Source organism: Treponema sp. JC4 (assembly GCF_000260795.1).
Taxonomy (GTDB): domain Bacteria; phylum Spirochaetota; class Spirochaetia; order Treponematales; family Treponemataceae; genus Treponema_D.
In genome coordinates this window covers 1-43,617 of sequence record NZ_AJGU01000021.1, presented here as the reverse complement: position 1 = coordinate 43,617, position 43,617 = coordinate 1, and the positions used below count along the sequence as shown (strand labels likewise).

The window sequence follows — 43,617 nt, the reverse complement described above, 5'->3', positions numbered from 1 at the left end:
TAATAAAGAAACAGATTCTACTTATACAGGAAAAATAAACTATAAGTTCTCAATTCCTCTTGGAAACGAGGCAGGTGTAGGAAAGTCTAAAGCAAAATTAAAAGTAACAGAAAACAAAACCTCTGGGGCTATTTCTATCGAACCTGAGTATAATGTTGTTTATGATAATCAGCCTCCTGTATTGACAACTTCTGGAAACGACAGTTTTATAAAGTTAAATACAAAAGTTCAGAATTCAAGTGGTTTCTATACTTTTGGCGCTATTGCATCAGAAGATAAGGTTGGAGAGGTAGCTCAAACTGGAGTTGAACGTATTGCATTCTACTTTACTCGCGATCTTGAATATAGTTTAAGTGAACTTAACTCAGATACTTATGCAAAGCACACAGGTGAAAAAGATTCAAAAACAAACGATTTATTTGATGTAATGATTTATCATTCAAACCTGGAAAATGATTCAACTTATGATGATGTGAATACAGGAAACATGATTGTAAATTATAAGGGAAAATCAGAGGCATCAAATCCAACTCTTGTGTTCGAAGATGGTATTTATTGGCATAAACTTTCTGGAAATATAACATCTAATGCGTTTACTTATACAGGAACAAAGAAACCGAATATTCATCCAAAAGGTCTTGTAAAAATTGATGGCGCAATATATTTGATTAATACAGTATCTTCAAATACGGTTGGTATAAATGGTTCATTTGAGGACAAAACTGACGTAACAGCTTATTTTGCAGTTTGTAATGTAATTGATAATGGAGGAGAAAAGAACGGTTCTTCAACAGATTACAGTGATAGTACAAAGGCTTATGGCTATGGTTATTATCAAACACGTCAAACTGATGATGGAGACTTAATTACAGAAACCTTCAATAATCAGGGAACGCAATGGATTTTTGATGCTGCAATAAACTCAAAGAACCTTCCTGATGGTCCTATTACTTTGCATATGGTTGCCTTTGATAAGGCTGGTAATCATTCTACATGGGAATCAACAGGTTTTGTGGTTTCTAATAATGCACCTCGTATTGCCGGTATGAAGATTGGTACAGATGAAGATGGTAATGGAACTGTCGAAGAGTCAGAATTTATTACAACTTACAGTGGAAGATATGAAAAAGGTTATGAAAATGGTGATACAGAACGACCAGTAAACGAAGCTACTTTCCCTGCAACAAACTCTTCTAATCAGACTACTGTACTTACTGTAAAGGGCTATACTGAAGTAAAGCCTGAATTAGTAGGTGGTAATGGAAAAATATATTATACTTATAGTGCAGCACCTGTAACAGCTGGAACAGTAGGAACTGCTAAAACAATTATTGACAATGATAATAAAATTGAAATAGCAACGGGTACAACAGATACTATTGCAACCCTTATCAGGCCAATTAAATTGCTATTGGAACATTTTATTGGAACAGAAGATGGAAAGGATAATAAGGTTATTCCAGAAGGAATTAATAAGTTCACTTTTAATTTTGGTGATTCAACTCCAGGAGTAACAAAGACAAGTGTACCAAATAATGCAACCTTGAATGTATATCTTAATGTTGCTTTACGAGAAGAAGAAAAAGCTAAAAACTGGATTTTGCCATTCTACTGGACTTCATCTACAGATAACAGCTTGTTCAAGCAGAGTAAGGAGCTTGGACATATTGAAATTGCCAGAGAGTGGGCTCTTTCATCTGGTTATTCTGCTGCTGATGACGAACTTGATAGCGATCCTAAAGTTTCTGGAAAAATTAAAATTGAAGGAATTGCAAAAGATAATTCTCTTCTGAAAGAAATTAAGGTGAAATTCGGAACTGCAATGTCTACAACAGGAGGTATTGGAACTACTGATGAAACAATTGCTACCTATAATGAAGGTTCATGGACTATTGCTGAAGAGCTGACTGATGAAGGCGAGATTGGAACAAAAGGCTGGGCTGCAGAAATTAAGCATGCAACTTATAAGGATTTGATGGATACTGGTATAATTACTGCTTATCCAGAAGAAAATGGTATAACAAAGAAAGCAACAGATGAAGTTCCTTATACAACCCAAACATATGGTCATGTTGTTCATTGGATTTTGTATCTTGATACAGAAAAAATTTCTGGAGTTACTGCAGCAAACGTAACGGTAACTGCCACAGCAACAGACCGCGGAACTCCAAAATGGAAATCAGATGAAAGTAAAGCGGTGTATACTGCAAATGACGCTGAAGTTACAGGAAAAGTTGGAGATAATCTGCCATTCTCAGGTACAGTAAAAGTAACTGTTTCCAATAACTCAAAAACTGCAACTGTAGGAAATCTTACTGGAAGTTACAGAATGGATGTGGTTCCTTATATCATGGGTGTAAGTACCCGCCTGGATCAGGCATATTCAAGTAAGCCTTCTGTATTCAACCGCTCTGCACAGGGATACTATCCTGTACAGCGTAGTAAAACAGGTGATGCACAAGAATGTGAGATTTACGGTTTGAATCTTGCCGGAGACACTGCCGAAATTACTTTCAACGGAACTTCCGTAGGTACTAAGGCAAATGAAAAACTCACACCTGCAACCTTTGAAACAGTTGATAAGTATTCTTACGATTCATTGAAATTTAATGTTCCAACAACCGCAAACTCAGGTGACATTGAAGTTACTGTAGGTAGTTTAAAATCTTTGAACAATAAGAATAGCAATGATGAGGGATATAATAGTGAGGCAAACGATACAAACAACAACAATCTCAATGATGACCGTAGGGTTTGGGTTTGGGGAATGAATGATGTATTGACTGGAGTTTCAACTGTTCGCTATCCATCATTCAGAATTGGTAAAGATGCAAATCAGACAGTAGGATTTGTTTATGATAGAGGTGGTGATTCTGTTTACTATTACAGAAAAAATGGAACAAGTAATTCTACAAATACTCGCCTTGATTATTCATATTCACAATGGTTTGCCACTGCATGTGCAATAGATTCTTCTGGTCACATTTATGCTGGTGCACAAAATGGTGATAGTGCTGCACGTGGAAATATGCCAACTCATAATAGTTATGCAAACTATAAATTCTATGCCTTAGCTGATATGGTTTCGTCTAATATGAATTTTGGTTATTCAAAAGGTTATAATGCAGTAGCTCTAGAAAGTTGTATTGGGCTTGACGAGAGTACGTTCTTTGCAGAAAGAATAAAAAATCCAAAGATAGCAACTTTAGGAAGTAATAAAACAAAGATGTATACTGTCTATTTTGATTCAAGTTCTCCAAGAATTGTATTTAGATATGGCGAAGCATCAAAAGAGAATGATACGGAGATTAAATTTGAATCTTATGGAATCGTAAACCGAGAAAACTCATCGGCTGCGAATGCCCAAATTATTGATAGATCTTCAAATGTTGGTGAATACGCAGCAGTTGGTGTAATTCCAACAGGTGTTACAGGAGCTGGCACTGCTGTAGTTTGCTGGAACTCTGGTAACGCTCTTAAGTATAAATACAATACAGACCCAACAAGTAATACATGGTCAGCTGAAAAAATTATTGACTCCGACTATGCAGGAGAATACTGTGACCTTGCTGTAGATGCTGCCGGCGGTATCCATATTGCTTACTACCGTGCAGGTAATAAGCTTAAGTATGCATATCTTTCATCATACGATGACACTACACCGGATGTTTGTATGGTCGACTCTTATCTGTCTGTCGGTGAGCATATCAGTATAGAAACAAGTACAAAGACTCTTCCTTACAAAGAAGGTAACGAAGATAAAACTCGTTACGTACCGTACATTTCTTACTACTCAAGTGCTATTGGTATGGCAAAAGTTGCATGGCCGGTTACAGTTAGTTCAACAGGTCACTTTACAGACGGTGTTACAAACGACAGATTTACCGGTGACTGGGAAGTTCAGGTACTTCCAACTTCGCTTGCTACAAAACTCCTGACTTACACTATTGGTGTCGGCGAAAAGACAAACGGTCTTAAAGATGGTGAAACAGACATTCAGTCTGTAATGCTTGGCTACGGAACAAAAAACGGTCTCCAGACCGCATTGCTGTACTAAAAAAGCCCCCTTCCCCTGTGCGGGAAGGCCGCAAGGCAAAAAAAATACCTCTTACCAACCCGGTAAGAGGTTCTTATGAGAATGCGTGTAACCAGCCCTTTCATACGGAATGGCTGGTTACTTTTTTTCTGCCTCCAGTTGTGTTTTGAGTTCCTGAACTTTTTCGACTGTAAGCCCCTGAGCCTGCGCGATTTGTTCGTCGGAAAGTATTTTCATTTTAAGAAGGTTAATTGCTGCTTCTTCGGCTTTCTGCTGGGCGCCTTCTTCACGGCCTTCCTTTTTAGCGGCTCTCATTATATCACGGTCATGTAAATTCATAGCGGCGTAATCACTCCTGAATTTTTCGTTATCCTTTGTCTGTTCAACAATTTTGGAAAGACGCTTTGAAAAATCATCTTCGCCTGGTTCATTTGTACTTATAAAGTGCAGAAATGCTCTGAGTTTTTCGTCTTTTTCCTGCTTGTATGCACTTGCATTATAAATCACCTTAAGGCTTTTGTCATTCAAATTAACTTCATTACTTTCCTTGCAGGTATTCTGGAATGTGTAGCATGGAAGACCATACGGGTTCTTATTTTCGGCGTCTTTATAAAACGGTTCGTTTTTGCAGATAAAAAGAACGTAGCTTTCTTTCAACTCCGTATAATCCTGCCCTTTCATAAGGCTGTCCATGTCGATCATGCTCTGGTAATAGCGGGTTCGATTTCCCAGATCATCCTGAGGATAGGACTGCATTTCTACATCAATTATTTTGTCATTATCTTTAAGATATACATCGAGTCTGACACCTTTTGTTGTGTAAAACGGCTTGATTGTTTTTTCAAGTTCAGGGTATTCAACGTGTCCCACCTTGATGTGTAAAAGACGCTCCACAAGTTCAGCGCAAATGTCAGGATTTCGCATGACCGCCTGAAACATTCCGTCGTCTGTAAAAGTAAGCTCGTCAACCGGCTTCTGATGATAAGTTTTTTCTGTCATAAAGGTACCTCTTTTTTTTGTTTTGGAATTTAGATTCCATACCTATAAATTCCCTCAGACAATGCCGTTTTGACAAAAAATTTGGAAAAAAGTTTGGAAATTTTGAAGAAAATTTTAAGAGAAGCTATATATTAGAATAGCAGGTGTTTTTATTGGATGTTTCCCCCGCGCCAAGAATTGAGCAGCGCGAAGCGGTTACCGCACTTTGTGCGGTAACTGACCGTCAGGGAACTGCGAAATGCGCCTGGGAAGGTGAAGCTGCGCCATAAAAATAACCCCGATTTTCCCGTCTAAAAAGACCAGAAAATCGGGGCTTTTTTATTTTCTAAATGCAGGTTTAGATTTTAATTCTTAAAAGTCTTATTTTTGAGCCGTTTCTGCTTCCATCTGCGCCTTAAGTTCAAGAACTTTTTCGACAGTAAGTCCCAGAGTTTGCGCGATTTCATCAACTGAAAGCTTATTTAATTGAAGAAGATTTATTGCAGCTTCGATAGCTTTTTCTTGTTTGCCTTCTTTTTTTGCGGCTCTTTGAATGTCTCTATCGTGTAAATTCATAGCGGCGTAATCAGTCCTGAATTTTTCGTTATCTTTGATTTTCTCAACTAGCCTTGAAAGACGGTTTGTAAAATCATCTTTTCCAGGTTCGTTCGTACTTATAAAGTGCAAAAAGGATTTTATCTTTTCATCCTTTGCTACTTCGTATGCACTAGCATTATAAATCACAGTTAGACTTTTGTCATTCAAATTTACTTCGGCATTTTCTTTGCAGACATTCTGAAAGGTATAACATGGAAGACCATAAGAAATGTTATTTTCTTCATCAATGAAGAAAGGATCCTGTTTACAGATGAAAAGAATGTAGCTTTCCTTCAACTCCGGATAATCCTGGCCTTTCATAAGACTGTCCATATCTATCATCGACTGATAATATCGTGTACGTTTACCTAATGCTTCCTGAGGGTAACACTGTAGTTCTACATCGATAATTTTGTCATCATCTTGCAAGTAAACATCAAGACGAACTCCCTTCGTTGTGTAAAAGGGCTTAATGGTTTTTTCAAGTTCTGGATATTCGACATGTCCAACTTTTATATGCAGAAGCCTTTCCACAAGTTCTGCACTGATTTCAGGGTTGCGCATAACTTCCTGAAACATTCCATCGTCGGTAAAAGTCAGTTTGTCCACCGGCTTTTTTTCATAAGTTGTTATTCTCTCTGTCATAATTTTCTCCAAATTGTAATATTAACTCCTTATAGTTAATATCCCTCTGACTTTGGCGTTTTGACAAAAATTTGAGAAAAAAGTTTGGAAATTTTGAAGAAATTTTGAGAAAAGACTATTAATAGGTAAGGTAGTACTTCTAACTTTTAAGCAGCCCCGGCCCAAGAATTGAGCAGCGCGAAGCGGTACGCGGCTCCACAGCCGCGTACTGACCAATAGGGAACTGCGAAATGCGTCTGGGGGTTTTCTGCTTTGCCCCAAAAAAAAATACCTCTTACCAGCCCGGTAAGAGGTTTTTATGAGAAAGCAGGTAAACAGCCCTTTCACACGGAATGGCTGGTTACTTTTTTTCTGCCTCCAGTTGTGTTTTGAGTTCCTGGACTTTTTCGACCGTAAGCCCCTGAGCCTGTGCGATTTGTTCAACGGTGCCTAACTTCATTTTTAGAAGATTTATGGCAGCTTCGATGGCCTTCTGCTGGGCACCTTCAACAAGGCCTTTCGCTAGTCCTTCAGCTCTGCCTTCTTCGCGGACTGTTTTTTCGTATATTTCCTGGTCAAATTCGGCTAACATCAAACCAATAATCTCCCATTTCTGCTCTTCGAATAAGCCGTCCAGAAGTTTGTTGTTAATTGCATCATCAACAGCGGCTTTTACCGCTTCGTCCCTTTCCTGTCCGTCTGCAATTCTTTTACGGACATTAGCAACGAAGTTACTGTAATCATACAATGCTTTACACTTTTTTTGAAGTGCAGGATTGTGATTGGCATTTACGTTTAAAACTGTAGCTGTCCATTCAAATTCGCCTTCTGTAGTCGGCTTTTCAAATGCATCAGAGAGACGGTATTTTATTATGTCTTCTTGATTTGTTGTGCCGTTATAGAAAACTACAAATTTAGGTGCAGGGATTTTTACCTGACTACTACCGTAAAGCATTTGTTTTCTGCCGGCTAAGTATGACTGATAAAGCCTTGCAAAATACATAAGCCCGCGAAGTGGCATGTTTGGATTTACTGTAGATTGATGTTCAAAAAGATTCATCTCCCCATCGATCAGGAATGACAGGTCATCTTTCATAGTTAAGAATAGTGCGTTCTGGATTGTTGTGATTTTCAGATCATTAATATCTGTGTAATTCGAATCGTTCAGTGCGTTGTAAAGAGATAAAAGCCATCTCTTGCTTCTGTCGTCCTCTCCTTTGAAGATGTAGCGGAAAAGCGTATCTTTGTAGTCGCGTTTCGCTTTCTCCTCGATGTCTGTTGTTTCTAGATTTGGTAATGTTTTTGTCTCTGCCATATTAATAGGCCCCCTTTTTTGATTTAACTCTCTATATATACACTGCCCCTGACTTTGCGATTTTGACAAAAATTTTGGAAAATAGTTTGTAAATTTTGAAAGAATTTTTAAAAAAGACTATAACTTAGGAGAGTTTAATAGATAACTGGAAAAAGAAGCCGGCTCAAGAATTGAGCAGCGCGAAGCGGTACGCGGCTGGAGCCACGTACTGACCGATAGGGAACTGCGAAATGCGTCTGGGAAGTCTCAGCTTTGCCCCAAAAAATATAAGAACCTCTTACCAAAGCGGTAAGAGGTTCTTATGCGAATGTATGTAAACAGTCCTTTCACACGAAATGGCTAGTTACTTATTTTCTGCTTCCAGCTGTGCTTTGAGCTCCTGAACTTTTTCGACAGGTAAATCAACAAACTCGGCAATTTCTTGTGTATCCTTATTCTTTTTTAGCATTTTTATTGCCGTTTCAATGGCTTTCTGTTGAGCGCCTTCCTGACGGCCTTGTTCCTGTCCGATAGCAATACCAGCTTCCTTGCCGCTGTCATATTTAATTGTAAGTTCTCTGATCAAATCCATATATTGCTTTCTCCACAGCGAATTATGCTTTGCATCTTCTGCAAGAGCAGCAATTCTTTCTGTAAACTTATTAGACGGAGCATTTCCAGATACAAGGCTCAGAAAAGCCTGCTGCTTTTCTGTAAGTAATTTCTTTCCGTCACGTGATATTTTAGCACAGTTATTTGCAATGAAAAAGTATTTTACTGCACGGTCTTTTAGCTGAATGGAAGTGTCTTCACGGCAAAGGTTTTCAAAACTGTAAACGGGAAGTCCTTTTTTGAAGATATCTGTGAGACAAATAAAAATAACATATGAATCCTTTAGAGCTTTATATTTCTGACCACTCTGCAGACTGTCTACATCCATAATTCCCTGATAGTAACGTGCTCGTTCAGGAAGATCGCCTGTATTAACGGTCTGCATTTCAATGTTGAAAGCCTGCTTATTGTTTTTGGCATAGACATCCATTCTTATTGATTTGCTTCCAAAATCGACTTCGACTGTTTCTTCTGTTCTGATTTCGATGCTGTCAATTTCCATTTCTAGAAGAATCTCTAAAAGTTCCTTGCAGACATCAGGATTATGCCGCATGACTTGGTAGAAGATAAAGTTGTTAGAGATGTTTGCCTGTTTCCATTCTTGCTCAGGGGTAAGAACTGTTTCTTCTTCTTTTGCTCGGGTTTCTTCTGATTGATTTTTTTTCTCAGTCATTTTTTCTCCTTTTTTTATTTGATTTTACAATCTATATATACACTCCCCCTGACTTTGCGATTTTGACAAAAATTCTGAAAAAAAGATTGGAAATTTTGATGAATTTTTTGGAAAAGACTATACCTTAGGAGAGTTTAATAGATAACTGGAAAAAGAAGCCGGCTCAAGAATTGAGCAGCGCGAAGCGGTACGCGGCTGGAGCCACGTACTGACCGATAGGGAACTGTGAAATGCGTCTGGGTAATTTCTGCTTTGGCCTCAACCCTCTTAGGCTACGGAACCAAAACCGGCCTAGAAACCGCCGCCCTGCAGTAAAAAAAACTGCCTTGCCCGCTCTCCTCGGGCAAGGTTGCAAGGCTGCATCCTATAAGTTGCTTCTTGTGACTTAAAAAAAAGTCCTGTTTCCTCCCGCCAGTCTACCCGCCGGCCAAGGAAACAGGGCTTTTTTTGTAGTTTGTACTAAGTAATTTTTGTTTTCAGGTAGGAATTATTTCTTATCTGCCGCTAGTTGCGCTTTGAGCTCCTGCACTTTTTCGACAGGCAAATCAACAAACTCAGCAATTGTTTGTGGCTCCATATTCTTTTTTAGCATTTTTATTGCCGTTTCGATGGCTTTCTGCTGGGCGCCTTCAACAAGACCTTCAGCTCTGCCTTCCGATTTTGCATCCTGAATTACAATAGATTCAAACAAATAAAGCTCCTTAACGTCCTCATTATGTTTTACTTCTTCAACAATTGAATCAATTCTATTTGTAAATTCATCTGAAGCCGTTCCTGTTTTAATATAATTCAGAAATGCCCTGAGTTCAACATCTTTTACATCGTCTGCTGCTTCTGCATTAAAAAAATATTTATGAGTTCTGTCATTAAGAAGTAAAGATTTATCTTCCTGACAGGTTTCCAGATAGGTATAAATAGGAAAGTTTCTTCCTATTGGATCCTCTTTACAAATAAAAATTATAAAACTTTCATTCAGCTGTTCATATTTCTGTCCTTTTAAGAGTGCATTTACATCTATCATTGACTGATAGTATCTGACTCTGCATGGCAAGTTATCATAATTTTTGGTTTGCATTTCTATATCAAAAACACGGTCTGAGTCCTTTATATAGACATCAAGCCTTATACTTTTTGACTGATAATATGGCTTGATTGGTTTTTCGAGTTCGACACGCTCAATGTGGTCGATTTTAATTTTGAGAAGCCGTTCAAGTACCCCGATGCAGATTTTATCATCCTTCATCACCTGATGAAACATAAAATCGTCACTGTATTCTAGTTCTTCAATTGGTTTAATTTCCGGCATAATGCCCTCCTGTAGTTTGTATTATTTCCTTACATATACACTAGTTGCAGACTATAAAAAATCGGAAATGGATTTGGAAAAAAGTTTGAGAATTTTGAGGAAATTTCAAGGAAAAGACTATTAATAGGTAGGGTGGCACTGTTAACTTTTAAGATTCCCCCGGCTCAAGAATTGAGCAGCACGAAGTGGTTCCCGCCTGAAAGGCGGGAACTGACCGTTAGGGAACTGCGAAATGCGTTTGGGTATTTGAAGTTTTGCCCCAAAAAAAAATACCTCTTACCAGCCCGGTAAGAGGTTCTTATGAGAAAGCAGGTAAGCAGTTGTTTCACACGGAATGGCTGGTTACTTTTTTTTCTGCTTCCAGCTGTGCTTTGAGTTCCTGAACTATTTCGACAGTAAGTCCCTGAGCCTGCGCGATTTGTTCAACGGTGCCTAACTTCATTTTTAGAAGATTTATGGCAGCTTTTTCAGCCCTATCTTCTGCGGCTTCTTCACGCTGAACGGCAATATCGGTTTTATAACTGTATCTTGCACATAGCATATTTATAACCTCCCGGGCCTTTCTGTCCAGATAATCAACAAGAATATTTTCATCTATTGCCGCATAAATTGCTTTTCTGAAAGACTCTCTTGGATTTTTCTTGTCATAGTATTTTTCTACAATCTCTATGAACTCGCAATACTGCTTAAGAATATCACAGTTTTGTTTAAACGGCAAATTTTGAGAATCTGAGCAGTTCTTAACTGTTACCGTAAGGTCGAGTTTTGAACTGTCTTTTGTGTAGAATGAATCAGAAAGTTTAAGCACTTTTTCCTGAGGATAATTGTCTTTTCCTACGTAAACAACATAAAAATCCGGATTTGGCAGCTTAAATGCCTTTTTATTGTAGCGTTTTCTTGGCGGCACAATTCCTTCATAAATACGTGTTACATATTCCAGACAACGAAAGGGCATATTCTCGTTGATTGTACTTTGATGTTCAACAAGAACCACCAGTTTGCCGTCAATCTCCCAACTTACGTCATTGTTATAGGTTTTATACAGCGTCTGGTCGATAATCTTTCGCCTTATGCTTACATCATCTTCGCTGTAATTTTTGCCGCTCAGGGCATTGTAGAGCGAAAGAAAATTCTTTTTACCGTCGCGGTCGCTTCCGAATAAATCTGTAAAAACTGAATCCTTGTACTTACGTTTTAAGAAAAACATACTGAATACCTCATGTATAGAATGATTTGGAAAAATAATTCCTTATCTATACACTCCCGCCTTTTATCACGTTTTGACAAAATTTGAAGCTTAAATTTTGAAAAAATTTAAGTAGCAAAGGTTATTTATACTTACAATTGTAGAGAAGATTTTTAACCTTTGCGTTTTTGACAAAAATTCGGAAAAAAAGATTGGAAATTTTGGAGATTTTTTTTGGGGAAAACTATAACTTAGGATAGTTTTATGTGTAACTGGAAAAAAAGACCTTACTCAATATGCGTCAATAAATGAAATTATATGCAGCAACATATGATTTCATTTACAGCAATTAACAAAATCATTAGAAGTAACTAAAGATTTTGTTTACAGCAATTCCCGAAGTCTTTAGCAGCAACTAATGACTTCGGTTGTAGCAACAAATGATTTTATATGCAGCAACAAAAAATATTTTATACAGCAATAAAAAGAAATTTACATCTCAGGTCTTAATTATTTTTGTAATACAGATTCTTGCAGTACTCATCAGGATTTATTGGCATTCCCTTTTTTCCTTTTTAACTTTTTCATCCTTGCTGCTTCGTTTTTTTCTATTTTCCTTCAGAATTTTAGTAGAATACAAAGAATAACCCCGCCTTTTGGTATGACACTTGGCGGGGTTATTCTTTTCAGTATATTCAGTGTAGTTATAATGGCATACAGCCAGTTAATTATCCAATCAACGATTTCTGCTTCTTACTAACCGGCTCACAAGTCAAATCAACGCCGAGTTTTTTGAAAATCTTGCGGTCAACTTCGGAAAGCATAACGCTGGCGTGAACCTGGCAGCCTTTTAGCTTTGGAAGCTGTTCCATTGCTTTGCGGCAGTTTTCGTCATCGCGGCTGAGCATGGCAAGGGCAACAAGAACTTCGTCTGTGTGCAAACGAGGGTTGTTTCCGGCAAGGTAATTTACCTTCATCTTCTGGATTGGCTCTATCATTTCGGCTGGAATAAGCTTTACCTTGTGGTCAATGCCGGCAAGGTGCTTTGTTGCGTTCAAAAGCAGGGCGGCACTTGTTCCCAAAAGTGGAGAAGTTTCGGCAGTGATAATTGTTCCGTCTTCCAGCTCGATTGCCGAAGCAGGACCTTCCGCACGGGAAGCTCTTTCTTTAGCCGCAACAGTCACCTTACGCATATCAGTTGTGATGTTTGTCTGCTGCATCAAAAGCTTGATTTTGTTTACTTCTTCTTCTGTGCCGCTTCCATCCGCAAAGCGGTTTGTAGCAGTGTAATAGCGGCGGATGATTTCCTGAAAGCTTGCTTCACGGCAGGCATCATCATCATAAATACAAAGACCGGCCATGTTTACGCCCATGTCGGTTGGAGATTTATAAGGATTTTCGCCGTAAATGCCCTTAAAAATTGCATCCAGAACCGGATAGATTTCAATATCGCGGTTGTAATTTACAGTTGTCTTTCCGTAAGCCTCAAGATGCCATGGGTCAATCATGTTTACGTCGTTCAAATCGGCAGTTGCAGCTTCGTAGGCAATATTTACAGGGTGCTTGAGAGGCAGGTTCCAGATAGGGAAAGTTTCAAACTTTGCATATCCGGCCTTAATTCCGCGCTTGTTTTCGTGATAAAGCTGGCTCAAACAGGTTGCCATTTTTCCAGAACCTGGGCCAGGGGCTGTAACAACAACAAGCGGACGAGTTGTTTCTATATAATCGTTCTTTCCGTAACCGTCGTCACTGTCGATAAGGGCAACGTTAGACGGATAACCCGGAATTGTATAATGATAGTAAGCCTTAATATTCATTTTCTTAAGGCGGGCACGGAAGGCCTTTGCACTTTCCTGACCTGTATAATGAGTGATGCAGACAGAACCTACCATGAGTCCGCGCTTCTGGAACTCATCACGAAGGCGCAGTACGTCCTTATCGTATGTAATTCCCAAATCACCGCGCACCTTGTTCTTTTCTATATCAACTGCGCTGATTACAATTACAATTTCTGCAACATCTGCCAGCTGCATAAGCATTTTAAGCTTAGAGTCCGGCTCAAAACCCGGCAGAACGCGTGACGCATGATAGTCGTCAAACAACTTTCCGCCAAATTCCAGATATAATTTGTCGCCAAATTTCGAAATTCTTTCCTTAATGTGCTCTGACTGAATCTTCAGATATTTATCGTTATCAAATCCCTTTTTCATACGGGAATATAATTTAACGTATTTTAAGGATTTTAACAATTAAAGAATCAGTTAACATAAAAAATAGCTTCCGGTCGCAGTTCATGGTGCAAAATCGCGCAATAATGCGCTACACGCTGATTGTTGCAAAGTAACTATAGAATTGACCGCTCACGCGGTCGCAACAATCAGAGTGTTTTTGCACCACGAACTGCTCCCTCGCGCTATTTTTTATACTAGCGTCTCTAATATATTCCTAATACGCGCACTTCTTCAGTCACCGCTTTCAAATCCGCCATAACTTCTTCCACATCCTTCTTGCCCTTAATGTCGGCAACCGCGAAGAACCAGTATTTCCATGGCTCACCACCGATCGGGCGGGATTCAAGGCGGGTAAGGTTTAGCTTGTGGCTGTCAAAAACGCCCAGAGTTCGGTAGAGGGCGCCGTGCTCGTTCTTTGTCTTAAAGATAAAGGTGGCATTTGTCGGCTTGCTGGACTGGATTTTGATTGCAGGATGCTTATCCTTGGCTGCAATCACCATAAAGCGGGTGAAGTTTCCAGGGTTATTTTCAATGTCTTCCTGCAAAACTTCAAGGCCGTACAAAGCGGCATTGTTTTCGCTCGCAATTGCCGCATTTTCCTTGCTGTTCCAGTCGCGCACGTTGTTTGCGGCAGTAGCGGTACTTACAGCGTCAATTTTTTCCCAGTCTGCGTGAGAGTCCAGAAACTTTTTGCACTGGCTCAAAGCCTGAGGATGCGAATAAACCTTCTTTACATCAGCAAGAGTGGCGCCCTTTACACCCAGCAGGGCATGACGTACGTTCAGCGTAATCGAGCCGATAATTTCTACATCAGCAAAGCGGGTAAAGTTATCGTAGTTTTCGTAAATTGTTCCGGCAAGACTGTTTTCAATCGGAACCATACCAAAATCAGATTTACCGTCTGTAACAGCCTGGAAAATATCTGCAAAAGAATTTTCTGCCTGAGCCTTAACGTTATCGCCGTCAAAGTAGCGGTTGATAGCCTGCTCTGCGTAAGCACCGCGCTTTCCGCTGAAAGAACAGATTACTTCGTGCGGCTCTTCCGATTTTTTAGTCTTAACTACCGCGTGGCTGTCGTGAGCCGCTTCGTCATCACGAATGTGGGCAACAGCCTTTCCCAAAACCGGCGCAAAAGCTTCTACATCGTGCATAAGCTTATCAAACTGTTCCGGAAGCAAAGCCTGAGGTCCGTCACTCATAGCCTTTTCCGGATGATTATGAACTTCAACAACAATTCCGTCTGCCCCGCAGGCAATGGCGCCAAGGCCCATCTGCGGAATCATACTGCGGATTCCAACCGCGTGGCTCGGGTCAACAATAATAGGAAGGTGAGTCAGGCTTCTGAGTACCGGTACCGCGCTTAAATCAAGGGTATTTCTGGTAGCCTTTTCAAAAGTTCTGATGCCCCGCTCGCACAAAATTACTTTTTCGGTGCCGCTGGAAAGCAGGTATTCGGCACTCATCAAAAGATCATCAATTGTAGCCGCAAGACCGCGCTTCAAAATTACAGGCTTACCAAGGGCCCCGACCTTCTTCAAAAGCTCAAAGTTCTGCATGTTTCGCGCGCCAATCTGATAAACATCCACGCCGTATTTTTCCATCACGTCCACAAGCGAAGTGTCTACAATCTCGGTCACAATCGGAAGTCCGTACTTGTCGCTGGCCTCACGAAGGTATTTGAGTCCTTCCTCGCCCAGCCCCTGGAAAGAGTAAGGCGAAGTTCTAGGCTTGTAGGCGCCACCCCTCAGCATAACCGCCCCGCTTGATGCCACCGCCGCCGCAATTTCCATCATCTGTTCCCGGCTTTCCACCGCGCAAGGTCCCGCAATCGTCACGATTCTAGGCCCTCCAACCCGCACAATCTGCCCGCGGCTGTTAGGAATTTCCACAACTGTATCTTCTTTTTTATATTCTCTGCTTGCTAATTTGTAAGGTTTTGTTTCCATAATTATTACTCCTGAATTTGATTTTTATGGGCATCCGTCCGCCTCCGGCGGCCGGTCGGGCTTTTCGGGGTTCCGCTATCGCTTCATTGGACGCAGCAAGCTGCTTACCAACGCTTCGCGCCCCTACAATCCCTTGCCTGTGTAGCGCATTATCTCGCCTTCGCAGCATAGCTGCTCGGAGACTCGCTTAAAACGCTCCACTGGAGCGTTTTACCGGCTAAAGCCGTCGCTCCCTAGGTTTTGCCCAATGCTCTACGACCGGAAGCCATTTTTAGGTAAAGTATTTAAAGACAAAAAAAGCGATATTATCATTGCTATGGCTTCTACTATCGAATCCCAGCAAGAATAATATCGCCTTCATATCGGTGTGAATCAGATGATTCAACGCTGTATTTGAGTTTATTCTTCTATTTTTCTTTGTAATTCTGTTTTCCATGTGCTTTTACCTCCAAACGCTATATCTTTACCATTAAAAAATGCTGACAATGCAAAGCTAAAAAAGCTAAATGAGAAAAAGTTAAAGCTTTTAAAGGAAAAATTAAAAGTCATTTTCAGCTCCCTATAAAGATACGCGCGCAAAAGCACACTAAAACTAGCAAAAATATAGCGGATTTATTTTCCCGTGTCAAATAAAAAAATCCCCAGATGCAAAACTTACACCTGGGGAAAGGTTTTATTAATGTTGGTGGATTATAAATCCAAATGGACTAATTAAGAAGCGTTTCTGTGTGTTTCAACAATAGCATCTTCTGAATAGAGATAGCTGAACAAAGCCTTTGCAGTGTCGTAAAGCGGATGTTTTACTGTAAGCTGGCTGTCAAAACCGATTCTGTACATAAAAGAAGCGGCAGCACTTGTTGAACATGGTTTCCAGAGTTTTGCGCTTTCAATGTTGAAGAATTCGCAGCGTTCAGAAGCGGCAATTGCCTTGATGTGGCGGTTCATATCGCCTACTGTCTGGCTGGCAGTTGGATTGCCTACAGAAACAAGCTGGATTCTCATTTTAGAGTCAACAGATTTGAGGTAAGAAATGAAATCAAGATAGAGAGAATCGAATTCTGTTGGATTTGATTTGAAAAGTTCAATATCGTTTTCACCAAGCTGAACAATTACAGCTTCTGCCTTAAATGATTCAGCTGCAAGTTTGAACTGTACTTTTGCATTTTTAACAGAAAGATTTTCAACACTTGCGTTTACAATCTTAAAGTTGAAACCGAAAGATTTGCAAAGTTCCTCTGTAGGAATATATTTTGCAGTGCTTGCTCCAAACAAAACTGTCATGTCCTTTGCTTTTTCAGCCTTAGGAAATCTGTAAAAATCAAAATCAAATGCTTTCATATGTTACCTCTGTGGAGGCGGGCCGGTCAGAGCCCGCCATGTTTTATAGCAAAGCGTTAAGAAAAATTGCGATGCAGCAATTTTTTAGCTTTACCAATTATATAATGAGCTTAAGCTCCCAATGTTTCACGCTTAGGATAGCTGATAACTGCTGTTCTCTTATCCAGTGCACGATTTCTGAAATAAACCAGAAGGTTTGTTGTAACGATTGTCAGGTTCAAAAAGTAAACAACAAGAACATAACCAACTGCATGGTTCAAAAACTTTGCAATAATTCCGGCAACATAACCAGTAATTATCAAAAGAATGAATGGAAGACTTGTTCCTTTTGCTGTGCGGGCTTTGTAAGCTTTAAGAACATTCAAAGGCCAAGAAAAACCAAAACAGATAAGCATAAGGCTTTCAAAAATCGGTGCTAAAGACATTTTTATCTAACTCCTGTGTAAGCCCGCCGGTCAGAGCGGGCGGTGTTATATAGCAAAGCGTTAAGAAAAATTGCGATGCAGCAATTTTTTAGCTTTACCATTTTTTAATCTTGACCCTAGTATAACTTTCTCAAAAAAAATCACAATTTTTTGAAAGAAAGAAAAATATTTTCAGACTTTTTTTCATTTTTTTTAGTTTAAAAAGGCTTAAAAAAGCCTTAAAAAGACCTTCTTCTTTGTGAAAGGCAGAATTATGTGGTAAATTTATAGTATGAAAACTAAATCAGCAGATAATCTCAGAAAAGAAATTCAGCATACCCATCTTCTTCTTATCATCATAATTACAATTTTATTCAGTCTTGGAGGGGCGGCTATCAACGTTAATGCCCACGATAAGGCCTTCGATCTCAACCTGCAGAATACAGCGGAATTGATTTCCCGTCTTTATTCTTTTACCCGCGGTTATTCTCCGGAGGATTTACGTTCTTATTTTGATTCAGTTGAACAGAGCCTTCCCGAAGTTGACGTTATTTCTATAGTAGATAAAGAGCACATCAGACTTTATCACACAAATCATGCTTTAATCGGAACCCTTTATGACGGAAAAGTGCCCGATCTTACCCAGCATAAAAACGGCTTTTACACAGAAAGTGATATCGGACCTTCCGGCCCTCAGCGCCGTACCTACTATGCCCTTTTTGATGAAAATGGCAACTACGACGGATTTTTAATGGCAATCGTACTTAAAACCACAATCCACTCAGTTACAATTAAGACCATCATGCTTTTTGCGGCAATCACGCTGGGAGCAATCCTCATAGAATTCTTCCTTTCCCGCACGGTTTCTCATAAAATTAAAAAACGCCTGCTTGGTTTTGAACCCGATGCCTTTACTTCAATGTTTAAAATCCGCGATAACATCCTTGAATCTATTAATGATGGAATTATCGCCGTTGACCGCCATGCAAACATTCAGTTTTCCAACAATGCGGCAAAAAAAATCCTAAATTGTGACGGAACTGACGAAAAGGTAGACCTGATAAAGAAAAATGTTTTTGCCGAAAAATTCCTTCTTCCTGTAATCAATGACGGAAAATCGGTTTTCGGCCTTCAGGAAACAATCGACAATAAAACTTCGGTGCTGATTGACTGTATTCCTATTAAAGAAGAAGCCGGAGACCAGAGTCAGAATGTTGGTGCGGTTGCAATCCTTCACGACCGGACAGAATACACAAAGCTGATGGAAGACCTTGCCGGAACAAAATACCTTGTAGACTCAATGCGGGCAAACAACCACGATTTTACAAACAAACTGCACGTAATTCTTGGTCTTATTCAGATTGGTCAGTACGAAAAGGCAGTACAATATATAGAAAACATTTCAATTATTCAGCGCGAAACCTTAAGCGTTGTAATGCATTCGGTTGATAACGCAACTCTTGCTGCCCTTTTAATAGGAAAAATTGCCCGCAGTTCTGAATGTAACGTACGCTTTATCCTGCGTGAAGATATCTGTTTTAAAAGTGCCGACATCGATATTCCATCTGAAGCCCTTGTTACAATCGTGGGAAATCTTATTGATAATGCCCTAGATTCAATGAACACTTCAAGTTCTGATTTGCGGGAACTGGAATTCGGTGTATTTACCCAGCCTGGCGAACTTTTAATCACTGTGGATGATACGGGCTGCGGAATTTCTGAAGAAAATAAGGATAAGGTTTTTGATAACGGATTTTCAACCAAGGGAAAGGGACGGGGAGTTGGACTCTATCACACAAAGCAGCTGATTGAAAGTCTTGGCGGAAACATAAGCTTTGAAAGTCAGGCTGGCGTGGGCACGTCATTTATGGTAACTTTTAATAAGTCAAAGGAGCCGGATAATGCAGGAAATTTATAAGGTTTTAATTGTAGATGATGACCCTATGGTCGCAATGATAAACGAGCAGTATGTCTGCAAAAACAAGCAGTTTAAGGTTGTCGGAAGCTGCCGTAACGGAAAAGACGCAATTGAATTTCTTGAAGCACATCCAACAGACCTTGTAATTCTTGACGTATACATGCCTGATATGGACGGCCTTGAAACCCTGAAAAAAATCCGTGAGAAGAAAATCTCTTCAGAAGTAATTATGGTAACCGCCGCAAATGATGTTGCCACACTGGAGGATACGCTGCATCTTGGAGTTATCGACTTTTTGATTAAACCCTTTGCCTATGAACGCTTTCAGATTGCCCTGGAAAAATTTCTTGCAAACCGCAAGGCCTTCAGGGATTCTGCAATCTTAAATCAGACCAGTGTAGACAATATCATCACAAATTCTACAAAAATTGCCAGTAAAGAATATCCTAAGGGAATTCAGGAAAAAACCCTTTTACTTATCCGCGATTATTTTACGGAAAATATTTCGCCTGACGGCTGGTTCAGTGGAGAAGCAATTGCAGAAAAAGTGGGACTTTCTTCAGTTACAATCCGCCGCTATATGAACTTTCTGGTTGGCAGCGGAGAGGTTGAAGAAAGCATAAATTACGAAACCGGCGGCCGTCCGAGTGTGCTCTACAAAAAGAGTTTATAAGCCATTATATAAGCAAAAACTTGCGAGATGTAATTTTTGGATTTATCATTATTAAGATATAGTTAAAGTTTTGTAATAATTATACTTAATTTTGAGAGGTTCTTTGTATGAAAAAAATTCGCGCAAAACTTTTGTTGAGTTATGCCTTCGTTGTAATTTTTTCAGTTCTTTTGATTTCTATCCCGGTACTGGTTACCCAGATTAAAGGAATCCAGGAAGATATTACAAAATTAGCCAATACACAGCTTCAGCAGGCTTCAGTTTCTATTGATTCTTTTTTGCAGAAACCTGGTGTAATTGTCCGCGACACTGCAGGTCTTTTCCTTCGCACGACAAGCAGCGTTGAACACCAGCAGCAGGAACTTAATGAACTTATTAAAGATGATCCTTCTATTTATTGTCTTTATTTTGCAGATACAGTGCCAATGGATCAGGGCGGTTCCTTTATTTCCAGTGACGGCTGGATTCCAGATAATGATTATGATAAATCAACCCGCGACTGGTATGCTGCTGCCGTAAAAGCAAGTGCCCTTATTTTGACTGACCCATATGTTGATGAAACAACAGGTTCTCTGGTAACAACAGTTGCAATGGCCGCAAGAGAAGGTGGATTCTTAAAAGGCGTTGTCGGAATTGATATCATGCTGGACACAATGAATGAAGTTGTTCAGAAGCTTCGTCTTTCTAAGGGTGGCCTTTCCTTTATTATTGATAAGAACGGTGATTATCTTACAAATGAAGATGCTTCAAAAATCCTTACTGCAAACTTCTTCAATGATTATCCTGCTCTGAAAAGCTGTAAATCTGAACTTGGTTCAACCTTTGTTGATCTGAAGGCTGGCGGCGGATATTATCTTGCAGGTTCACCTATTGAAAAATCTAACGGCTGGATTTTTGTTACAGTAGGAAAATCTTCTGAACTCTTTGAAATGTTAAAAAAGACAATCTTTATCATTACAACAATGGCTATAGTCGGAGTTGTTGTTTCACTTTTGATTGCCTTTGTCCTTGCTACCGGAATTGTTCGTCCTATTAAAACTGTAGATAAGACTGTAAACCAGATTGCTTCTGGAAATGCCGATTTGACCCAGCGTCTTCCTGTAGACAGTAATGATGAAATCGGAAGCCTTGAAACCGGCTTTAATAAATTTGTTGAAAAGCTTCAGGAAATCATCAGCCAGATTCAGTGTTCAAAAGAAAATCTTAATGATGTTCAGGAAAGCCTTGGAGCCAGCGTTCATGACGCATCAAGTTCCATTACAGAAATTCTTTCTAATATAGAAAGCGTTGGAAATCAGGTAGGAAGCCAGGTTAACGCTGTAAGCCAGACTTCCGCTGCGGTTGCCGAGATTGCAGAAAATATCAACAGTCTTGAGCGCATGATTGAACAGCAGGCAAGCGGAGTTTCGGTTGCAAGTTCTGCCGTTGAAGAAATGATTGGAAATATTTCTTCTGTAAATGCTTCTGTAGAAAAAATGGCAGAATCTTTTGAAAAGCTTGAAGAAAATTCACGAAACGGAATTGAGCAGCAGCAGTTTGTAAACCGTCAGGTTTCTGAAGTTTCAGAGCAGTCTAAAACCCTGCAGGACGCTAACCATGCTATTGCCAGCATTGCAAGCCAGACCAACCTCCTTGCCATGAATGCCGCAATTGAAGCAGCCCACGCCGGCGAGGCAGGTAAGGGATTTGCGGTTGTTGCTGACGAAATCCGCAAGCTGAGCGAGACTTCTTCCGAGCAGTCAAAGAAGATTGGTGCCGAGCTGCATAAGATTGTAGAGACCATTAATGGCGTTGTTGAAGCTTCTGCTAAAACTTCGGAAAGTTTTGCCCAGGTAAGTGAACTTATTGCCGCTACCGACGAACTTGTCCGCCAGATTCGTTCTGCAATGGAAGAGCAGCAGACCGGTTCTAAGCAGATTCTTGATTCTATCAAGATTATGAACGACAACACCTTTGAAGTTAAAACAGCATCCCACGAAATGAAAGAGGGTAATCAGATGATTCTGAGCGAAGTTCAGAACCTTCAGAATACAACTCTTGTTATTAAGGAAAGCATGCAGGAAATGTCTGCCGGTGCAAAGAGTATGAATCAGACCTCTGCCGCCCTTTCAGAAATTTCAACTCAGGTTGCCGATTCAATTACAAAGATTGGTCAGGAGATAGATTTGTTTAAAGCATAAGATATTTATAAGCCTATTATTATTTGGCTTTTCAATTGTTTTATCTGTTTATATAGGCTATACTTATCGCAGATTTGATAAGTATAGCCTTTATTTTTTCAGGAGGGTTTATGAAAAAATTATTGTTTATTTTTGCAGGATTTGCCTTGCTTTTTACAGCCTGTAACATGGCAATCCCGGAATCCGTAAGTGTAAAAACCGACGCAGATTATAATTTCTCGATCGGGGATATTAAGAAGGAGTTAAAGGACGATTTTAAGGTTAGTAAACTTTTCGATAATCTGGCAGATGTTTACGATTATTTTCCAGGAAAGAAAGATGAAAACCTTCGTCAGTTTATTTTGACAGTTGATGTAGCTTCAATTGATTTACAATTGGATGGCTATGATTTTTCACTTTTAAAAGGACTTACGCTGGCAGATGCTTTATCCCAGTTAAACATAACTATACCATTGAGTTTTGATAATGAAGCTAATCCAACAGAAATTGAGATGAAAGTAAGTACAATTTTTGATTCTTTTAAGGTTTTGGGTGAGGAATTCAAAGATAAAGTTAATTTTGCAGACTTGGCTGTTTATATGTACTGTGATGTTCCTTCAGGTGTAGAAACTGATGCTAGTCCATTAAACGGTAGTATTAAAATTGAAAATGCTGATAACAATCAGTGGCTTATTGGAAAAAGTAAAACTGAAAAGTATGCAATGAAATTTGCTAGTTTTCCTAATTTAGCAAAGGAACAAATAGACGATGAAGAAGTTGTTGTAACTGATATTTCGGCAAAACCTAGCAGTATAAATGATTCAACAAATATGACTTCATTTATAAATAATAATAAGACTAATACTTCAGAAAAGCAGAATCTTACATATTACATTGATATTGATGCTGATAAGCTTACATGTACTGGAGATCCGATTACAAAATTAGACATTAAAATGTGTCTGGTTCTTCCTCTAAAATTTGCAATTGCTTCATCTGATGGTTTACCTCTAAAAATTGACTTAAAAAGTCTTTCTAAAGGTATTGCAGATAAATCAGAATCGGAACTATCTGACAAAGATAAGGATATTTTCAGCCGCGATAAGGCTACAGATATTTCTGATATTGAAAAATATCTTGATGCTATTGAGAAGGTAGTCATTAGTTATAAGACCAGAAAAAATCCTTTTATTGTTGAGAATTCTGTCATTGCTGATCCAAGCAGATATGTAATAAAAAGTACAGTGCCTTATATTTCAGAAACTGCGTCTATAACTCAAGATTCAGTTGATGTAACTGGTGAACAATTAAAGGGTATGCTTGAAAAGTATCCATATGAGCCAACTGTTGCATTGGAAATTGAAAATATGTCCAGTGTTACCCTTCCTCGTGACATTACTATTGATCTGAATATGGCACTTATGATTTCCACAAACGGAAATACTATCAAATTTTAAGGAGAGGCAGATATGAAAAAATTTTATTCTTTTGTTTTAGCAATTTCTATGCTGGCAGCTTCTGCCTTTGCTTATAACTGGTTCGATAAACGTTATTTTGAACTTGCAATCGAAACACCATTTGGACTTTCTAACAACACAGTGCAGATGAGCGATGTTCTTAAAAAGGATCTCGTTATTGATCTTCGCCAGCTTGCAGATCGTGTTCCAGATAATGGATTTGATATGAGTTTTTATACAAATCCTACTTTCAGCTTAAACCTTGATGCAAGAAAATTTCAGGTTTCTTTGAAAACTGGTGTAGAAAGCTCTGCAACTGCAGGTTTTTCAAAAGACTTGTTTGACTATATCGGTCATGGAAATTCCCTCTACGAAACAATTTCAATTTCTCAGAAAGCAAATCTTGATGTATTTGTTTATGAAGAAATTGCAGTAGGATTTAAAATCAAAGATTTTAAGATTGTTGCTAAACCATGTTTCTTTATTCCAGTAGTTCACGCAGGTTCTTCAAATGGTACTCTTACTATGAAAAACCTTGAAGACGGAACTTTTGATGTAAATTATTCAAGTGATATTGAGATTTACAGTGCCGTTGACACAAACGACAAATTTAAGGGGCTTAAGGCTGGTCTTGGTTTTGACTTTGCCGCTGCTGTTTCTTATCCTCTTTTTGATTTCTTGGAGCTTACAGGAAATGCCAGAGTTCCAATCGTTCCTGGTACTTTGAATTACAAGACTGTCCGCACTACAACCCTCAGCTTTAATACTTCAGTAGATAGAATTATCAACGGTGATAAAGGAACTCATGATTTTGATTCAAAAGCTTCTGATACAGAGACTGTTTCATACAAAATCAACCGACCTTTAAAATTTGGACTTTCTGCTGATTTTACTCCTTTTGGAAAATGGCTCTGGTTCAGAGGTGGAGCAGGAATGGGCTTCCGTCATCCATTTACAGATGATAAAGATTCTTTTGAATTCTTCCCAGAATACTACCTTGGTGCAACTTTAGATGTTTTCAACATCTTAAAGACAACTATTTCAAGCCAGTATTATGAGCAGCTTTTCATCCATCAGGTAGAAGTTTCTCTTAACGTTCGACTCCTTGAACTTTCCGTTGGAATTAATGCTCAGGCATCAGACTTTGTACGCAGCTGTTCCGGCGGCGGTGTCGGTGCTCTTGTAGCAGTTAAATTAGGTTATTAGTTTTCATTGCCGGGCTTGACCCGGCTTTTTTTTAATCCCACTTAATAAATTTACTCCTATTAAATTCCTTAAACTAATGACATTTTGCTTTTTTTATGTCAAAATGAGTTTAAAGTTTTTAATAAGAGGCTCTACATGTTCAAAATTATCGAAAAACGTCAGTTGTCTCAGGACGTAAATTACATGAAAATCGAAGCTCCCGAGATTGCACGTAACAGAAAAGCCGGACAGTTTGTAATTGTTCAGGTTGAAGAAGAATTCGGTGAGCGAATTCCTCTTACAATTGCAGATGCAAATGCTAAAGAAGGCTGGATTGCCTTAGTTTTCCAGGCTGTTGGAAAAACTTCTTATCTTCTTTCCCTCAAAAATGTTGGTGACGAACTTCCTGCTGTACTTGGTCCACTTGGAAATCCTTCTATTATTGAAAAGAAAGACGGTCCTGTTATGATTGTTGGCGGCGGTTTTGGTGTTGCCCCTTGTTATCCAATCGTTCAGGCTCACAAAGAAGCCGGAAATAAAGTAATTATGGTAATTTGTGCCCGCAATAAAGACCTTTTGATTTTTGTTGATGAAATGAAGGCTATTGCTGATGAAGTTATCATCATGACAGATGATGGTTCTGCCGGCCGCCAGGGTGTATCTACAGTTCCTGTAAAAGAAGCTTGCGAAAGCCAGACTCCTCCAGCAGAAGTAATCGCAATCGGACCTCCAATTATGATGAAGTTCGTTTCCCTTACAACTAAAGAATACAACGTTCCAACAACAGTTTCTTTGAACACAATCATGATTGACGGAACTGGTATGTGCGGCGGCTGTCGTGTAAGCGTTGGCGGTCAGACAAAGTTTGTTTGTGTAGACGGTCCAGAGTTTGATGCTCACCAGGTTGACTGGGATAATATGGCGCTCCGTATGAAGTCTTTCAAGGCTCGCGAGCAGGAAGATTATCACAAGTGTAAGATGATGGCTCAGGCTGACGCACTTGCAAAGTAAAAATCATTTTGGAGACAAAAATGGCTGAACATTTGACAAACGAACAATTGGCAGAAAATGCCGTAAAAGAATATAACAAAATCAAGGAACTGCTTGCTGCTAACGGCGGTAAACTTACTGCAAAAGACCGCAATGCAATTCCTCAGATGGAAATGCCTTCACGCGATCCTAAAAAACGTGCCCGCGAAATGGGTGAAGTTGCTCTTGGTTACACAAAGGAAATGGCAGTTGTAGAAGCTAACCGCTGTCTTCAGTGTGCTAAGCCTTTCTGTATGGAAGGATGTCCTGTAAACATCAATATTCCTGCTTTCATTAAGGAAATTGCTGCAGAAAACTTCAAGGGCGCTGTTGATATCATCAAGCAGACAAGCCTTCTTCCTGCAATCTGTGGACGTGTTTGTCCTCAGGAAAAACAGTGTCAGGGTAAATGTACTGTAGGTAAAGTTTACAAGAGCGCAGAAAAAGCTGTTTCAATCGGTCGTCTTGAACGCTTTGTTGCTGACTGGGAACGCGAAAACGGTAAGGTTGCTCTTCCAGAATGTGCAAAAGCTACCGGCAAGAAAGTTGCTATCATCGGTGCCGGTCCTGCAGGTCTTACAGTTGCTGCTGACTGTGCCCGCGCTGGTCACGAAGTTACAGTATTTGAAGCCTTTCACAAAGCCGGCGGTGTAATGATGTACGGTATTCCTGAATTCCGTCTTCCAAAAGCAATCGTTCAGTCAGAAATCGACAATCTTAAGAAAATCGGCGTAAAATTCGAATTGAACTTCCTTGTTGGCCGTACAAATACTCTGGAACAGATTCTTACAGAAAAAGGCTTTGACGCTGCTTTCGTAGGAACAGGTGCAGGTCTTCCAAAATTCCTCAACATTCCTGGCGAAAACTTGATTGGTGTATTCTCTGCTAACGAATATCTTACACGCGCTAACCTTATGAAGGGTTACGATAAAGAACACGCTGCGACACCAGTTTACGAAGCAAAACACGTAGTTGTTTGTGGTGCCGGAAACGTTGCAATGGATGCTGCCCGCATGGCTCTCCGCCTTGGTGCAGAAACTGTTGATGTTGTTTACCGCCGTACACGCAACGAAATGCCAGCTCGTCTTGAAGAAATTGCTCACGCAGAAGAAGAAGGAATTAAGTTCCGCTTCCTTGAAAACCCTGTAGAAGTTCTTGGAAACGAAGAAGGAAAGGTTCGCGGAGTACGCTGTCTTTCTTACGAGCTTGGTGAACCGGATGCTTCTGGCCGCCGTTCTCCTGTCGCAATTCCAGGCAGTGAACACGACGTTGAATGTGATGCTATGATTGTTGCCCTTGGTAACGGTTCAAACCCACTTCTTGTAAAAACAACACCTGGTTTGAATGCAGATAACAAAGGTCACATCACTGTTGATGAAAAACAGGCAACTTCCCACACTAAAGTTTGGGCTGGTGGAGACATCGTTCTTGGTGCCGCTACTGTAATCCTAGCGATGGGCGAAGGACGACAAGCAGCTGCTGCAATCAACGAATATTTAGCAAAATAAATCTAATAGAAAAAGGTTTAGGGCTATGCTCTAAACCTTTTTTTTATTTAACCGATAATTAATTATCATGCTACGTAATAATCAGAATAACAAATCAAAAAATAACAAGAAAAAACAGGCTAACCTTTTTGGTGCTGCCTGCGTGGCGCTTGCCCTTTTAATAATCCTTATTGCTTTCCTTGTAAAAAAAGATCAGATATCAAATAACCTTAAAGAAACCGCATTTTTTGACCGAGTTTTTGGAAATACTCCTACTTTTATCAGCGAACAGGAGGGAAAGCCTAAGCCTTCTGTAACAAAAGACGGCGACGCTGTTATCTTGAATCTTAAAGGTGAAGGAAATCCTGAAGGCGGAGACGGCTCTGCAGAAGAGCAGACTAAAGCTGAAAGCCAAAATTACGATTCAAAAATTACGATAAATGAACTTAAGGGCGAGGAGGAGAATCCAGACTATAACCGCCCTGCTGTAGAAGAAGATTTAACTGCACAGGAAGAAACAAAAAGAGAAGAGCTTTTAAAGAAGCCTGAGCAGCCTGCAAAAACTGAAAACAAACCGACCCCTGCTCCAAAGCCTGTAACAAAAACAGAACTTCAGCTTTGTTTTACAGTTATTGATGCAGACGGATCTGTTGTCCGCAAAATGATTAAACGTTCAGTTCCAAAAAATGATTCTCCGCTAACGACAGCAATTAATCTGTTGCTTGCAGGACCTGATTACTCTAATGCTGCAGAAAGAAACCTTACAAGTTTTATTCCAAAAGGAACAAAACTGCTTGGTGCTCGCGTAAGTAACGGCGTTGCCTACCTGAATTTCAGTGATAATTTTGAGTTTAATCAGGAAGGTACAGTAGGTCAGATTAATCAGCTTATGCAGATTGTCTACACAGCTACTAACTTTTCAACAGTCAGCAGCGTGCAGTTCCTTATTAACGGGCAGAAAAAACAATTCCTTGGTGAAGAAGGGATTAGAATAGATTCACCACTAAATAAAAACAGCTTCTAAAATTGAAAGACAAAAAAAAGCGGGTCCCAGCGACGGCGTAAATCAAGGTATCACCCCCTCGCGGGTCCCCCCTTAATTTCCGCCTGCGTCCCACTTTTTTTTGTAATTAGTTCTTATAAGATTTTACTATTTTTTCAAAATACCCCTGATTTGCTTTGTAGGCGTTCTCGTAAGTTGCAATTGAAAAATAATCAAGGTTTTTATTTTTTTCATTCTTACAAAGAAGTTTTGTGTTATAAATCATGCGGTTTGAGTTTGTCTGGGCAGTCTTAGACACAATTTTAATTTTATCTGTATTAATAAAATATTCTGTGGCACTGAACACTGTATAAGAATCTTTGGCACTCAAAAGCAGTTTTCTGATGATAAAGCAGTTATTTTTATCAGCATCTTCATAAAAAGACGGAATTGCAGAAAGGGCAATTAAAGAATCCTCGTTCAAAGTCCAGAAGTTTTCCAGCTGCTGATTCCAGTTTTTATCCAGAGTAAGACGCTGATTCTGGAAAGCTGCATTAAGAGTCTTTGCCTTGCTGTATGCCTTTACTTTCTTTTCATCTGCATTTTCAACTGCTTCAAAGCCTTTAAAATCTTCAAAAGTCGGGTCATTTGTGTCTTTTATCTGACCAATAGTTATACAGGCAAAAACTTTCTGACCGTTTGTATCTTCAATCGAACGGATATTGAAAAGCGGTACAACGCAGTCGTAAACAACTTTTACGTTTCCGCCAAACTGAACAAAATCAGAAAAGAAGCTTTCTTCTTCCTGATTCTGGAAATTGATAACAGGACGGTGGCTTCTGCGTGAAGAAAATTCATACAGTAAATCGTGAAGGTAGTTTACAATCTGGGCATCATCACTTGCAGGATCAGGACTGATGCTTGTAAGAATACGTTCCCCTGTCATATCCCAGTGGTCAGCCTCTGGATTTACAGAGATAAGAAGATTGATTTCTTTTTCCGGCAAAAACTTTGTTTCATCTTTTGGGGCATAATAGCGTACCTGAAAGGTTTCATCATCATAATAAAGGATTCCCACGTAACTTACGCGTTCAAAAGATTTATCCTGATAGTAAACAAATTCACCGGAGGTATCTGGGATATATGATTCAAAAACAGGCATTGAAAAAAGACCTGCACATAAAATAAAGGTAAAAAATGAAGATAATAATTTTTTCATAAGTGATCCTTACAAATGTAAAACTGGCGCTAAGGAGTGTTTTTGCCTCACACTACACTCCTTAGCGCCAGTTTTACATAATAGAATAAATTTTAAAAATTATTTAATTTTGCCAATTCTTCCTTTACATAGTCAGCGGCCTTTTTAGCGGCTTCTGTTGCAGGTACCATTTCTGCGGCTTCTGCTGTACGAATCTTAAATTCAACGTTAGGAAGGTTCTTGTCACCAACAATAATGCGAACAGGGTAACCGATAAGTTCAGAGTCTGTGAACTTAACACCAGGTCGTTCGTTGCGGTCGTCAAGAAGAACTTCTACGCCGGCTTTTGTAAGCTCGTCGTAAAGTTTGTCTGCAACTTCCTGCATTTGACCCTTGTACTGAATAGGGATGATTGCAACCTGATATGGAGCAACGCTCATTGGCCAGCAGATACCTTTATCATCATTATGACCTTCGATGATACTTGCAAGAGTACGGTCAACACCAATTCCGTAACAACCCATAAGAGGTGTAACAGGTTTTCCGTTTTCTGCAAGGTAGGTTACGTTCATTGATTTTGTATATTTTGTTCCAAGCTTAAAGATATGTCCAAGCTCATTACCTTTCTTCATGTAGAAAGTTCCGCCACAGTCAGGACATTTGTCGCCTTCTTTACAGGTACGAACATCTGCAGTCATGAATGGAGTAAAATCGCGGCCTGGTTCTACGTGTGTAATATGGTAACCTGCTTTTCCGGCACCTGTAATACAGTCGTGCATATCAACAGTAGATTTATCTGCAATTACAGGGATTTTGATTCCAACAGGACCAACAAATCCGTGTGGAGCACCTGAATATTTAAGAACATCTTCATCGCTTGCAAGTTCTGCACCGCTGGCTTTAAGTTCAGCAGCAAGTTTTGCCTCGTTTACTTCAAGGTCACCGCGGATAATTACGCAGACAAAGCTTTCAGGGATATAAGTCTGTCCGCCTTCTGTAACTGTTTCTGCATTCTTGTAGAATTCGTGTTTTGTAAGGCCAACAGCGCTGTTGTAAACCTTGTAAACAAGAGATTTCAAGAAAGTTGTAGGCTTTGCGTTGAAGAATTTTTCCATGTCTTCGATGCTGAAAACGTTTGGAGTAGCAACTTCTTCATATGGAAGGTCTGTTTTTACCTGAGGCTTTCCTTCGTTATTCAAAGGAGCTTCTGTTGCGCAGGCAGCTTTTTCTACGTTTGCTGCATAATCGCAGTTAGGACACAAAAGCAAAGTATCATCACCAACAGGGCTTTCTACCATGAACTCTTCTGAACCAGAACCACCCATAGAACCTGTGTCAGCTTTTACGCTGATTGTGTTAAGTCCCATACGTTTGAAAATGCGGCGGTAAGCGGCTGCTACATTGTCGTAAGATGCATTCAAATCTTTTTCATCTTTATCAAAAGAGTAAGCGTCCATCATAGTGAATTCACGGCCACGCATTACACCATAGCGAGGGCGGATTTCATCACGATATTTTGTATTAATCTGATAAAGTGTAAATGGAAGCTGTTTGTAAGAAGAAAGTCCGTCACGAACAACGGCTGTAAAAGCTTCCTCGGCTGTTGGAGAAACAACCATATCCTGACCCTGACGGTTCTGAGCAGTAAGCATTTCTCCACTCATTTTATCCCAGCGGCCAGATTCACGCCATAAATCGCCTGGCTGAATTACTGTAGGTTTAATTTCCAAAAGACCAGCATTATCAAGTTCTTCGCGGATAATTTTCTGAACCTTCATTAAAGAACGGTAGCCGAGCGGCATATAAACATAAAGACCGTTTCCAAGTTTTCTGATAAGACCAGAGCGCATCATAAGCTGATGGCTTGCAATAACTGCGTCATTTGGAGCTTCGCGCAGTGTCGAGATTATAGTTCTACTTGCTTTCATAATAATTATTTTAATGAAAACAAGCGACTTTTACAATAAATGAGATTTTTTGGGAAAATACGGTTTTTCGCTTACTTCTTCAAAACACACACAATCTTTTCAGAATCAGCAGTGAGCGGATTCATTTTGTAGTCTGCGTAGAAATTAAATGAAGAAAAACCTAATTCCTTTGCAAATTTCTGGAAAGATTCAAGGCTGATAGGAGTAATAGGCTCATCTTTTACTTCATCAATAATTTTTCCATTGGAAGTTTCAACCTGTTGATTCAAAAGGTAAGTTACATTTTCCTTATCCTTTGTAATCCAGGAATGCAGGCTTGCTCTGGAAGAAGTTTTCTTTGGAAGGTGTATTTCGTCTTTAGAAAAGTCAAATTTTGTAAAATTAATCAAATCAAAAATCAGATAGCCGCCGTCTGTAAGCATTGCCTTTGCGTCCATCATAAGTTTTGAAATGTAGATTTTGTCGCGCATAAAAACAACGCGGTAATCACCAAAATAGATAATATTATAGAAGTTTTTACCAAGGTAGCGGCCAATGTCCTGTGGAAAAAGGTTGAAGGCCTTAATTTTTGGTTCTGTATTTGCTGTTTTAATTTTAATTAAATCAATGAATTCTTTAAAAGAGTCTGTGGCAGTAACATCAAAATTGTGCATCAGAAGTTCCTGGGCAAGTAAAGCCGTGCCACATTCAAGGCTTACAAATTTGGCAGGAGAAGTAAATTCCTTGCCTAGTTTTTGAAAAAAATCAATCTGCGAGTCTGCAATCGGAAAGAGTTCACCGTAATTTTCAAGCCATTTTTTTATATAAATCATACGTTAACAATTATAAACCAATTTATAGTAAATTCAATATATAAAAAGGTGTTATTAGTTAAAAAAGGTGTGATTAATTAATTTTCCAGCGATTATTTTCTTTATAAAAGCGTTTAGCATTAACTTCAAGAAGTCGGCCGTCTTCGCCAATCATTTTTACCATTGAAGTAAGAGGGTTTACTTCGGAAATTTTAAAATCAGTTCCGTCGTAGAAAATTCTTACTCCTTCGTTAGGCAGTTTTCGGCGTGCTTCGTTGTACCAGTCGTATTCATAAGAAAGGCAGCACAAAAGGCGTCCGCACTGACCGGAAATCTTCATGGAATTAAGCGAAAGATTCTGGTCCTTTGCCATTTTGATTGAAACCGGTCGAAGTTTATCAGAAACACCGTGGCAGCAGAAAGGACGACCGCAGATTCCAAGTCCGCCTGTAATTCGGGACTCGTCGCGTACACCAATCTGGCGGAGTTCAATTCTCATTTTGAAAATTGAAACAAGGTCTTTTACAAGTTCGCGGAAGTCTACGCGGTTATCAGAGCTGAAGAAGAAAAGGGCCTTAGATTCTTCTGTTAAAAAGTGAACTTCAACCAGCTTCATTTCAAGCTTGTGAGCGGCAACTTTTTCCTTAAAAATAGGGAAGGCATCTTTTTCCTTCTGTTTGAGTTCTGCGCGTTTTTCTAAATCTTTTTCGTTTGCCTTGCGTTCAACAGTTACAATATCAGACTGCTTGATTCCCATTGGTTTTTTTGCAATTCCAAGTACGCGGGCCATATCCTTACCGTAGCGGGTAGGAATAATAGCAAAATCACCAGCCTTAAGATTGATTTTTTCCGGAACCTTTGCGTAAACGGTTTCGCAGGAATAATCCAGCTTAAGGTTATATAGGGGAGTATCTATTGTTAATTCGGAAGTATCAGAAATCCCCTCATCATCTTCAAGTTCAGAAAGGTTTTCTGTCTGATCGTCTATATCACTTTCAAAAATATCACTCATTTTTTACCAACTTTAATGTGTAGAATTATAGCATTTAGGAGCGGAGCAAGTCGACAACTAAACCCTTGATTTCATTGACTTGGGCAAGAATTTTCAGGTTATTCATCTGGGTGCTCAGCATATCACGTGTCAGGTTATCAAGTTTTTCATTGATTACATTGATCTGAACTTTCGGGTCTTTAGGATGTGCCGGCAGTGAATAGTTTGAAAAAAAGTTTGTCGGAGAAACAATCTGCATTCGGCGGGGCTTGCGGGCATTCACTTCAAAGTTATTATCTACAATATACTTAATGAATTGCCCTACGGCTTCCTTAAAATTTTCAAGATTTTCTTTTGAAAGTTCTTCTGAAAGGGCGTTTCCTGCATTGTCTACGCGGTCTCGCAAAAAGATAACCGCTTCATCAATGTTCATTGTCTGAATTTCAGCAGGCAGTCCGTTTGGAGAAGAAGTTTCCTCCGCTTTTGTGCCCTTCATAAAATCTGTGAACTTTGAGCCCTTTGTTTTTTCAGCTTTTTCTGCCTTTTGATTTTTCAGCGCCTGATTCTGGGAGTTCTGAACTCCGGCATAGTAAAAATTACTTCCTAAAGAATCAATTTCTGCCATTAAAGCGCTGCCTTTTGTTTAATTGCCTTAGACTGGAGGAATTCTGAAGAAAGGCGTGTGTATTCTTCATCATCTTTTACTGCGATACAGTTTCCGTGGAAGAGGGCGTTATCATCAATCTGAACTTTGTGAGTAACAATGTCTCCGACAACTGCGGCTTTTGAAAGGAGTTTTACGCTTTCGTTGGCAAAAACATCACCAAGGATGATTCCACCTACAATGATTGCCTTTGCATTTACATTTCCGCGAATTCTTGCGTTTTCACCGATAATGATGTTTCCGTCTGTATCAAGGTTACCGTCAATATCGCCGTCTACGCGGACAAAGCCGTTAACTTTTATGTTTCCCTGAATTGCCGAACCGCCACCAATGATTGTGTTGATTGAAATGTCGTCAATTTTGAATGCCATAAAAGCCTACTTCTGAAGATTTATGTTGATGTATTTTGCAGGATCTACTACATCAGAACCGATGTGAACTTCATAGTGAAGGTGAGGACCAGTAGAAATACCTGTGTTACCGATGTTTCCGATAATCTGTCCCTGGTCAACAAGCTGGCCGCGCTTTACTCTGAATGAGCTTAAGTGTGCGTAACGTGTATAAATACCGTGGTTATGTTTGATGATTACAAAGTTACCAAAACTGTTATCAAAACCTACAGTTACAACCTGACCGCTGGCAGTTGCCATTACAGGGTCACCTGAACGCCAGGTAGAAAAGTCCATACCCTTGTGAATGTACCAGTTTCCGTTAAGCGGGTGAACGTTAGGACCGAAAGGCATTGAAACGTGAACGTTAGGATTCTTTACAGGGTTGATACTAGGAATTTCTGTAAAAAGGTTCTGCTGGGTTTTAAGCATCTTACCAACCTGCTCGATTGGTTCAATTGAGTTTTCAAGGTAAGAAGTAAGTTCACGGATATCAGCAAGTTCGCGGGTTGTTCCTTTTGCAATTTCTGTAGAATTAAACATTGATGAAAGGTCGCTTGAAGAAATTGTAGAATTGTTTGTGTTTTCACCCTGAGAGATTCCTAAAAGTGAAAGACTCTGTGAGAGTGAAGTCTGGAATCGTTTTGCTGCCTGGAAAAGGTTGGCATTTTCATCACGAAGTTCATCAAGGCTGGCAAGGGTTGCGCGGTTCTGTTCTGTAAGGCTGTTAATCTGCATGTTTGCAGAAATTGAATGATGATTGAAATAGAAGAAAGAAACAAGGATTCCGATAAAAAGCAAAAGTCCGAATAAAAGGGCGAATACATTAGTCTGAAAATTCAGGACTTTGCTCTGTGAGTGAGGAACAATCATTATTGTTAATTTGCTGTCAAAAATACGAAAAAGTTTAACAAAGGCAGAGCCGATTGAACGGAAGGCAGAAGAGAAATTCTGCGCAAGGTTCGAGACAGCCCGCTTTTCCATCTTTTTCATGGCTTTTTGTGTTTTAGGCAATATTAGACCTCATTATCTTCAATAATAAATCACAAAATTATAGCATTCTGCATTTATAAATTCTACTGTTTAATTATCGGAAGGATTTACGTTGACGAGTAGAAAAACCTGTGTTATCTTTATATAAATAATTAAAAAAGAAGCGTTAAAAAAAACTTTTTCGCTCTTCTCATCACAATTTTTCTAGGAAGAAAGCCATGAATTTTTTTGATACTCACGCTCACATCGGGCTTATATACGATGATCCTATTGAACAATTACGTGTAATTCAGCAGGCAAAGCAGGCTGGAGTAACCCGCATTATAAGCATTAATAACTCTCTTATGGATTTTCAGAAGGTTTATGCTACCCTCAAGTCTGTAAGTGGAATTTATCACGCTGTTGGTGTAGCTCCGTCTGAAGTTACAAATCCTGGTCCGGACTGGATTAACACAATCGAAAAGTCTCTTTCCCTGCCAAATGTAGTTGCAGTTGGTGAAACTGGTTTGGACTACTACAAGCAGTTTGGTGATAAGAGAAGTCAGATTGAGCTTTTTATTACCCAGCTTGAAATTGCTCAGAAATACAACAAGCCTGTAATTATTCATAACCGTGATGCAGGAAAAGATATTTATGATGTTTTGACAGAGCGTCTGCCTGATGCCGGTGCTATTTTCCACTGCTATTCGGAAGATGCCGCTTATGCAAAAAAAATGTCTTGATATGAACGTATGGTTCAGTTTTGCAGGTAACCTTACTTACCGCAATGCAAGAAACCTTCACGAGACAGTTTTGAACATCCCGGTTGACCGCATTTTGATTGAAACTGAAAGTCCATTTATGATTCCTGCTGAATTCCGCGAGAAAAAGCGCACAAAGCCAAATATGCTGCCTTCTACAGCCCGCTTCCTTGCAGAAATGCTGGATATGGATCTGGAAGAACTCAGCGTTCAGCTCTGGAAGAACAGCTGTAAGGCTTTCAATCTGCCTACAGAATAACAGGAGACCTGGGTGGGACTGTATCATCCTGTACGCATTAAAAACATTGAACTCAAAGGAAATCTCTTTCTTGCGCCGGTTGCCGGTTACAGCGACATGGCCTTCCGTTCTGTCTGCATAGAAAACGGGGCCTGTTTTACCTATACCGAAATGGTAAGTGCCGAAGCCCTGGTGCGAAAGAACCTTAAAACAGAGATTTTGATGCGCCGCGCCTACAACGAAGATGTCTATTCCGTGCAGATTTTCGGGCCGGAGCCGGACATTATGAATGCGGCCGCTCACATCGTTCTTGAAAAAACAAACTGCGAATGTATTGATATAAACTGCGGCTGCCCGGTGCCTAAAATCGTAAAGACAGGTGCCGGTTCCGCTTTAACACGTGACCCTGACAGGCTCTATAAAGTTGCCAAGGCTGTAGTAGACGCTGCCGGCGACCGCGCTGTTACCGTAAAAATCCGCTCTGGCTGGGAAAAATTCCAGATTACCTGGAAGGAAGCGGCTCAGGCGGCACTGGAAGCAGGGGCAAGTGCAATTACAATTCATCCGAGAACTCGCGCTCAGGGCTACGAAGGTCATTCTGACTGGAGCATAATGAAAGCCCTGGTAGAATACGTGGGCGAGTGGAATAAGGCCCATTCAGACCGCATTCCGGTGCCTGTTTTCGGTTCGGGAGACCTTTTTAAGCCGGAAGATGCAAAAAAAATGCTGGAAGAAACCGGCGCTGATGCGGTTATGTTTGCCCGCGGCGCAATGGGAAATCCTTTTATTTTCAGGGACGCTACCAGCCTTCTTCAGACAGGAAGTTATGAACCTGTTCCGCCGGATGTCCGCATAAAAACAGGCTTTGCCGAGCTTGAACGCCTTGTTAAAGATACAGAAGAAAAACACGCCTGCATGGAAATGCGAAAGCGTTTTGCCGCTTATTCAAAAGGCATTCACAACGGCGCAGCCCTTCGCCTTCAGATTGTTCACGCAAGTACGGTTGAAGATTACAAAAAGATTTTCCAGCCTGTTTTACAGTCTTTTGAAAAGGAAAATTCGCAAAATGGCCAATTATAAAGTAGAATAAAAGCAAAATCTTTAGTATTTTTGTACTATAAGGATATTTTGAGTTTATTGGGGAAATTTAGGGAATGAGTTTAATTGGAACATTTATTGATATATTTGATTCAATTTTCAGACGTTCTTCACCGGAAGTTCAGCGAAAGCAGCTTTTAAAAAAGATGGACGTTGAAATTCAGGGCTTTTCCCCAATGATCTGTAAATCAGGCTTTTTGCAGCCGAATTTTGGAGAGGCAGTTTTTACCCTTTATAAAAACAGTGCAGTTCTTGACCGTCTTTTTATAGAAACAGTCAGCACAAATGATTTGCCTCGCCGCCACCGTTTTGAAGCCCAGTTAGTAATCACAGGATATAATGCAGAAGATCAGGAAATAGTTTCGGAACTTCAGTTTCAGAACCGTAAGGATGATGTCCTTGCAGAGTTTAATAATGCTGAGCGAATTTATATTCATCAGCGCCATCTTCTTGATAAAATCTTAAAAGACCTTAATTCAGAACAGTTCAAAAAAATTGACCACGATATTCTTATCCTTCGTCAGCTGGTAGATTTGTGTCACTATAATTACATACCTTTTATGCAGCTTTTTGACAGTAATTTTGTTCCGGCAGACAGCACTTATACTCCTTCTTATACAGAAGTGGATGTAGGAAAAGCAATAAACCTTCTGGAAGATTTGTATTATCAGCTTTACGGTCTGAATATGTCCAATTCTACTGGAGCTGCAGTTCTTGCCCTTTATAGACTCCGCAAAGGGGCTGATCTTGAGCCGGCAGAAAAAAATGCTATTCTTGGAAATCTAAAAAAAATAAATTACATCATAAAGCAGGTTATTCAGCCTGAAAAACTTAAGGCAATTATCCGCTATTTTAGGGCTGACCCGAATTACGAACCTGCCGTTGCCCAGTATACTGGTTCTCCCCGCCAGGAATTTGCTGCTATGCTGCAGTCAAAATTTGATTCTGACGAGCAGCGCATTAAATCTGAAATTCAGGATGAAAAGCTTACTCAGGAAATTCAGACTCTCTTCCCCGAAACAGGACTGGAAAGTGTTCAGGGTTACAATCAGAATTCCAGCGAAAAACTTCAGGCAGAAACACCTTTGTCTTTCCAGTGGATTCTGCCTATCAGAGTTCTTAAGACCTTTGAAAAACAGTACATTTCCGATGGGGTTAAAGCCCTGCTTGATGATGTTGTAATTGAAGGCTTTTTTAATAACTCAACCTATAAAACTTCTTTTTCTCAGATTGTTTATGCGGCAATTAATGCAGATCAGGATTTTTATGCCTTTGAAAATTCCTTTTCTATGAATGAAAAGAACAGTATTGCAGTTATGGAAGGCTACATAAAAGACAGTAGAAAAGATAAATCCTTCTACAGCCGTCTTGAAAAAATGGTTATCACTGTAAATAATGAAGCTCATGACTTGCTGCAGACTCATGTAACGAACCTCTGGAATCTTCACCGGGAGCTGGCAGAGCTTCTTGCAGATGCAAAAAAGCCTTCAAGCGAAATTATTCAGAATTTAAAGGTTTTACTTATGTCTTCCCGTAACAAAGACAGAACAAATTTGTTAGATTATCAGTTCCAAAATTGGAAAATATTTTTTGAGATAATGAAAAACTATGTTATTATTAATACTAGTGATGTAAAAAATGAGCAGAAGAAGTAAAGTCAGCGATATCATTAGTGAAGAAAAAAACAAAATTTCCTCTTTAGAAAACAAGACTGATGCTCTTGATTTGTCACTTCAGTATGAAAAGAAGATTTATGACCTTGAGCAGATGCTCGATATTGCTAAATCCTTCTGCCAGAATCTTGATTTTGATAACCTTCTTGAATCTATTGTTTATATCTGTATGGCTCAGATGCACGTTCTGGGTGCTGAAATTTTTGTACGCGATTTAATTACCAACGAAAATTACGTACTCGAAACTGCTAAAGATCTTTTTGACGACAACGACAAACCTTCTATTCCGGTTTCATCACCAATCACTAAAAAGCTTCTGGACGTTCAGATGCCTATTACTTTTGATGAACTTAAGCTTTTGATTGAAGATCAGAAAACGCTTGAAACTTTGAAGGCTCTTTCTCCAACTCTTATTGTTCCTCTTATTCAGAAGACTCACTTGAACGGCCTTTTGATTTTGCAGGAAAGAATTGCAATTGAAGACGATGTTTCCTACACCGAATATGAGCAGAATCAGATTATGTCGATTGCAAGTCTTGCGTCGGTGGCAATTAACAATGCGGCTCTTATCGAGCAGTCATCAACAGATATGATGACTCACCTGAAACTGAAATTCTACTTTTTTAATATTCTTTCTGAAGCAATTGATCAGGCCTTTTTGCAGAATGAAAATATCGGCGTTCTGATGTTCGATATCGACTTCTTTAAGAACTTTAATGATACCTACGGTCATGAATGCGGCGATTACGTTCTTGTTGAAGTTGCAAATATTATCAGAAAAAGCCTGCGCGAAAGTGATACAGCCAGCCGCTATGGTGGAGAAGAGTTTACAGTTCTTCTTCCAAATACAAAGACTGAAGAAGCAATTCTTGTTGCAGAACGAATCAGGGCTGCAATCGATACTCACGATTTTATTTATAATAACCTGCATCTCCATGTAACAATTTCCTGCGGTGTTTCAGTTTTTGATGCAAGTGACAATCTTGTTAATTCACCTAATGAATTTGTTAATCAGGCTGATCAGGCGCTTTATATTTCTAAAAGTAAAGGCCGAAACCGCGTAACTCTTTACAGAAAGTCTGAAAATTCACGATAATAGGCAAATGGGAAAAATCTTTTTTAGACAGCCGTTCAGATACGAATATAAACATCGCGTAATCTTTATTATCCTTTTAAATTTTGCAGTTTACGGAATTGCACAGCTTTACAGAGAACTTGCACAGTACATTTATATTTACGGCCCTATGAATCCGGTGGCAGTTTACAAATATCATATGTACTGGCAGTTTGTGACTTATATGTTTGTGCACGATTATTCAAGCATACGTCATATTCTTTTTAATATGCTGGGTCTTCTGGTTTTTGGACTGCAGCTGGAAAAAGCAATTGGCAGCAAGGAATTTGTTCTTTTTTATTTACTGTGCGGAATTCTCAGCTGTGTCTTTTCTTTTGCAGTTTATTATTTTACCGGACAGTACAGTGTGCGTCTTTTGGGAGCCAGTGGCGCTGTGTATGCGGTTTTGTTCGCCTATGCAGTTTTCTTTCCCCGCTCGGTAATTTTTATCTGGGGATTAATTCCGGTTCCTGCACCCGTGCTGGTTTTAATTTATGCCGCAATTGAATTTTTCAGTCAGTTTAATCCAGCTTCGGGTGTAGCCCATATGACTCATCTTTTTGGATTTTTTGCAGCCTGGCTTTATTTTGTAATCAGAATGGGAATCCATCCTCTTAAAATCTGGCGGGACACTTACAGATGAAATTAAAGATGCGCTTCCTGAAAAGAATTTTCTTTTTCGCGTTGCTGGCCCTTCAGTTTTCACTTTTGCTGGCACAAAGTCCTATAAATCTGAGGACAATAAGGTTTGCGGTCTGGGCAGAACTTGATGCCTATCCGGGACTTTATGAAAAAAGTGATGACATGCTTTCTTACACAAGAACAAGAATAAAAAATCTGAGTGAATTTCTGATGGAAGGAATGGTTAACGGCTGGAAGTTTGTTTACACTCCCTCGGATAAACTTAGAGGGGTAGAAGAGTATCTGGAAATTCTTCCGGAAGTTCCTTTTACCGAACATGATAAAGCAAAACTCCGCTATTCAGATCAGTTTTTTGAAGAAAATAAGGTAACTGTCTGGTGCGAATATGACCGTTCTGATTATCAGATTCAAAATTATAAGCTATGGAGTGGAATTCAAAATCCTGTGATTAAGGGGCGGGGGCTTGGAAAGATTTCCGATGGTTTTGAAGGGATTGAAACTGCCGCAAGGAATGCATTAAAAGAAGCTGTCCGTGCGCGATACCGTGCAGAAATCAAAAATAAGCCGAAAGAAATTTCCGGCTCTGTCTTAATCCGCAATCCTCCTCTTGTGGGAATTACGGAAGGTCAATATGCGATATTTCTTGATTTTTTCCTAGAACGCGATAGAATTATTAAGTATACAACGTACTAAAATACGTAGTTAGCATTTAACAACAATTCAACTATTATTGAGGAGTTTTGCATGAAAAAATTATTATTAGTTCTTACAACGTTGTTTTTGGTAGCTGGTTCTGTTTTTGCTGATCAGGAAACAGATGAAATCTTTGAAAATATGTCTGCTGAAGAACGATATGAAGAGCAGAAAACAAAAACAATAAAGATTGTTCCTGAAAATCAGCATACTGTAGATAAGAATGCAAAAGTTGAACTTGAATTCAATCCTATGTATGACGAAGTTCGTGTAACTTATACAACAAGCTTTGCATCATATGATCAGGGTGAAGCAATGAATACTGTTCTTGCAGTTCTCCAGGATTTCCAGAAAGAGCATGGATATACAAAATATAAATATCTTCAGTCTCCAAAGGAAAGTTCTTACATCGATAAGAATGCTAAACCAAAAAGAAAATACACAGTTTATTTCTGTTATGTTCAGATGGTTGAAAAAAGCAATATGAAGACTGTAAAAGGCGGAGCAAAAGATAACACTGCTTCTGAAGAATAATAAACTTCTTCTACCTATTCAGTTTTTATGTGAAATATTGTAGAATAAAACCGATAGTCGAAAGGCTGTCGGTTTTATTTTTTAACAGGATCTAAAAAATGGATATCAAAAACATCATCAAAAATCTTCATCCGCTTGAAATTAAAGTTTTGCTCAAATATACGAGCAAGGATGAACTTACTTCAGAAAAACTCCAGAAGGAACTGGATTATAAAGAAGGTCACGCTAACCAGGCATTCAGCTGGCTGGGTGGAAAAGAGCTTCTTAAGGAAATCCGCCGTACTCCTCACACATATTACGAAATCACAGACTTGGGTAAGGCTCTTGCAAAAACAGGAACTGTTGAAGAGCGCATGGTAAATTACCTCCGCGACAACGGCGCTCACGCTTTGCCGGAAATTGCCGCTGCCCTTGCAATTGAAAATAAAGACATTGGTTCTGCATTCGGTCCGCTTTCTAAGGAAGGCGTTCTTAAGATGAATGCTGAAAAGAAGGCTGAATACACTGGCGCTGAGCTTCCTGCCCGCGTAGTAAAGGCTTCTGCAATTATTAAGAAGGGTGCTGCCGCTGCTGACGGAATCTTAAACAAGGATGATTTGAGCGCTGACGAAGTTGAAGTAATTTCAACTCTGGCTAAAAAACGTGGTGCCGGCGATTCTCCTTTCAAGATGATTGAACGCGAAACTGTAACTTACAAGCTTACAGAAGCATTTGCCAAGGTTACAGACGAACTTAAAAAGGCTGGAATTACAGGTAACGAAATTGGTGAAATCACACCAAAAATGCTTGCTACCGGCGACTGGAAAAACGGTACTTTCCGTGGTTACAACATTGCAGTTCCTCCTGCTCGTATTATTCCTGGACGCACAAACCCTTATGTTCAGTTCCTTGAATCTGTAAAAGACAAGCTCTGTTCTTTGGGATTTGAAGAGTTTGACGGTCCGCTTGTAGAAACTGAATTCTGGAACGGCGATGCTTTGTTCATGCCTCAGTTCCACGCTGCCCGCGATATTCACGATGTTTACCGCATTAAAAATCCTACTCACGCAAAATTTATTGAAGAACCATATTTGAGCAACGTTAAGGCTGCCCACGAAACAGGTGGAAATACTGGAAGCCGCGGCTGGAACTATTCTTTTGATAACGAGTTTACCCGCCGCCTGATTTTGCGCTCTCAGGGAACTGTTTTGTCTGCTCATCAGCTGCACAAGGCAACAATTCCTGGAAAATACTTTGGTATTGCCCGCTGTTTCCGCTACGACAAGGTAGACGCAACTCACCTTTCTGACTTCTACCAGACAGAAGGTATTATCGTTGGAAAGGATGCAAACCTGCGCAATCTTCTTGGTATGCTTAAGATGTTCGCTACAGAAATTGCCGGTGCAACAGAAGTAAAATACGTTCCTGGCTACTTCCCGTTCACAGAGCCTTCTATTGAAGTTCATATCAAACACCCGGTTTTGGGCTGGTTCGAACTTGGTGGTTCGGGAATCTTCCGTCCAGAAGTAACCCGCGCTATGGGAATTGATGTTCCGGTTCTTGCCTGGGGTATTGGTATTGACCGCATGGCTTTGATGGCATTGGGATTGAATGACTTGAGACAGCTTTTCTGTGAAGATATAGAACAAGTTAGATTGAGAAAAGCTAAGTTCTAACAAGTTAATGACTCGCCCGATTAATCGGGCTCGCGTGCCTTTCTATCGATGAACCTAAACAAACCCTTTCGGCTTTGTTTTTAACGGTTCTTCGATTATCGGCATCTGTGAAGATATAGAACAGGTTAGATTGCGTAAAGCTAAGTTCTAACAAATAAAAA

General features: G+C 39.7%; 34 protein-coding genes and 1 pseudogene. 17 read left to right on the top strand and 18 right to left on the bottom strand.

Going from position 1 to position 43,617, the window contains the following annotated elements:
* The coding region (locus tag MSI_RS14685) for a hypothetical protein (RefSeq protein ID WP_039924633.1) at positions 1-4,057 on the top strand (4,057 nt) is incomplete at its 5' end.
* Between the two features lie 117 nt (positions 4,058-4,174).
* Here MSI_RS14685 and MSI_RS09075 read toward each other — a convergent pair.
* From MSI_RS09075 to MSI_RS09025, 11 genes are all read right to left on the bottom strand, one after another.
* Positions 4,175-5,035, bottom strand: a complete 861-nt coding sequence (locus MSI_RS09075) for an Rpn family recombination-promoting nuclease/putative transposase (RefSeq protein ID WP_009106041.1) — start codon at positions 5,033-5,035, stop codon at positions 4,175-4,177.
* A 360-nt stretch (positions 5,036-5,395) separates the two neighbouring features.
* Positions 5,396-6,256 carry an Rpn family recombination-promoting nuclease/putative transposase gene (locus tag MSI_RS09070; protein ID WP_009106039.1) on the bottom strand — a complete coding sequence of 287 codons (861 nt, stop codon included), beginning with the start codon at positions 6,254-6,256 and terminating at the stop codon, positions 5,396-5,398.
* Positions 6,257-6,596: 340 nt separating this feature from the next.
* Positions 6,597-7,550: a hypothetical protein gene (locus tag MSI_RS09065; RefSeq protein WP_009106037.1), complete on the bottom strand. Its 954-nt coding sequence runs from the start codon at positions 7,548-7,550 to the stop codon at positions 6,597-6,599.
* Positions 7,551-7,893: 343 nt separating this feature from the next.
* A complete protein-coding gene (locus tag MSI_RS09060; RefSeq protein ID WP_009106035.1) occupies positions 7,894-8,814 on the bottom strand; it encodes an Rpn family recombination-promoting nuclease/putative transposase in 921 nt (306 codons plus the stop codon).
* Positions 8,815-9,301: 487 nt separating this feature from the next.
* Positions 9,302-10,120, bottom strand: coding sequence for an Rpn family recombination-promoting nuclease/putative transposase (locus MSI_RS09055; protein ID WP_009106032.1), 819 nt, complete (start codon positions 10,118-10,120; stop codon positions 9,302-9,304).
* A 325-nt stretch (positions 10,121-10,445) separates the two neighbouring features.
* On the bottom strand, positions 10,446-11,327 hold the full coding sequence (locus MSI_RS09050) for an Rpn family recombination-promoting nuclease/putative transposase (RefSeq protein WP_009106030.1): 882 nt from the start codon (positions 11,325-11,327) through the stop codon (positions 10,446-10,448).
* Between the two features lie 707 nt (positions 11,328-12,034).
* Positions 12,035-13,516, bottom strand: a complete 1,482-nt coding sequence (locus tag MSI_RS09040; protein WP_009106028.1) for a DUF1846 domain-containing protein — start codon at positions 13,514-13,516, stop codon at positions 12,035-12,037.
* 224 nt (positions 13,517-13,740) lie between these two features.
* Positions 13,741-15,483, bottom strand: coding sequence for a 3-deoxy-7-phosphoheptulonate synthase (gene aroF, locus MSI_RS09035; RefSeq protein WP_009106026.1), 1,743 nt, complete (start codon positions 15,481-15,483; stop codon positions 13,741-13,743).
* Between the two features lie 399 nt (positions 15,484-15,882).
* Positions 15,883-16,032, bottom strand: coding sequence for a hypothetical protein (locus tag MSI_RS14530; RefSeq protein WP_155815557.1), 150 nt, complete (start codon positions 16,030-16,032; stop codon positions 15,883-15,885).
* 162 nt (positions 16,033-16,194) lie between these two features.
* Positions 16,195-16,821, bottom strand: a complete 627-nt coding sequence (locus tag MSI_RS09030) for an SGNH/GDSL hydrolase family protein (RefSeq protein WP_009106024.1) — start codon at positions 16,819-16,821, stop codon at positions 16,195-16,197.
* A gap of 110 nt (positions 16,822-16,931) precedes the next feature.
* Entirely contained in the window at positions 16,932-17,246 is a 315-nt protein-coding gene (locus tag MSI_RS09025; protein WP_009106022.1) for a hypothetical protein, read from the bottom strand.
* 271 nt (positions 17,247-17,517) lie between these two features.
* Here MSI_RS09025 and MSI_RS09020 point away from each other — a divergent pair, with 271 nt between their 5' ends.
* From MSI_RS09020 to MSI_RS14035, 8 genes are all read left to right on the top strand, one after another.
* Positions 17,518-19,143 carry a sensor histidine kinase gene (locus MSI_RS09020; RefSeq protein ID WP_009106020.1) on the top strand — a complete coding sequence of 542 codons (1,626 nt, stop codon included), beginning with the start codon at positions 17,518-17,520 and terminating at the stop codon, positions 19,141-19,143.
* Positions 19,127-19,816, top strand: a complete 690-nt coding sequence (locus MSI_RS09015; protein ID WP_009106018.1) for a response regulator — start codon at positions 19,127-19,129, stop codon at positions 19,814-19,816. Before MSI_RS09020 ends, MSI_RS09015 begins: the two co-directional genes overlap by 17 nt.
* 107 nt (positions 19,817-19,923) lie before the next feature.
* On the top strand, positions 19,924-21,996 hold the full coding sequence (locus MSI_RS09010; RefSeq protein ID WP_009106016.1) for a methyl-accepting chemotaxis protein: 2,073 nt from the start codon (positions 19,924-19,926) through the stop codon (positions 21,994-21,996).
* 110 nt (positions 21,997-22,106) lie between these two features.
* Positions 22,107-23,432 carry a hypothetical protein gene (locus MSI_RS09005; protein WP_009106014.1) on the top strand — a complete coding sequence of 442 codons (1,326 nt, stop codon included), beginning with the start codon at positions 22,107-22,109 and terminating at the stop codon, positions 23,430-23,432.
* Between the two features lie 12 nt (positions 23,433-23,444).
* Entirely contained in the window at positions 23,445-24,638 is a 1,194-nt protein-coding gene (locus MSI_RS09000; protein WP_009106012.1) for a hypothetical protein, read from the top strand.
* 135 nt (positions 24,639-24,773) lie between these two features.
* Positions 24,774-25,628 carry a sulfide/dihydroorotate dehydrogenase-like FAD/NAD-binding protein gene (locus MSI_RS08995; RefSeq protein WP_009106010.1) on the top strand — a complete coding sequence of 285 codons (855 nt, stop codon included), beginning with the start codon at positions 24,774-24,776 and terminating at the stop codon, positions 25,626-25,628.
* Between the two features lie 20 nt (positions 25,629-25,648).
* Positions 25,649-27,154 (top strand): NADPH-dependent glutamate synthase, encoded by a 1,506-nt coding sequence (gltA, locus tag MSI_RS08990; protein ID WP_009106008.1) that lies wholly within the window; start codon positions 25,649-25,651, stop codon positions 27,152-27,154.
* A gap of 67 nt (positions 27,155-27,221) precedes the next feature.
* The gene (locus MSI_RS14035; RefSeq protein WP_009106005.1) at positions 27,222-28,157 is read left to right on the top strand and encodes a GerMN domain-containing protein; all 936 of its coding nucleotides are present in this window, start codon (positions 27,222-27,224) and stop codon (positions 28,155-28,157) included.
* Positions 28,158-28,263: 106 nt separating this feature from the next.
* On the opposite strand, the gene MSI_RS08980 is transcribed toward MSI_RS14035, so the two are convergent.
* The 7 genes from MSI_RS08980 to MSI_RS08950 form a co-directional block, all read right to left on the bottom strand.
* Positions 28,264-29,334 carry a hypothetical protein gene (locus MSI_RS08980; RefSeq protein ID WP_009106003.1) on the bottom strand — a complete coding sequence of 357 codons (1,071 nt, stop codon included), beginning with the start codon at positions 29,332-29,334 and terminating at the stop codon, positions 28,264-28,266.
* A 92-nt stretch (positions 29,335-29,426) separates the two neighbouring features.
* Complete coding sequence (locus tag MSI_RS08975) at positions 29,427-31,241, bottom strand: proline--tRNA ligase (protein WP_009106000.1); 1,815 nt, start codon at positions 31,239-31,241, stop codon at positions 29,427-29,429.
* A 71-nt stretch (positions 31,242-31,312) separates the two neighbouring features.
* A complete protein-coding gene (locus tag MSI_RS08970; protein ID WP_009105998.1) occupies positions 31,313-32,053 on the bottom strand; it encodes a hypothetical protein in 741 nt (246 codons plus the stop codon).
* Positions 32,054-32,126: 73 nt separating this feature from the next.
* The gene (locus MSI_RS08965; protein ID WP_009105996.1) at positions 32,127-33,044 is read right to left on the bottom strand and encodes a regulatory iron-sulfur-containing complex subunit RicT; all 918 of its coding nucleotides are present in this window, start codon (positions 33,042-33,044) and stop codon (positions 32,127-32,129) included.
* A 34-nt stretch (positions 33,045-33,078) separates the two neighbouring features.
* Complete coding sequence (locus MSI_RS08960; RefSeq protein WP_009105994.1) at positions 33,079-33,648, bottom strand: YaaR family protein; 570 nt, start codon at positions 33,646-33,648, stop codon at positions 33,079-33,081.
* Entirely contained in the window at positions 33,648-34,058 is a 411-nt protein-coding gene (locus MSI_RS08955) for a polymer-forming cytoskeletal protein (RefSeq protein WP_009105992.1), read from the bottom strand. Before MSI_RS08955 ends, MSI_RS08960 begins: the two co-directional genes overlap by 1 nt.
* 6 nt (positions 34,059-34,064) lie before the next feature.
* Entirely contained in the window at positions 34,065-35,090 is a 1,026-nt protein-coding gene (locus MSI_RS08950) for a M23 family metallopeptidase (RefSeq protein WP_009105990.1), read from the bottom strand.
* Between the two features lie 197 nt (positions 35,091-35,287).
* Between MSI_RS08950 and MSI_RS08945 the strand changes: the two are divergent.
* The 8 genes and pseudogenes from MSI_RS08945 to MSI_RS08910 all read left to right on the top strand — a co-directional run bounded on the left by MSI_RS08945 (position 35,288) and on the right by MSI_RS08910 (position 43,456).
* A pseudogene (locus MSI_RS08945) lies at positions 35,288-36,068 on the top strand (TatD family hydrolase).
* A 12-nt stretch (positions 36,069-36,080) separates the two neighbouring features.
* On the top strand, positions 36,081-37,127 hold the full coding sequence (gene dusB / locus MSI_RS08940) for a tRNA dihydrouridine synthase DusB (RefSeq protein WP_009105984.1): 1,047 nt from the start codon (positions 36,081-36,083) through the stop codon (positions 37,125-37,127).
* A 74-nt stretch (positions 37,128-37,201) separates the two neighbouring features.
* Positions 37,202-38,800 (top strand): DUF5312 family protein, encoded by a 1,599-nt coding sequence (locus tag MSI_RS08935; protein ID WP_009105983.1) that lies wholly within the window; start codon positions 37,202-37,204, stop codon positions 38,798-38,800.
* Complete coding sequence (dgcA, locus tag MSI_RS08930; RefSeq protein WP_009105982.1) at positions 38,784-39,914, top strand: diguanylate cyclase DgcA; 1,131 nt, start codon at positions 38,784-38,786, stop codon at positions 39,912-39,914. Before MSI_RS08935 ends, dgcA begins: the two co-directional genes overlap by 17 nt.
* A gap of 7 nt (positions 39,915-39,921) precedes the next feature.
* The gene (locus MSI_RS08925) at positions 39,922-40,575 is read left to right on the top strand and encodes a rhomboid family intramembrane serine protease (RefSeq protein ID WP_009105981.1); all 654 of its coding nucleotides are present in this window, start codon (positions 39,922-39,924) and stop codon (positions 40,573-40,575) included.
* Positions 40,572-41,267, top strand: coding sequence for a hypothetical protein (locus tag MSI_RS08920; protein WP_009105980.1), 696 nt, complete (start codon positions 40,572-40,574; stop codon positions 41,265-41,267). Before MSI_RS08925 ends, MSI_RS08920 begins: the two co-directional genes overlap by 4 nt.
* A 51-nt stretch (positions 41,268-41,318) precedes the next feature.
* Positions 41,319-41,801: a hypothetical protein gene (locus MSI_RS08915; protein WP_009105979.1), complete on the top strand. Its 483-nt coding sequence runs from the start codon at positions 41,319-41,321 to the stop codon at positions 41,799-41,801.
* A gap of 98 nt (positions 41,802-41,899) precedes the next feature.
* The gene (locus MSI_RS08910) at positions 41,900-43,456 is read left to right on the top strand and encodes a phenylalanine--tRNA ligase subunit alpha (RefSeq protein ID WP_009105978.1); all 1,557 of its coding nucleotides are present in this window, start codon (positions 41,900-41,902) and stop codon (positions 43,454-43,456) included.
* The last annotated feature ends 161 nt before the right edge of the window (positions 43,457-43,617 follow it).

What these genes read in the sequence shown, in the direction of transcription:
- MSI_RS09075 (WP_009106041.1), bottom strand. Translation starts at nt 5,035, where the DNA reads ATGACAGAAAAAACTTATCATCAGAAGCCGGTTGACGAGCTTACTTTT.
- MSI_RS09070 (WP_009106039.1), bottom strand. Translation starts at nt 6,256, where the DNA reads ATGACAGAGAGAATAACAACTTATGAAAAAAAGCCGGTGGACAAACTG.
- MSI_RS09065 (WP_009106037.1), bottom strand. Translation starts at nt 7,550, where the DNA reads ATGGCAGAGACAAAAACATTACCAAATCTAGAAACAACAGACATCGAG.
- MSI_RS09060 (WP_009106035.1), bottom strand. Translation starts at nt 8,814, where the DNA reads ATGACTGAGAAAAAAAATCAATCAGAAGAAACCCGAGCAAAAGAAGAA.
- MSI_RS09055 (WP_009106032.1), bottom strand. Translation starts at nt 10,120, where the DNA reads ATGCCGGAAATTAAACCAATTGAAGAACTAGAATACAGTGACGATTTT.
- MSI_RS09050 (WP_009106030.1), bottom strand. Translation starts at nt 11,327, where the DNA reads ATGTTTTTCTTAAAACGTAAGTACAAGGATTCAGTTTTTACAGATTTA.
- MSI_RS09040 (WP_009106028.1), bottom strand. Translation starts at nt 13,516, where the DNA reads ATGAAAAAGGGATTTGATAACGATAAATATCTGAAGATTCAGTCAGAG.
- aroF (WP_009106026.1), bottom strand. Translation starts at nt 15,483, where the DNA reads ATGGAAACAAAACCTTACAAATTAGCAAGCAGAGAATATAAAAAAGAA.
- MSI_RS14530 (WP_155815557.1), bottom strand. Translation starts at nt 16,032, where the DNA reads ATGACTTTTAATTTTTCCTTTAAAAGCTTTAACTTTTTCTCATTTAGC.
- MSI_RS09030 (WP_009106024.1), bottom strand. Translation starts at nt 16,821, where the DNA reads ATGAAAGCATTTGATTTTGATTTTTACAGATTTCCTAAGGCTGAAAAA.
- MSI_RS09025 (WP_009106022.1), bottom strand. Translation starts at nt 17,246, where the DNA reads ATGTCTTTAGCACCGATTTTTGAAAGCCTTATGCTTATCTGTTTTGGT.
- MSI_RS09020 (WP_009106020.1), top strand. Translation starts at nt 17,518, where the DNA reads ATGAAAACTAAATCAGCAGATAATCTCAGAAAAGAAATTCAGCATACC.
- MSI_RS09015 (WP_009106018.1), top strand. Translation starts at nt 19,127, where the DNA reads ATGCAGGAAATTTATAAGGTTTTAATTGTAGATGATGACCCTATGGTC.
- MSI_RS09010 (WP_009106016.1), top strand. Translation starts at nt 19,924, where the DNA reads ATGAAAAAAATTCGCGCAAAACTTTTGTTGAGTTATGCCTTCGTTGTA.
- MSI_RS09005 (WP_009106014.1), top strand. Translation starts at nt 22,107, where the DNA reads ATGAAAAAATTATTGTTTATTTTTGCAGGATTTGCCTTGCTTTTTACA.
- MSI_RS09000 (WP_009106012.1), top strand. Translation starts at nt 23,445, where the DNA reads ATGAAAAAATTTTATTCTTTTGTTTTAGCAATTTCTATGCTGGCAGCT.
- MSI_RS08995 (WP_009106010.1), top strand. Translation starts at nt 24,774, where the DNA reads ATGTTCAAAATTATCGAAAAACGTCAGTTGTCTCAGGACGTAAATTAC.
- gltA (WP_009106008.1), top strand. Translation starts at nt 25,649, where the DNA reads ATGGCTGAACATTTGACAAACGAACAATTGGCAGAAAATGCCGTAAAA.
- MSI_RS14035 (WP_009106005.1), top strand. Translation starts at nt 27,222, where the DNA reads ATGCTACGTAATAATCAGAATAACAAATCAAAAAATAACAAGAAAAAA.
- MSI_RS08980 (WP_009106003.1), bottom strand. Translation starts at nt 29,334, where the DNA reads ATGAAAAAATTATTATCTTCATTTTTTACCTTTATTTTATGTGCAGGT.
- MSI_RS08975 (WP_009106000.1), bottom strand. Translation starts at nt 31,241, where the DNA reads ATGAAAGCAAGTAGAACTATAATCTCGACACTGCGCGAAGCTCCAAAT.
- MSI_RS08970 (WP_009105998.1), bottom strand. Translation starts at nt 32,053, where the DNA reads ATGATTTATATAAAAAAATGGCTTGAAAATTACGGTGAACTCTTTCCG.
- MSI_RS08965 (WP_009105996.1), bottom strand. Translation starts at nt 33,044, where the DNA reads ATGAGTGATATTTTTGAAAGTGATATAGACGATCAGACAGAAAACCTT.
- MSI_RS08960 (WP_009105994.1), bottom strand. Translation starts at nt 33,648, where the DNA reads ATGGCAGAAATTGATTCTTTAGGAAGTAATTTTTACTATGCCGGAGTT.
- MSI_RS08955 (WP_009105992.1), bottom strand. Translation starts at nt 34,058, where the DNA reads ATGGCATTCAAAATTGACGACATTTCAATCAACACAATCATTGGTGGC.
- MSI_RS08935 (WP_009105983.1), top strand. Translation starts at nt 37,202, where the DNA reads ATGAGTTTAATTGGAACATTTATTGATATATTTGATTCAATTTTCAGA.
- dgcA (WP_009105982.1), top strand. Translation starts at nt 38,784, where the DNA reads ATGAGCAGAAGAAGTAAAGTCAGCGATATCATTAGTGAAGAAAAAAAC.
- MSI_RS08925 (WP_009105981.1), top strand. Translation starts at nt 39,922, where the DNA reads ATGGGAAAAATCTTTTTTAGACAGCCGTTCAGATACGAATATAAACAT.
- MSI_RS08920 (WP_009105980.1), top strand. Translation starts at nt 40,572, where the DNA reads ATGAAATTAAAGATGCGCTTCCTGAAAAGAATTTTCTTTTTCGCGTTG.
- MSI_RS08915 (WP_009105979.1), top strand. Translation starts at nt 41,319, where the DNA reads ATGAAAAAATTATTATTAGTTCTTACAACGTTGTTTTTGGTAGCTGGT.
- MSI_RS08910 (WP_009105978.1), top strand. Translation starts at nt 41,900, where the DNA reads ATGGATATCAAAAACATCATCAAAAATCTTCATCCGCTTGAAATTAAA.